Annotated in this window: 44 protein-coding genes and 1 pseudogene (1 of these 45 running past the window's edge); 20 read left to right on the plus strand and 25 right to left on the minus strand. The window is 72.5% G+C overall.

The window, feature by feature from the left end:
- Nucleotides 1-632, minus strand: a 632-nt coding sequence (locus AOM46_RS29685) for an IS701 family transposase (RefSeq protein WP_234314131.1), incomplete at its 3' end; no start/stop codon positions are given.
- A 188-nt stretch (nucleotides 633-820) separates the two neighbouring features.
- Here AOM46_RS29685 and AOM46_RS35705 point away from each other — a divergent pair.
- Nucleotides 821-1473 (plus strand): annotated as a pseudogene (locus tag AOM46_RS35705) (IS5 family transposase); the annotation flags it as partial.
- Here AOM46_RS35705 and AOM46_RS29695 read toward each other — a convergent pair.
- On the minus strand, nucleotides 1438-1842 hold the full coding sequence (locus AOM46_RS29695) for a hypothetical protein (protein WP_062217469.1): 405 nt from the start codon (nucleotides 1840-1842) through the stop codon (nucleotides 1438-1440). The pseudogene AOM46_RS35705 and the gene AOM46_RS29695 sit on opposite strands and share 36 nt — an antisense overlap.
- 532 nt (nucleotides 1843-2374) lie before the next feature.
- On the opposite strand from AOM46_RS29695, the gene AOM46_RS29700 reads away from it, so the two are divergent.
- Nucleotides 2375-2671, plus strand: a complete 297-nt coding sequence (locus tag AOM46_RS29700) for a hypothetical protein (RefSeq protein ID WP_234314121.1) — start codon at nucleotides 2375-2377, stop codon at nucleotides 2669-2671.
- 731 nt (nucleotides 2672-3402) lie between these two features.
- On the opposite strand, the gene AOM46_RS29705 is transcribed toward AOM46_RS29700, so the two are convergent.
- Together AOM46_RS29705 and AOM46_RS29710 are read right to left on the minus strand one after the other, a co-directional pair.
- Nucleotides 3403-3846, minus strand: a complete 444-nt coding sequence (locus tag AOM46_RS29705; RefSeq protein WP_158920772.1) for a hypothetical protein — start codon at nucleotides 3844-3846, stop codon at nucleotides 3403-3405.
- A 113-nt stretch (nucleotides 3847-3959) separates the two neighbouring features.
- Nucleotides 3960-5222: an FAD-binding oxidoreductase gene (locus AOM46_RS29710; RefSeq protein ID WP_199824089.1), complete on the minus strand. Its 1263-nt coding sequence runs from the start codon at nucleotides 5220-5222 to the stop codon at nucleotides 3960-3962.
- A gap of 215 nt (nucleotides 5223-5437) precedes the next feature.
- Between AOM46_RS29710 and AOM46_RS29715 the strand changes: the two genes are divergently transcribed.
- Entirely contained in the window at nucleotides 5438-6451 is a 1014-nt protein-coding gene (locus AOM46_RS29715) for a YafY family protein (protein ID WP_062217933.1), read from the plus strand.
- A 417-nt stretch (nucleotides 6452-6868) separates the two neighbouring features.
- Here AOM46_RS29715 and AOM46_RS29720 read toward each other — a convergent pair whose 3' ends face one another.
- The 3 genes from AOM46_RS29720 to AOM46_RS29730 all read right to left on the minus strand — a co-directional run bounded on the left by AOM46_RS29720 (nucleotide 6869) and on the right by AOM46_RS29730 (nucleotide 14038).
- Nucleotides 6869-7735, minus strand: a complete 867-nt coding sequence (locus AOM46_RS29720; RefSeq protein ID WP_078857333.1) for an aminoglycoside phosphotransferase family protein — start codon at nucleotides 7733-7735, stop codon at nucleotides 6869-6871.
- Nucleotides 7736-7821: 86 nt separating this feature from the next.
- On the minus strand, nucleotides 7822-10827 hold the full coding sequence (locus AOM46_RS29725) for a BTAD domain-containing putative transcriptional regulator (RefSeq protein WP_062217476.1): 3006 nt from the start codon (nucleotides 10825-10827) through the stop codon (nucleotides 7822-7824).
- Nucleotides 10828-10996: 169 nt separating this feature from the next.
- Complete coding sequence (locus AOM46_RS29730) at nucleotides 10997-14038, minus strand: BTAD domain-containing putative transcriptional regulator (RefSeq protein ID WP_062217479.1); 3042 nt, start codon at nucleotides 14036-14038, stop codon at nucleotides 10997-10999.
- Nucleotides 14039-14267: 229 nt separating this feature from the next.
- On the opposite strand from AOM46_RS29730, the gene AOM46_RS34325 reads away from it, so the two are divergent.
- From AOM46_RS34325 to AOM46_RS29790, 12 genes are all read left to right on the plus strand, one after another.
- Nucleotides 14268-14516 carry a hypothetical protein gene (locus tag AOM46_RS34325; RefSeq protein WP_062217486.1) on the plus strand — a complete coding sequence of 83 codons (249 nt, stop codon included), beginning with the start codon at nucleotides 14268-14270 and terminating at the stop codon, nucleotides 14514-14516.
- Nucleotides 14517-14936: 420 nt separating this feature from the next.
- Complete coding sequence (locus tag AOM46_RS29740; protein WP_234314136.1) at nucleotides 14937-16349, plus strand: PQQ-binding-like beta-propeller repeat protein; 1413 nt, start codon at nucleotides 14937-14939, stop codon at nucleotides 16347-16349.
- A 251-nt stretch (nucleotides 16350-16600) separates the two neighbouring features.
- Nucleotides 16601-17734 (plus strand): pyruvate dehydrogenase (acetyl-transferring) E1 component subunit alpha, encoded by a 1134-nt coding sequence (pdhA, locus tag AOM46_RS29745; RefSeq protein ID WP_062217492.1) that lies wholly within the window; start codon nucleotides 16601-16603, stop codon nucleotides 17732-17734.
- On the plus strand, nucleotides 17731-18750 hold the full coding sequence (locus AOM46_RS29750) for an alpha-ketoacid dehydrogenase subunit beta (RefSeq protein WP_062217495.1): 1020 nt from the start codon (nucleotides 17731-17733) through the stop codon (nucleotides 18748-18750). The genes pdhA and AOM46_RS29750 overlap by 4 nt, the downstream gene beginning before the upstream one ends.
- Nucleotides 18747-20069 (plus strand): dihydrolipoamide acetyltransferase family protein, encoded by a 1323-nt coding sequence (locus AOM46_RS29755; RefSeq protein ID WP_062217498.1) that lies wholly within the window; start codon nucleotides 18747-18749, stop codon nucleotides 20067-20069. Before AOM46_RS29750 ends, AOM46_RS29755 begins: the two co-directional genes overlap by 4 nt.
- A 68-nt stretch (nucleotides 20070-20137) precedes the next feature.
- Nucleotides 20138-21874 carry a phenylacetic acid degradation protein PaaN gene (paaN, locus tag AOM46_RS29760; RefSeq protein WP_062217501.1) on the plus strand — a complete coding sequence of 579 codons (1737 nt, stop codon included), beginning with the start codon at nucleotides 20138-20140 and terminating at the stop codon, nucleotides 21872-21874.
- 82 nt (nucleotides 21875-21956) lie between these two features.
- Complete coding sequence (gene paaA, locus AOM46_RS29765; protein WP_062217504.1) at nucleotides 21957-22901, plus strand: 1,2-phenylacetyl-CoA epoxidase subunit PaaA; 945 nt, start codon at nucleotides 21957-21959, stop codon at nucleotides 22899-22901.
- On the plus strand, nucleotides 22898-23191 hold the full coding sequence (paaB, locus tag AOM46_RS29770) for a 1,2-phenylacetyl-CoA epoxidase subunit PaaB (protein ID WP_062217507.1): 294 nt from the start codon (nucleotides 22898-22900) through the stop codon (nucleotides 23189-23191). Before paaA ends, paaB begins: the two co-directional genes overlap by 4 nt.
- 49 nt (nucleotides 23192-23240) lie before the next feature.
- Nucleotides 23241-24104 (plus strand): 1,2-phenylacetyl-CoA epoxidase subunit PaaC, encoded by an 864-nt coding sequence (paaC, locus tag AOM46_RS29775; protein ID WP_062217511.1) that lies wholly within the window; start codon nucleotides 23241-23243, stop codon nucleotides 24102-24104.
- On the plus strand, nucleotides 24098-24601 hold the full coding sequence (paaD, locus tag AOM46_RS29780) for a 1,2-phenylacetyl-CoA epoxidase subunit PaaD (RefSeq protein WP_062217515.1): 504 nt from the start codon (nucleotides 24098-24100) through the stop codon (nucleotides 24599-24601). Before paaC ends, paaD begins: the two co-directional genes overlap by 7 nt.
- Nucleotides 24601-25710, plus strand: a complete 1110-nt coding sequence (paaE, locus tag AOM46_RS29785; RefSeq protein ID WP_062217517.1) for a 1,2-phenylacetyl-CoA epoxidase subunit PaaE — start codon at nucleotides 24601-24603, stop codon at nucleotides 25708-25710. Before paaD ends, paaE begins: the two co-directional genes overlap by 1 nt.
- A gap of 90 nt (nucleotides 25711-25800) precedes the next feature.
- On the plus strand, nucleotides 25801-26067 hold the full coding sequence (locus AOM46_RS29790; protein ID WP_062217521.1) for an antitoxin: 267 nt from the start codon (nucleotides 25801-25803) through the stop codon (nucleotides 26065-26067).
- A 25-nt stretch (nucleotides 26068-26092) separates the two neighbouring features.
- Here the strand turns inward: AOM46_RS29790 and AOM46_RS29795 are convergent, their stop codons facing one another.
- The 6 genes from AOM46_RS29795 to AOM46_RS29820 form a co-directional block, all read right to left on the minus strand.
- Nucleotides 26093-26659, minus strand: a complete 567-nt coding sequence (locus AOM46_RS29795) for a GNAT family N-acetyltransferase (RefSeq protein ID WP_062217940.1) — start codon at nucleotides 26657-26659, stop codon at nucleotides 26093-26095.
- Nucleotides 26660-26756: 97 nt separating this feature from the next.
- On the minus strand, nucleotides 26757-27290 hold the full coding sequence (locus AOM46_RS29800) for an EF-hand domain-containing protein (RefSeq protein WP_062217943.1): 534 nt from the start codon (nucleotides 27288-27290) through the stop codon (nucleotides 26757-26759).
- A 184-nt stretch (nucleotides 27291-27474) separates the two neighbouring features.
- Entirely contained in the window at nucleotides 27475-28131 is a 657-nt protein-coding gene (locus tag AOM46_RS29805; RefSeq protein ID WP_062217947.1) for a maleylpyruvate isomerase N-terminal domain-containing protein, read from the minus strand.
- A 61-nt stretch (nucleotides 28132-28192) separates the two neighbouring features.
- Nucleotides 28193-29788, minus strand: a complete 1596-nt coding sequence (locus AOM46_RS29810) for a VWA domain-containing protein (RefSeq protein ID WP_062217524.1) — start codon at nucleotides 29786-29788, stop codon at nucleotides 28193-28195.
- Between the two features lie 20 nt (nucleotides 29789-29808).
- Complete coding sequence (locus AOM46_RS29815) at nucleotides 29809-30993, minus strand: AAA family ATPase (protein ID WP_107080215.1); 1185 nt, start codon at nucleotides 30991-30993, stop codon at nucleotides 29809-29811.
- A gap of 102 nt (nucleotides 30994-31095) precedes the next feature.
- Nucleotides 31096-33234 (minus strand): proprotein convertase P-domain-containing protein, encoded by a 2139-nt coding sequence (locus tag AOM46_RS29820; RefSeq protein ID WP_062217531.1) that lies wholly within the window; start codon nucleotides 33232-33234, stop codon nucleotides 31096-31098.
- A gap of 517 nt (nucleotides 33235-33751) precedes the next feature.
- On the opposite strand from AOM46_RS29820, the gene AOM46_RS29825 reads away from it, so the two are divergent.
- Entirely contained in the window at nucleotides 33752-35494 is a 1743-nt protein-coding gene (locus tag AOM46_RS29825; protein WP_062217535.1) for a glycoside hydrolase family 6 protein, read from the plus strand.
- Nucleotides 35495-35671: 177 nt separating this feature from the next.
- On the opposite strand, the gene AOM46_RS29830 is transcribed toward AOM46_RS29825, so the two are convergent.
- The 6 genes from AOM46_RS29830 to AOM46_RS29855 form a co-directional block, all read right to left on the minus strand.
- The gene (locus AOM46_RS29830; RefSeq protein WP_062217538.1) at nucleotides 35672-36217 is read right to left on the minus strand and encodes a DoxX family membrane protein; all 546 of its coding nucleotides are present in this window, start codon (nucleotides 36215-36217) and stop codon (nucleotides 35672-35674) included.
- A 123-nt stretch (nucleotides 36218-36340) separates the two neighbouring features.
- Nucleotides 36341-36979: an isochorismatase family protein gene (locus AOM46_RS29835; protein ID WP_062217541.1), complete on the minus strand. Its 639-nt coding sequence runs from the start codon at nucleotides 36977-36979 to the stop codon at nucleotides 36341-36343.
- 83 nt (nucleotides 36980-37062) lie between these two features.
- Nucleotides 37063-38688, minus strand: a complete 1626-nt coding sequence (locus tag AOM46_RS29840) for a (2,3-dihydroxybenzoyl)adenylate synthase (protein WP_062217544.1) — start codon at nucleotides 38686-38688, stop codon at nucleotides 37063-37065.
- On the minus strand, nucleotides 38685-39893 hold the full coding sequence (locus AOM46_RS29845) for an isochorismate synthase (protein ID WP_062217547.1): 1209 nt from the start codon (nucleotides 39891-39893) through the stop codon (nucleotides 38685-38687). The genes AOM46_RS29840 and AOM46_RS29845 overlap by 4 nt, the downstream gene beginning before the upstream one ends.
- A 47-nt stretch (nucleotides 39894-39940) precedes the next feature.
- Nucleotides 39941-40747, minus strand: coding sequence for a 2,3-dihydro-2,3-dihydroxybenzoate dehydrogenase (locus AOM46_RS29850; protein WP_062217551.1), 807 nt, complete (start codon nucleotides 40745-40747; stop codon nucleotides 39941-39943).
- Nucleotides 40748-40815: 68 nt separating this feature from the next.
- Nucleotides 40816-41640: a family 16 glycosylhydrolase gene (locus AOM46_RS29855; RefSeq protein WP_062217554.1), complete on the minus strand. Its 825-nt coding sequence runs from the start codon at nucleotides 41638-41640 to the stop codon at nucleotides 40816-40818.
- An 88-nt stretch (nucleotides 41641-41728) separates the two neighbouring features.
- On the opposite strand from AOM46_RS29855, the gene AOM46_RS29860 reads away from it, so the two are divergent.
- The gene (locus AOM46_RS29860) at nucleotides 41729-43981 is read left to right on the plus strand and encodes a hypothetical protein (protein WP_158920778.1); all 2253 of its coding nucleotides are present in this window, start codon (nucleotides 41729-41731) and stop codon (nucleotides 43979-43981) included.
- A 9-nt stretch (nucleotides 43982-43990) separates the two neighbouring features.
- Here the strand turns inward: AOM46_RS29860 and AOM46_RS29865 are convergent, their stop codons facing one another.
- Nucleotides 43991-45223 (minus strand): enterochelin esterase domain-containing protein, encoded by a 1233-nt coding sequence (locus tag AOM46_RS29865; protein ID WP_062217562.1) that lies wholly within the window; start codon nucleotides 45221-45223, stop codon nucleotides 43991-43993.
- A gap of 109 nt (nucleotides 45224-45332) precedes the next feature.
- A complete protein-coding gene (locus AOM46_RS29870) occupies nucleotides 45333-47399 on the minus strand; it encodes a YncE family protein (protein ID WP_158920781.1) in 2067 nt (688 codons plus the stop codon).
- Between the two features lie 244 nt (nucleotides 47400-47643).
- Here AOM46_RS29870 and AOM46_RS29875 point away from each other — a divergent pair, with 244 nt between their 5' ends.
- The 3 genes from AOM46_RS29875 to AOM46_RS29885 all read left to right on the plus strand — a co-directional run bounded on the left by AOM46_RS29875 (nucleotide 47644) and on the right by AOM46_RS29885 (nucleotide 52089).
- Nucleotides 47644-50202 carry an AMP-binding protein gene (locus AOM46_RS29875; protein WP_062217569.1) on the plus strand — a complete coding sequence of 853 codons (2559 nt, stop codon included), beginning with the start codon at nucleotides 47644-47646 and terminating at the stop codon, nucleotides 50200-50202.
- Nucleotides 50199-50831 carry a hypothetical protein gene (locus tag AOM46_RS29880; RefSeq protein ID WP_062217572.1) on the plus strand — a complete coding sequence of 211 codons (633 nt, stop codon included), beginning with the start codon at nucleotides 50199-50201 and terminating at the stop codon, nucleotides 50829-50831. The genes AOM46_RS29875 and AOM46_RS29880 overlap by 4 nt, the downstream gene beginning before the upstream one ends.
- Nucleotides 50832-50895: 64 nt before the next feature.
- On the plus strand, nucleotides 50896-52089 hold the full coding sequence (locus tag AOM46_RS29885) for a 4-hydroxybenzoate 3-monooxygenase (protein ID WP_062217576.1): 1194 nt from the start codon (nucleotides 50896-50898) through the stop codon (nucleotides 52087-52089).
- Here the strand turns inward: AOM46_RS29885 and AOM46_RS29890 are convergent.
- The 4 genes in view from AOM46_RS29890 to AOM46_RS29905 are tightly spaced (each overlapping or abutting the next) and all read right to left on the minus strand, a layout consistent with a single transcriptional unit that may run on beyond the window.
- Nucleotides 52050-53297, minus strand: coding sequence for a glycosyltransferase (locus AOM46_RS29890; protein WP_062217578.1), 1248 nt, complete (start codon nucleotides 53295-53297; stop codon nucleotides 52050-52052). The two genes, AOM46_RS29885 and AOM46_RS29890, sit on opposite strands and share 40 nt — an antisense overlap.
- Nucleotides 53294-54337 carry a glycosyltransferase gene (locus tag AOM46_RS29895; protein ID WP_062217581.1) on the minus strand — a complete coding sequence of 348 codons (1044 nt, stop codon included), beginning with the start codon at nucleotides 54335-54337 and terminating at the stop codon, nucleotides 53294-53296. The genes AOM46_RS29890 and AOM46_RS29895 overlap by 4 nt, the downstream gene beginning before the upstream one ends.
- Nucleotides 54334-55641 carry a lipopolysaccharide biosynthesis protein gene (locus AOM46_RS29900; RefSeq protein WP_158920784.1) on the minus strand — a complete coding sequence of 436 codons (1308 nt, stop codon included), beginning with the start codon at nucleotides 55639-55641 and terminating at the stop codon, nucleotides 54334-54336. Before AOM46_RS29900 ends, AOM46_RS29895 begins: the two co-directional genes overlap by 4 nt.
- Nucleotides 55638-57671: the 3' portion of a glycosyltransferase gene (locus AOM46_RS29905; RefSeq protein ID WP_062217588.1), read on the minus strand. 294 nt of this gene lie beyond the right edge of the window; the window shows 2034 of its 2328 coding nt (coding positions 295-2328); the start codon falls outside the window, past its right edge; the stop codon is at nucleotides 55638-55640. Before AOM46_RS29905 ends, AOM46_RS29900 begins: the two co-directional genes overlap by 4 nt.

Raw genomic sequence — 57671 nt, forward strand, 5'->3', positions numbered from 1 at the left:
TCCAGCATGCGGCGAAAGCGCCACTCCTGGCCGTAGGCGGAATCCGCGGTCACCCAGGCGATCGGCAGGGGTGAGGCCAGGGCGCGGGCCACTATCACCTTGGCGAGATCGCCCTTGGTGGCGAACTCCCGCTCGTGGGGGATCTTCGCCGCGGTGCAGCGGTCCGCATCCTGTGTCCAGGACTTCGGCAGATACAGCTCCCGGTCGACCAGTGCCCGCCCCTTGCTGGTTGCGTAGGCGGCGAACACGCCGATCTGGCAGTTCTCCGTGCGGCCGGCCGTGCCGGAGTACTGCCGCTGCACCCCAGCCGACGTGGTGCCCTTCTTGATGAAGCCCGTGTCATCGACGATCAGCACGCCAGCCCGATCCCCGAGCCTCTCAGCAACGTATTCCTGCAGGTCATCCCGTAACTCGTCAGGATCCCAGCACGCCCGGCCGAGTAAGTGCTGCAACCCAGCCGGCGTGCTGTGACCTGCGTACTCGGCCAGCTGCCAGCCGTTCTTCCGGCCCACCTGGCCGAGCAGGCCCCGCACGTAGGCGCGCATCCGCCGCCGCAGATCGACCCGGCTGAACCGGTGGCCGACCCGCACGAGCACTTCTTCCAGCTCCGACAACCAGACATCGGGCTGCACATCATCCTGCACGACCAGCACAACGGCCCGCCACACCCGAAGTCACGAACCCGCTGAAGATAACGGCCCGTTACACCGCTACACTCAGAAACAGGCTCCTGACCAGCAGCGATAGCGAACTGCAACTGGAGTACTAGATCCCCAGGCCAGCACGTCATCCATTTAGTGATCACTAACGGATTCGTCACATGACGTGCTGGCGCCGCCTGGTCGCGTGGGCCGAGGCCGGCGTCTGGCCCCGGCTCCACGAGGTCCTTCTGGCCGAACTGGCCGAACTGCGCGGGGCGAACCTGGTGGACTTCTCCCGGTCTGCGGTCGGCGGCTTCCACATCCGGGCGTTGAATAGGGGCCCCAAGACGGGATGACGCCTCGTTGATCGGGGCAGGGCGGGCGGCGCGCAGCACTTGATCACCGATGCCACCGGCATCCCACTCGCCGCCACGCTGACCGGTGGGAACCGCAACGATGTCACTCGGCTCATCCCGCTCTTGGAAGCAGTGCCGCCCGTGCGGGGCAAGCTCGGCCGTCCGCGGCGGCGTCCTGATGTCGTCCTTGCCGACCGCGGGTACGGCCACGACAAGTACCGCCGCCCGGTCTGGGCGCTGGGAGTGAAACCGCTGGTCGCGCGACGCGGCACCGAGCACGGCTCCGGACTGGGCGCTCGACGTCGGGTCGTGTTGGGCTGTTGAGCGCGCTTTCGCCCATCTGCGCTGGTTGCGCCGCCAGCGGATCCGCTGGGAGATCCGGCGACATCCACGAAGCCTTCCTCGTCCTGGGACGCCCGCTCATCTGCTGGCTGCGCCTGTCACAGCCGACCCGGTCCCTCGTTCTCTCGCAGTAGCCATTCCCGAACCGAAGGAGCTCGGTCAAGGAGCCGTCTGACCTGCATCCCCTCTTCGCGTGAGGTCACCTTCGGCAGCGGGGTGAAGTCGTCGGGAAGCATGTCCAGCAAGCTCACCACGCGGTCTCCCGTACGCAGAGTGATCAGCAGTTCCCACCGCACGTGGCAGGGAACGTCCGGGCGGTGGGACAGGGTGTGCCACAGGGCCGGCCACAGATAGTGGGTGCCGTCGGGGGCCGCGTTCGCCCGCACCCACGCAGGGTCCGGCCGCTGGCTCAGACCGAGGTCACCCGCCCGCTCCTCCAGCCGGAACAACGAGGCCGAATCGATGACCTTCACCTCGCGTGGCAGCGGCTGTTCGAAGTCCATCACCCCATGCTGCCCGACAGCACCTCACACCGTGCAGCTGACCCCAAAGAATCATTCCGTTAAAAGTTCCTAGCCCAGATCGCCCCCGAGAAAGAGCGGGTGCACGGGCCTGACCACCCCGGACACCCTATGGTCCCGCCACCAGCACGCCCGGCAACTCAGCGAGGCCCGGGCACCACGCCGAAGCCGCGCATCTCCCCGCCCAGATCACCACCGACCACACACACCCGGACACAACCATCCCGACACCCTCGACCCCACCACCAACACGCCCGAAACCCTGGCAAGGCGAGGAAACGCAGTGCGGGTTGCGGCGAAAACAGCGATCCAAAAGGCATCAGCGGTGATCCGCTTCGGAGACATGAACAACGGCTGGCTTCGTTCACTTCAAGCGGGCAGCGTTTGTTCAGCAGTCCGGGAGGCAGTTGGTGATCCACCGGCTCGCTGATGTTCACGAGAAATGAAGGCAGTCTGATGTTCGAGCGTCCGGGATGATCGGGGGGTTCGGATCCGCGAGGGAAGGAACAGCGCGATGGCGATCAGAGGGCTGAGCCCGGAGAGGACGGCCCGCCTTGAAACGCTCGTCGACGAGTGCCGGCCGCTGTTGGCAAGGAACGACGGGATGGTTGCCGCGCAGCGGCTGCTGCGTGAGCGGCGGGTCGAGGTTCTTGACGCGGCGGTGATCACGCGTGAACTGCTGGGGGCGGGTCCGACGTCGCTCGCGGAGGCGAAGACCATCGTTCTGACGAGCCCGGGCAGAGGGCGTGAGCTGAGGGTGCACGAGCAGTTCATGGATGGCTTGGAGCAGAACAGCGCCTCCGACCAGTGACAATCGGCTGGTCGGCGCCCCGCCACCCGCGAAGGGCGGCGGGTTGAAGAACAACCGTCAGACGACCTTGGCTGGTTGTTCGGCCCGGGCCCAGGTGAAGGCGGCACGTTCAGGACACCCGGCCGGCACGGTCTCCAGCCGGAGTTGTTCGACCCCGGTAAAGGTCTCCGGCCGGCCGAGAACCCGTCGGATCACCGCCCGGCATACCAGGCGTCATACCGTGACCGGGCGGGGTAAAGTGCGCCACTTCCCGATGGAGACATGGAGACGTCGACGACCCCCGCAGCCGCCCAGGTAGCCGAACGGGACGATCTCCTCCCAGAGCCTCCAGGCATCGGTGCGGCCCTCGCCCCCACGTTCACCGAGGAAGAGCCTGCTACCCGTCCAGGGCAGAGGTCCGGTCGTCCTACCACCGGCCGCGGAAGACGCCCACCGACATCACCATGTCGGCCAGGCTCTTGACGACGCGGCGGAACGAACGGAACCGGCGGGCCGATCAAGGCGGCTGCAGCCGGATTCCAGCACCGCGTGAACGGACGGCAGTCACGCCCAGGACGTTGATCGGGCCCATCTCGACACGTACAGGCCCCTGTTGACCGTGGACCCACCCCGCACACACCCGCCCGTATGGCCCGCGTCGTGCGGCCGGGTCGTCCGACAACCCCCCGCCAGACGGTCCAACAGCCCGGTCCGACAACCCCGGGGCACGTTCCAGGCGTGCCGGCCCGGCGTCAGGGGGCGGTGGCGCGCAGGTGGGTGCGTAGGGTGAAGGCCTGCCAGGTGGCGAAGAGCGCCACCGGGACGGTCTGCAGCCAGGTCCACACCAAACCGGTCGTGGTCAGGTTCAACCAACCCGCGGCCAGTGTGAGCAAGGTCAACACGATCCAGGCGACACCGGCGCCGATGACGCCGCGTACCGCCGCTGTCGTCAGCCGCGTACGGCGGGCCACCACGCCGATCCCGATCCCGGCGACCAGCATGCCGCCACCCACCACCGCGACCACGGTGACGGAGACGCCGAACAGATCACTCAACGGTACGGCGGCAGCCAGGTAACCGACACCGACAACAACCATCCCGGCCGCGTCCAGCACCAGTACACGCCGCAACGCGCGCAGCGTCGGGCCCGCCGACTCCGGCAGCCCAGGGGCCACTACGGTGGCAGGGTTGCTCATCCATAACTCCAGCAGACATAGCGGCAGTTCAGGACAGAAAGAGGGGCCTGTCCCGGTGTACCCCGAGGGAAACCACACCGGAACAGGACAACCCGGGGGGCGCGGCCCGGTCTCTACTCCCGGCCGACCGCGGGCGGGATGTTGTAGTTGAGGCGGAAAAGGTTGCTCGGGTCGTGGGCGGCCTTGAGCGCGGCCAGGCGTTCCAGATCGGCGGGTGTGTAGGCGGCGCGCAGTCGCATGCCGCCCGCGTTCCGCCCGTGGCCCATGAAGTTGAGACTGGTACCGATCGACCATGGCCGCAGGGCGTCGAAGAGTTTCCCGAACACCCTGCGGGTGTCGTCCTCGGTGACACCGAACAACAGAACGACCACGGACAACAGGTATGTGGCGTCCCGGTGGCCCACCGCGTTGGGGTGGCGTGGCGGTGTCGCGAGCGCGCCACCCAGATGGCGCACTTCCACCACGATCGGCAGGGGCGACTGCGGACCGGCGTGTTCCAGGACAGTGTCGATCGTGTCCTGGTCGAACTCGCGGAAGAGGGCGACCTCCCGCACAAAGGGGACCGCGACGGACGGCTCGTCGTGGATGGAGGCACTCTGCGTGTACGGCATGTCGTGCAGTGCCTCGATCAGTGGCGGGCCGGCCATGGCGCGCAGTGGCTCCAGGAGACGTGTCGCCTCCCGGGCGTTGCCCGTATAGGCGACACGCAGGTGATAGACGTGACGCCCACGCAGCACCCCGGGCACCTCGGGATCCTCGGGGAAGGGGATGAGCGCCACCGAGGAGTTCATCTCCTCGGGCAGGTCCCGGGTCCAGCGAATATAGGCCGACAACAGGTCGGGCGTGGCCCGGGCATCGAAGAAGAGACCGCCGCCATACAGCCGTTCCACCGGGACCAGGCCCATCTCCAGCCGGGTCACGATGCCGAAGTTGTCGCGGCCACCCAACAGCGCCCAGTACAGGTCGGGTTCGGTATCGGGAGTGACCCGCAGGAGGCTGCCGTCGGCAGTCACCACCTCAAGGGAACAAACCCGGTCGGCGGCATAGCCGTAGGTGCGCACCAGCAAGCCCACGCCGCCGCCCAGGACGTAGCCGACGACGCCCACGTGCGGTGCCGAGCCGCCCAGGGGCGCCAGGCCGTGCTGTGCCGCCGCGGGGATCACCTGCTCGAACCGCACGCCCGCCTCGACGGTGACGGTACGCCGCCGAGGGTCGACCACCACCCCGGACATCCGTCCCGTCGTGATCAGGACGCCGCCCTCGGCGGGAGCGGAGCAGCCGTGCCCGGCGGCCTGGACACCGACCGGAAGCCCGTTGTCCACCGCGAAACGGACCGCCGCCCGCACATCGGCGGTGCGGGCGGCGCCGACGACCACATCGGGGGCGGTGCCGCAGCGCCAGGTTGAACCCGGTGCGCTCGGCGTCGTAACCCTCGTCGTCGGGAAGCAGCACAGGCCCCTCGACCTCGGCGATGAGCTGCTGAATCAGGGCGTGCCTCACAAGCGGATCCTTACGTTCGGTTCATCCGGCCAGGCCCGATCATGAACCTCAAACCTGACACCCGCCGACAGGAATGGGGCAGACTCGACAGGTGAAGTTCGACCGACTGCTCTCCACACTGCTGCTGTTGCAGCAGCGAGACCTGGTCCCGGCCTCCGAACTCGCCCAGCGGCCGGAGGTTTCGGTGCGCACGGTCTACCGGGACGTGGAGGCGTTGTCCGCCGCCGGCATCCCCGTCTACGCGGAACGCGGCAGGTACGGCGGCATCCGACTACTCCCCGGGTTCCGCACGGACATGACCGGCCTGACCACCGACGAAGCGCGCGCCCTGTTCGTGCTCGTGGGCCAGAGCGCCCATTCCGATCTGGGCCTGGACCGGGCACTGGCCTCCGCGCTGCGGAAGATGATGAACGCGTTGCCCTCCGCGCACCGACCCGCCGCCGAACTGACCAGCCGCCGGATACTGATCGCCCCCGACCGCTGGCTGGCCGGACCACAGGAGGAAACGGACATGGAGTCCCTCCACACCGCCGTCCTCACCGATCGCCGTCTACAAGTCGACTACCGACACAGCGGCCACACCACATACACCCGCTACACGATCGACCCCTACGGTCTGGTATCCAAAGCCGGAACCTGGTACCTGATCGCCGACCAGAAAGGCAAACCCCGCCTATTGCGCGCCGACCGGATAAGGCAAACCACGGTCACCGCCGAACCGGTACAACGACGCACCGGCGTGGAACTGACCCAAGCATGGGAAGACCTACGCCAAAAGGTAGAAGACCGCACCTCGGGCATCCGAATAGTGATACGAGTACGACACTCCCGACTCGACATGGTGCAACGAATCACCGCCGCACACATCCTACGACGCCTGGAAGACGAACCACCAGACACGAAAGGAGAGATATGGACAAGACTGGAGATGGTCTACCCGGTACCACCGGCCGTACGTCAACTACTCCAATTCGGCACGGACGTGGAGGTCGTCAAGCCGCCGGAGGCGGTACGGGAGCTGAAGCGGACAGCAGAACGAGTAGCAAAAACCTACACCCGAAAACTCCCCGAACATCCACCAAAAACACAAACACAACAGCAGTGAAAGACCGTAAGGAACAGTAAGGGCAGCGCGGGGCGGTGAGGGTGGTACAAGCAGTGGGGCCCCTCAGCAAGACACGGTCACGGGGCAGCAGAGACAGAGCGGGAGCGGCCCTATCATCCCGCTCACAAACAGCATCCCCAAGAACACCACCGGCGATGACAACGCCATAGCACCCGCCGACCTACCGACCCGAGCCGACCTCACCGAAGCACCCCGGACACGCAGCCCGGCCACGACGCAATCGCACCTCCCCCTGACCACCACAAAGCCCACGACCGCGGACACACACAGCCAAACCAGCGACATAACGCCCCCACCAAAACAAGAATCCCCCACACGAAGCGACACCCAGAAGACACATAGACCCCTCCTGACACACCACCAACAACCAACAACCGGCAGGCAGGAGCCTGGCACCTAGGAGGCAGTCAAACGGGCATTCACGACATCGAGCGTCGGCCACGGAGGACCCTCACGCAAGACACGCAGAAACGCAACCCTAAAGAAATCCCTGTGGGGGAACTCGTCATCGAGTTCCCAGCGCCATGCCGCGACCACCGCGAGGACGAGGTGCCGACAGTCCTCCAGCAGATCTTGGTCGATATTCGGATAGTACGCACAAACCGCCTCAGGCACATGCGCGAGATCAAACTCCACCGGACCACGACAACACGTCTCAAAATCAATGAAAAGCGGACCCTCACCCGTGTTGAGAACATTACCCGGATGCGGCTCACCATGAAGCAACTGCTCGGCGGCGCCGCGTTCCTCGATCATGTGTCGCAAACCCGCCAAAGTCGCAGCAAGAAACACACGATCGGTCTCAGCGAGTTCCGGTGAACGGTCCGGGCGGGCGACAACCTCCTGCGCCTGAGTGACGCGGTCGGTGAACCGCGGGCTGGGCAGATCGACCTGACGCATACCGGCGTGCAGTTGGTGCAGAGCGGTGGCGTAATCAGCCGACCGAAGAACCCCCGACACGGGCTCGTGATACACCCACAACGTCACAACAAAACCGTCACACAGGTAGACGTCCGGCTCCACCCGAGGCTCCAGAGAACATACCGGGCTACCAACCTCCGCGAGCCGCTGAGCGACATCGACCTCGAACCGCGCGACTTCCTGCCCGACGGGAGCGACCCGGGCAAAGACGTCAGCGGGAGTCAGGCGTAGGGCCAGTTTGTTTGAATTGTGCAACACGATGGCGTCGTTGACCGGCAAACCGAGCGAGGCAGCCAGCGAGATCACAGCCGCCTTCGCACGCATGACATCGGAAATCTCCATACCCCGAACCTGACACACCGGCCACCCACCGTCACCCCCATTTCCACCAGCAACAACGCACCGACGCCGTTGGGGGTGACGGCGTTCTACTGCGTCGGGGTGGGGTCGTGGTCGAGGCGGGATTTTATGTGGCCGGCTTGGGGGAGGCCGAGGGTTTCGTAGGCGCGGAGGGCTTGTCGCCAGTGGTGTTGGGCCTTCTCGTGCTCGCCCTGCTGGTGGAGGAGTTCGGCGATGCCGGTGTGGGCGCGGGCTTGTTTTTCCTGGTGGCGGCCTTCGACGGCCGCCGTCAGTGCCTCGTCGTAGGAGCGCAGTGCCTCGTCGGGGCGTCCTGCGGCGGCCTGGGTGGCCGCGAGGTCGTTCAGCACCGTGACGAGGATGCCCCGGTTGTCGACCGAGCGGGCGATGGCGGCGGCCTCGTCGTGGTGGCGCAGGGCCCCGTCCAGATCGCCGCGTCGCTGGTGGAGGAGGCCGAGGATGCGCAGGCACTGGGATTCGATGAGGCGGGAGCCGGTGGCGCGGGCGAGGGTCAGCGCCGGGCGGATGTGGTCGGTCGCCCGCTCGTCCTGCCCGAGGCGGGTGAGGGTTTCGGCCAGGTGGCACAGGGAGTTGGCCTCGTTGATCCGGTCGCCGTGTTCGCGGCACAGGGCGAGGCCGGCTTCGAGGTGGACCAGGGAGATCTCGTACCGGCCGAGGAAGCGTTGGACCTGTCCGAGGTTGATCAGTGCCGCGCGGCGCAGGGCCCAGTCGTCGACGCCGAGTCGCAGGCCCTGTTCGTAGTAGCTGATGGCTTGGAAGTGGTGGCCACGGGAGGTGTGCACATTGCCGAGGTTGATCAACGCGGCGCTCTGTCCCGCCGGTTGGCCCAGACGCTGGTAGGTGTCCAGGGCGCGCTGGAGGTGGTCGACCGCGGTGTGGAGGGTTCTGCCGGCTCGGTCCATGGCCATGGCCAGATAGCGGCGCACATGGGCTTCGGCCGCGGCGTCCCGGGTGGTCTCGGCCGCGTGGAGGGCGCGGGTGTGGAGGGTGATGGCCTCGTCGTGGTATCCCCCGACGTCGAGGTAGCGCCGCACGGTTTCGGACATGGCGATGGTGTGGGTCGGGTCGCCGTCCCTGGTGGTTTCCACGAGGTTGCCGCGTTCGGCGTCCAGCCATCGGAGGGCGTGGTGGGGTGAGGTGAGTTGCGGGGCCTGACCCGCCCATGCGGACACTTTGGGGCGTTTGTCGGTTTCGAAGGGGGCGATGGTGTCCATCGCCGCCGACGCGGTGGCGAGGTAGTAGTGCCTGAGCCGGGTCAGTGCGGCCTGGCGGTCGGGGGCGTTGTCGGTGGTGGTGGCGAGTTCGGCGGCGTAGGCGCGGAGCAGGTCGTGGAGTTGGTAGCGCTGGTGGGTGGTGCTGTCGGTGAGGTGGGCGCGCAGGAGTTCGCGCAGGGCGTGGCGGGTGTGGCGCAGTGAGGTGCCGGCGAGGGCGGCGATGGCGTGGAGGTCGGTGTCGTGGGAGGGGTGGAGGCCCAGGAGGCGGAACGCGCGTGCGGCGTCGGGGGTGAGTTGTTCGTAGGACCAGGAGAAGACGGCGCGCACGGCGGTGTGGGGGTCGCCGTCGATGTCGAGGAGGTCGAGTGCTTCCTGTTGGTCGGTGAGTTCGGTGGCGAGGTCGGCGATGTTCCGGGTGGGTTGGGAGCGTGCGACCTCGGCGGTGATGCGCAGGGCGAGAGGGAGGCGCGCGCATCGTTCGATGAGGGTGTCCGTCGCTCGGGGCTCGTTTCGGGCGCGCTCGCCGAGCATGTCGTTCATGAGTGTCCGGGCGTCGGCCGTGGGCAGGCGGTCCAGGGAGAGGCGGTGGGCGCCTTCGCGTGCGACGAGGCCGGCGAGGGAGTCCCTGCTGGTGACGACGGTGAGACAGTGGGTGTTGCCGGGGAGCAGGGGGCGTATCTGTTCGGCGTCCCTGGCGTTGTCCAGCATCAGGAGCATCCGCCGTTGGGCCGTCAGGGTGCGGAAGCGGGCGGCGCGTTCCGCCACGTCCTGGGGTATGGCCCCGCCCTCCAGACCGAGGGCGCGGAGGAACGCCGCGAGGGCGTCCGCGGGGGGCACGGGGTGGTCGGGGCCGTAGCCGCGCAGGTCGAGGTAGAGCTGTCCGTCCGGGAAGTGTTTCCTGATCTGGTGGGCCCAGCGGACCACCAGTGCGGTTTTCCCGACGCCGGCGGTACCCGTGACGGCCAGGACGGCGGAGGTGCCGGGGGTGGCGGTGTGGTCGCTCAACAGTCGCCCCAGGGCGTGGAACTCGTCGTCGCGGCCGACGAATCCGCCGGTGGTGGCGGGGAGTTGGGCGGGGGTCGGCTCATGGGTCCGTCCACCGGCGGCGAACCGGAGGAGATCGTCGCCCGGTCGGACGGGTGCCCGGTGCGGGGCCGGCTCGTCGGGGCGGACGGGTTCGCCGGTCAGGATGCGTCGTTCCAGGTCACGGAGTTCGGCGCCGGGTTCCGCGCCGAGTTCGGTGGTGAGGTGTTCCCTGGCGGCGTGGTAGGCGGCGAGGGCGTCGCTCTGCCGGCCGGCCCGGTGGAGTGCGGTCATGAGCAGGGCGTGGAAGCGTTCGCGTAAGGGGTGTTCGCGTACCAGGGTGCTGAGTTCGGAGATGGCGGTGGCGTGCTGGCCGCAGGCGAGGTGGGCGGTGTGGAGCGCTTCGTGTGCGGCGAGGCGGCGCTCGATCAGGCGTTGCCTCCAGTCGTCGAGGAGGGGCACGTCGATATCGCTGAACGGGGTCCCGTGCCAGAGCGCGAGGGCTTCGCGCAGGGTGCTCACCGCACGCTCGGGATCGCGGGTGACGAGGCGGTGTCCGGTGTCGGTGAGTACTTCGAACCGGTTGGCGTCGATTTCCTCGTCGGCCACACGGAGTCGGTACCCGTCGGGTACCCGGGTCAGCCGGTCGGGGACGTCGAGCAACGCGCGCAGCCGGTGGACATGCAGATGCAGCCGTTGCCCGGCGCGTTCCTCCGAGTGCCCGCCCCAGAGGGCGTCCGTGAGGACGGTCGTGGGGACCGCCTCGTTCGGGCGCGCCAACAGCGTGCCCAGCAGGGCCCGCCGGAGCCGTCCCGACACGGTCCGTGGGACACCGTCCCAACAGACGGCGATCGTTCCCAACACCCGAAATCCCATGGTCCCCCCGGGAGGAACAGACACCGCGCCCGATGCTCGCCACCCGTTCCTCGGGTGGTGACGGTCTCGGTTCACCCTAAGCGGGGGGTGGGGGTCGGCCGGGAGACAGGCCCTAGCTGGGGGAAGGGTTCTGTTCGCCGCGGTCGATCCGGTCGGGGGTGGTGTGGGAGGTGAGGCGGGATCGGACGCGGGTGGCTCGGGGGAGGCCGAGGGCTTCGTAGCGGGTGAGGGCCTGGTGCCAGTGGTGGTGGGCGGTCGGGAGGTCGCCATGGTCGGCGTGGAGTTGGGCGAGACCTTCGTGGAGGCGGGCCTGCTTCTCGCGTTGGTCGGCTTCGGTGGCGATGGTCATGGCGTCGTGGTAGCTGTGGAGCGCGGCGTCGGGGAGTCCGGCTTCGGCCTGGGCGGCGGCCTGGGCGGTGAGCATGGTCACGGTGAGTCCGGAATCTCCGAGGGTGCGTGCGAGGGTGACGGCTTCCCGGTGCCGGTCGAGGGCTTCTTCGAGGTTGTCGCGTCGCAGGTGCAGGAGGCCGAGAGTGCTGAGGCAGTGTGCCTCGATGAGGCGGTAGCCGGTCGCGCGGGCGAGGTCGAGGCCCTGGCGCGCGTGCTCGAACGCCTGGTCGATGTCTCCGGTGGCGACGTAGCTGTAGGCCAGGCCGCTGAGGATGTTGGCCTGGCTGGGCTTCTCGTCGTGCTCGCGGCACAGGGCGAGGGCTTCGGTGAGGTGGCTGATCGCCGTCTCGTGGCGGTCGAGTTGGCGGAGTGTTCCGCCGAGGCTGATCAGGGCGGCGCGGCGAAGTGCCCAGTCGCCGTCGCTGAGTTCGAGGGTCGCCTCGTAGTGGCGGTGGGCCTGGACGTTGTCCCCTCGGGAGAGGTGGACGTTGCCGAGGTTGAGGAGGGCGGCGCCGAGCAGGGGGCGGTTGCCGAGGTGTTCGTAGAGGGTCACGGCCTGTTGGAGGTGGTCGATCGCCGCTTCGGGGCTCTGTCCCGAGCGGTCCAGGATCATGCCCAGGTGGCGTCGCGCGTCGGCCTCGGCGAGGGTGTCGCCGGTGGCCTGTGCCGCCTGGAGGGCGCGGGTGTGGACGGTGGTGGCCTCGTCGTAGTAGCCGCCGACGTCGAAGTAGCGCCAGAGGGTTTCCGAGAGGGTGGTGACGAATGCGGGGTCGCCGTGTCGGGTGGCTTCGACCAGGTTGGCGCGTTCGGTGTCGAGCCAGCGCAGGGCGTGGTCGTGTGAGGTGAGGGGTGGGGCTTCGCCGGGCCAGCCGGGGACGGTGGGGCGTCTGGCGGACTCGTAGGGGGCGACGGCGTCCATGGCGAGGGCGGCGGTGGCGAGGTAGTAGCCGCGCAGGCGGGTGAGGGCCGCCGCGCGGTCGGTGGTGCCGTCGGTGGTGGTGGCGAGTTCGGCGGCGTAGGCGCGGAGCAGGTCGTGGGGTTGGTAGCGGCTGGCGGATGTCTGGTCGGTGAGGTGGGCGCGCAGCAGGGTGGTGAGGGCGCGTCGGGTGGGGTGGAGGGCGAGGCCGGTGAGGGCGGCGACGGTGTGGGGGTCGATGTCGTGGCCCGGGTGGAGGCCGAGGAGGCGGAAGACGCGGGCGGCGTCGGGGGTGAGGCGTTGGTAGGACCAGGAGAAGACGGCGCGCACGGCGGTGTGGGGGTCGCCGTCGATGTCGAGGACGTCGAGCGCTTCTTGTTGGTCGGTCAGCTCGTCGACCAGGTCGGTGATGGTGCGGGTGGGTTGGGAGCGGGCGAGTTCGGCGGTGATCCGCAGGGCGAGGGGCAGTCGGACGCACCGTTGGATCAGGGCGTCGGTGGCTTGGGGCTCGGCGTGGGCGCGGGTGCCGAGCATGTCCGTCATCAGTGCGCGGGCTTCGGCCGGTGGTAGTCGGTCGAGGCCGAGGCGGTGGGCGCCTTCGCGTGCGACGAGGCCGGCGAGGGCGTCTCGGCTGGTGATGAGGGCGCGGCAGGTGGGGCTGCCGGGGAGCAGGGGGCGTACCTGTTCGGTGCTGTGGGCGTTGTCGAGGACGATCAGCATGCGTCGGCCGTCGACGAGGGTGCGGAACCGGGCGGCTCGTTCGGCGGTCTCCTGGGGGATGCCGGCGCCCTCGGCGCCCAGTGCGCGGAGGAATCCGGCCAGTGCGTCGCCGGGGGTCAGGGGCTGGTCGGGGCCGTAGCCGTGGAGGTCGACATAGAGCTGGCCGTCGGGGAAGTGGTCGCGGGCGCGGTGGGCCCAGCGGACCGCGAGGGCGGTCTTGCCGACGCCGGCGGTGCCGGTCACGGCGGATACGACGACGGGGCCCTGGGGTGTGCTGTCGTGCAGCAGCACCTGGTCGAGTTCGGCGAGTTCGGCGTCGCGTCCGACGAATCCGCTGACGTTGGTGGGGAGTTGGGCGGGTATCTCGGGGTGGTAGGTGGGTCGGCCGCCGAGTTCGATGGGGTCGCCGGTGAGGACGCGCTGTTCGAGGTCGCGGAGTTCCGGGCCGGGTTCGAGGCCCAGCTCGTCGACGAGTCGTTCGCGTGCTTCGCGGTAGGCGGCGAGGGCGTCGCTCTGCCGCCCGGAGCGGTGCAGGGCGATCATCAGCAGGCCGTGGAGTCGTTCACGCAGGGGGTGTTCGCGGACCAGGGCGGTGAGTTCGGCGATGACCGCGGTCTCCTGTCCACAGGTAATGCGGGCCTCGTACAGGGTCTCCTGGGCGGTGATCCGGCGTTCGGTGAGGCGCTGTGCCCAGTCCGCCAGTTGGGGAACGTCCAGGTCGGTGAAGGGGGTTCCGCGCCACAGGGCGAGGGCCTGGGTCAGGGTGGTGGCGGCCTGGTCGGGGTGGTCGTGGAGGAGTTCCTGTCCCCGGGTGGCGAGGTCTTCGAAGTGTTGGGCGTCGATTTCCTGGGGATGTACGCGGAGGCGGTAGCCGTCGGTGTCGAGGGCCAGTCGCTCGGGGGCGTCGAGTGCGGCGCGCAGGCGGTGGACATGGAGGTGGAGTCGCTGTCCGGCGCGTTCGCCGGGTTGGTCGCCCCAGAGGGTCTGGGTCAGGTGGTCGGCGGGGACGGGTTGGTTGGCCCGGGCGAGCAGGACGCCGAGCAGGGTGCGTCGCAGCCGGCCGGTGACCGGCTCCGGGGGGTCGCCGTCCCGTTGGACCTGTACTGGTCCGAGCACCAGGAATCGCATGCTGTTGTGTCTCCTCCCCCAGGGCGCCCGTGGTGGTCGCGGGTGGTGTCGGCGCCGTCGCGTCGCTTTGCTCGCCATGAAAGCGGGATGAAAGCGTCGCCCACATTCTTGCTGATGGTGACATCGCCGGCGCCGGTGGTCCGGCGCGGTGTGTCTCACGGGGGTGCCGGGCCGGTGATTCAACGGGGGTACCGGCCCGGCTGAGCGACGAGAGACGGAATCGGCAGTGATGACAGTGCAGTTGAAGTGGCATCTTCGGATGGCGGTGGCGTGCGGGGTCGCGGTGGTGCTGGGCGTGGCGGGCCGTTCGGACGGCGGTTCGCCGGAGTCGGACGACGGGACGGGGGACGGCGCGGCGGAGGGGCCGGGCGCGCCGCTCGTGGTCGGTGCCGGCCAGGGGGTGGGGGCGGGGAGTGTCGCGGCTCCCGGTGCGGCGGGCTCCGATCCGGTGCGGAGCATCGCCGAGGCGGTGCGTTAGGGGCGGTGTGTTGAGGGGGCGGCGCGCTCGTCCTTTCCGGCGCCGTCCCTCGCTGTGTCCTTGTCCTTCTCGGCCCCTTTGGGGGTCGTCTCACCTCTGGAAGCGATCATGTCAGGCGGTTTCTATCCGCAGCCCGGGCAGCCCGGGGACTCTTATCCGCCCGTACCTCCACAGGGGCCCCCGCAAGGGCCTCCGCAGGGTCTTCCGCAGGGGCCTCCGCCGCCCGGCGGCGCGCCGTACCAGCAGCCGATGCCGGGGCCGTACGGGGGGCAGGCGCCCCCTCCGGGCCAGCCGCCGTATCCGGGGCAGGCGCCGTATCCGGGCCAGGGCGGGCCGGGTCCGTACCCCGGTCCGGGTGGGCCGGCGGGTCCGGCGGGTCCGGGTGGGCGTCGGCGGAAGGGCCGGTCGGGGTTGCTGGGCGTGCTCGCCGTGGTGCTGGTGCTCGCGTTGGCCGGCGGCGCCTGGTTGTACTTCGACTCGGAGGACGGGAACTCCGGTCAGCGGCCGCTCGCGGTCGATCCCGCCACGCCCGGTGGCCGGTTGTGGGCGGTGAACGAGGAGGGTGTGGAGGACGGCGACAAGCCGAAGGGCTTCTGGGTGGTGGGCGACACCGTGGTCAAGGCGAGCGACAGCGTCTTCACCTCGTATGCCCTGGCGGACGGGTCCGTGGGGTGGACCCTCGATCTGGCGCCCGACCATGTGTGCGTCCCGACGACCGCCACGGCCGAGGGCCTGATCGTCATCGGCCATGGGGAGTCCAACTGTGGTCAGAACATCACGTTGGTCGATCTGACGACGGGCGAGACGGGCTGGAGTCGGCCGTTGGAGCCGTCGGAGACCTCGATGGGCCTGGAGATCGCGATGGCCGGCTCGTCGTACGCGGTGCAGACGGGCGGCGGTTGGAGCGTGCACCGCGTCGAGGACGGGGAGGTGATCTCCGCGGGTGGCGCCATGTACGACTCGCTCAACCAGGGCCTGGCCCGCACGGACTTCGCCCAGGGGCAGGAGATCGCCACCGGGGACGAGCTGTGCGCGGTGGACGCGGTCGCCGGTGGCGAGGCGCTGCTGCGCAGGCGTACCTGCGCCACGGTGACCGACGCGGCCAACGCAACGCTCACCCCGCCGTCCTTCCAGTTGCAGCGGATCGATCCGGACACCGGGGACACGGTGTGGAGTCTGGACCTTCCGGAGGGCCGGTGGCTGTCGAAGATCAACAGCACCTCGCCGGTGGTGGTGACGCTGCGGGACCAGGAGTTCGGTGGCGAGCTGGAGTTGGCGTTCGTCGACGACCAGGGCCAGCTGACCGGGCAGGTGCCGATCGAGGTGACCGGGTTGGAGGAGGACGACACTTCCGCCTACATCCAGGAGGTGTGCCGGGGCGACAACGTTCCCTACAGCGCGGTGGACAACTGCGGCGGCATGGTGTTCCACGGTGATCTGCTGTACGCGTCGCCGACGACGATGTTCGGGGACCCGATCGTGACGGCGTTGAACGCGACCACGGGTCAGGTGGTGTGGTCCTTCCAGGCCGAGGACTTCTCCCGGGTGATGGTCCTGGGCGCGGACGAGGGCGGGGTTCTCGTCCACCAGGCGGGGTTCGGCAGGGACCTGGGGCGGGTGGTGCGGATCTCGCCGGACGGGCAGACGGTGGAGCCGCTCTTCAAGACCGACGACATCTATCTGTCGGGACGCGGATATGTGGCGGTCGTCGACGGGCAGCTGGTGCTGAGTCCGCCGGACTACTCGCTTGAGTACGACGTCGCGGTGTACGGGGTGGAGGGCGCGCTGCCGGAGGGGTGGGCGCCGGAGGAGGAGGGCGAGGGCTCCGCGTAGCGGCGGCGCAACGACGACGGGCCGCCGCCCCGCTCCCGACCGGTCGGTCGGGATCGGGGCGGCGGCGTGTGCGGGGCGGGTGGCGGCCAATCGTCCGGGGGCGGCCCGTGACGCGGGGTCCCCGGTGGACGGGTGACAGTTTTTCCCCGGGATTTCGGCCGTATGTCGTTGGTTGTCGCCGCCTCTTTTACAGGTATCCGGGCCCGGCGACCATAAGGGTGTCAAACGTCCACGGGAACGAGGTGTCCTTGATGACGGCGGAGACCCTTCGACAACAGACCGTCGACCGACTTCTTCCCTCGCTGGACCCGGTGCGTTTCGTGGCGGCCGACGGCTCGGCCGTCGAGGCCCCCGAGGGGTATGTCGCGCCGCCGGACGACCTGTTGCGCGAGGCGTTCGCGCGGATGGTCGTCGGCCGGCGGTTCGACGCGCAGGCGTCGGCGTTGACGCGGCAGGGGCGGCTGGCGGTGTATCCGTCGAGTCGTGGGCAGGAGGCGTGCCAGATCGGGGCGGTGTTGGCGCTGCGGGAGCGGGACTGGCTCTTTCCCACCTATCGGGACTCGGTGGCGTTGGTCTCCCGGGGTCTGGATCCGGTGGAGGTGTTGTCGCTGCTGCGCGGCGACTGGCACTGCGGCTACGATCCGGCGGCCGTGCGGACGGCCCCGCAGTGCACTCCGCTGGCGACGCAGACGATCCACGCGGTGGGCATGGCGGACGCGCTGCGGCGGCGCGGCGCCGGCGATGTGGTGTTGGCGCTGGTGGGCGACGGCGGCACCAGCGAGGGGGACTTCCATGAGGCGTTGAACTACGCGGCGGTGCTGCGGGCGCCGGTGGTGTTCCTGGTGCAGAACAACGGGTACGCGATCTCGGTGCCGTTGGCGCGGCAGACCGCGGCGCCCTCGCTGGCGTACAAGGGCGTCGGGTACGGGATGCCGTCGGAGCAGGTGGACGGCAACGACCTGGTGGCGGTGTTGGCGGTGCTGTCCCGGGCGGTGGAGCGGGCGCGGGAGGGGCGGGGCCCTTCGCTGGTGGAGGCGCACACCTACCGGTTGGAGGCGCACACCAACGCGGACGACCCGTCGCGCTATCGGGACGAGGCGGAGGTCGCCGCGTGGTCGGCGGCGGATCCGCTGCCCCGGTTGGAGACGTATCTGCGGGGGCGTGGGGTGTTGTCGGACGCGGAGGTGGCCGCGTGCGCGGCGCGGGCGGAGGAGGTCGCGGAGCGGCTGCGCGCCGAATTGGCGGTGGAGGTGCTGGGGGATCCGTTGGAGCTGTTCGACCATGTCTTCGCCACCCCGACGCCGCAACTGCGGGAGCAGCGGGCGCAGTTGGCGGCCGAGCTGGCGCACGGCGCCGAGGGGGCCGAGGAGGCGGGCGGGCGATGACGACGCTGACGATGGCGAAGGCGCTCAACGCGGCGCTGCGGGACGCGCTGCGGGAGGACGAGGGGGTGCTGGTCTTCGGGGAGGACGTCGGCCCGCTGGGGGGCGTGTTCCGGGTGACGGACGGTCTGACGGCGGAGTTCGGCGCGGAGCGGTGCTTCGACACGCCGTTGGCGGAGGCGGGCATCGTCGGTCTCGCGGTGGGGCTGGCCATGGGCGGGTTCCGGCCGGTGGTGGAGATGCAGTTCGACGCGTTCGCGTATCCGGCGTTCGAGCAGATCGCGTCGCATGTGGCGAAGTCGCGGAACCGGACGCGGGGGCGGCTGCCCCTGCCGTTGGTGATCCGTATCCCGTTCGCCGGCGGGATCGGCGCGGTGGAGCACCACTGCGATTCGAGCGAGGCGTACTACGCGCACACGCCGGGGTTGAAGGTGGTGACGCCGGCGTCGGCGGCGGACGCCTACTGGCTGTTGCGGGACGCGATCGACGATCCGGATCCGGTGGTGTTCATGGAGCCGAAGCGGCTGTACTGGTCCGAGGAGGAGGTGGACGTCGGGGCGCGGGCGGTTCCGGCGTTGGGCCGTGCGGTGGTGCGGCGGCGCGGGCGGGACGCGACGGTGGTGAGCTACGGCCCCTCGGTGCCGGTGGCGTTGGAGGCGGCCGGGGAGGCGGCGCGGGAGGGCATCGAGCTGGAGGTGATCGACCTGCGGACGCTGGTGCCGTTGGACGACGCGACGGTGGTGGAGTCGGTGCGGCGGACGGGGCGGTGTGTGGTGGTGCAGGAGGCACAGGGGTTCGCCGGGGTGGGGGCGGAGATCGCGGCGCGGGTGCAGGAGCGGTGCTTCCACTCGCTGGCGGCGCCGGTGCTGCGGGTGGCGGGGTTCGACATCCCCTATCCGCCGCCGTTCTTCGAGCGGGCCCATCTGCCGGGCGTGGACCGGGTGTTGGACGCGGTGTTCCGGCTGCAGTTCGATGACGAGCCGGATCTGACGCACGCGGCCGAGGGAGCGGGACGGTGAGCGGGGGCGGGCCGGTGGAGCGGGTGTTCCGGCTGCCGGATCTGGGTGAGGGCCTGACGGGCGCCGAGGTGGTGGCCTGGCGGGTGACGGCGGGGGCCGAGGTGGCGGTGGACGATGTGGTGGTGGAGGTGGAGACGGCGAAGGCCGCCGTCGAGGTGCCGGTGCCGTTCGCGGGGACGGTGGTGGCGCTGCACGCGGAGGTGGGCGCCTCGGTGGCGGTGGGGGCGCCGTTGATCTCGGTGGGGGTCGCGGAGCCGGCCGGCGGCGGGAGGCCGGCGACGCCGGACGCGGCGGGTGAGCGGTACCGGGAGGAGGAACGGGCGGGGTCGGGCGCGGTTCTGGTGGGGTACGGCACCGGGGGTGGTCGGGCGCGTCGGCGGGGGCGTTCCGGGCGGTCGGCGCCGCGCGGCGGGGTGGCGGGTGGCGGTGCCACTCCCCCGCCGGCGGCTGAGGGGTGGGCGCCGCGGGTGATCTCGCCGTTGGTGCGGCGGCTGGCGCGGGAGCACGGGGTGGATGTGGCGTCGTTGACGCCGAGTGCGCCGCGCGGGGTGGTGCGGCGGCGCGATGTGGAGGCGGCGCTGGCGCGGCGGGCCGAGCCGCCGGCGGCCGGGGCCGGGGCCGGGGCAGTGGAGGAGCGGGTTCCGTTGCGGGGGCTGCGGCGGACGGTCGCCGAGCGGGTGGCGCGCAGCCGTCGGGAGATCCCGGACGCGACGGCGTGGGTGGATGTGGACGCCTCGGGTCTGCTGGCGGCGCGGGACGCGGTGCGCGTGGCGTATCCGGAGGCGCGCGTCGGGCTGTTGGCGCTGGTGGCGCGGATCTGTGTGGCCGGGTTGGCGCGCTTCCCCGAGCTGAACGCGACGGTGGACGTCGAGCGGGACGAGATCGTGCGGTTCGGCTCGGTGGGCCTGGGGTTCGCGGCGCAGACCGAACGGGGCCTGGTGGTGCCGGTGGTGCGGGAGGCGCAGCGGCTGAGCACCGTGGAGTTGGCGGCGGAGCTGGGCCGGTTGACCGATCGGGCGCGGGCCGGTGCGCTGTCCCCCGCGGAATTGGCGGGCGGCACGTTCACCGTCAACAACTACGGGGTGTTCGGGGTGGACGGGTCCACGCCGATCATCAACCATCCGGAGGCGGGGCTGCTCGGGGTGGGGCGGGTGGTGGACCGGCCGTGGGTGGTGGCCGGGGCGCTTGAGGTGCGGCCGGTGGCCCAGGTGTCGTTCACGTTCGACCATCGGGTGACGGACGGCGGGGTGGCCGGTGGCTTTCTGCGGTTCGTGGCCGACCGGATGGAGCGGCCCGAGCTGCTGCTGGCCGAGCTGTGAGGCCCGGCGGGAACACCCCGACACGACCGGGGCCGGGGACCAGGGACGAGACCAGGGAGGTCGTATCCATGACCGAGTACGCAGCCGAGGCGGACGCGGGTGCCGTTGATTTCTTCGCCCGCCATCGTGAGCTGTTGGAGCGGGCGGTGGACGCCACGCGCAGTCGGGAGTTCTGGTCGCCGTTTCCGGAGAGCCCGAGCGAGCGGGTGTACGGGGCGGGATCGGCGGCGGCGGGCGAGGCGGCGTTCCGGGCGCTGTTGAACGAGCCGTTCGCGCTGCCGGGTTGGGGCCGGGACGAGATCGGCGAGGCGACGGAGGTGTCGCCGTACGGGTTCCCGTTGGGGGTGCGGTATCCGGCCGTCGCGCCGGGGGCGGCCGTCGCGTTGGCGCGGGAGGCAGGCGCGGGGTGGCGGGCGGCGAGCCCGGAGGTGCGGGCGGGCGTCGCGGTGGAGATCCTGACGCGGTTGAACGCGGCCAGTTTCGAGCTGGCGCACGCGGTGCGGCACACCACGGGGCAGCCGTTCGTGATGGCGTTCCAGGCGGGTGGGCCGCATGCGCAGGAGCGGGGCCTTGAGGCGGTGGCGTACGCGTGGGCGGAGCAGGCGCGGCATCCGGGGTCGGCGGCGTGGGCGAAGCCCCGGCGCGGCGGTGGGCCGTTGGCGTTGGCGAAGACGTTCACCCCGGTGGGGCGGGGCGTCGCGGTGCTGATCGGCTGCAACACGTTCCCGACGTGGAACGGCTATCCGGGGTTGTTCGCGAGTCTGGTGACGGGCAACCCGGTGGTGGTGAAGCCGCATCCGCGTGCCGTGTTGCCGTTGGCGATCACGGTGCGGGTGGCGCGGGAGGTACTGGCGGAGGCGGGTTTCGCGCCGGATGTGGTGGTGCTGGCGGCGGAGCCCGAAGGGGCGGGCACGGCACGGGAGTTGGCGACGCATCCGGAGGTGCGGATCGTGGACTTCACGGGTTCGTCGAAGTTCGGCGACTGGCTGGAGGCCAACGCGCGGCAGGCGCAGGTGTACACGGAGAAGGCGGGCCTGAACACCGTGGTGCTGGACTCGACGGACGACTACGCGGGGCTGCTGCGGAATCTGGCGTTCTCGTTGTCGCTGTACAGCGGCCAGATGTGTACGACGCCGCAGAACCTGCTGGTGGGGCGTGGGGGGATCGTGACGGACCAGGGGGTGCGGTCGGCGGCGGAGTTCGCGGCCGATCTGGGGGTGGCGCTGGAGAAGTTGCTGGCGGACGAGGCGCGGGCGACGGGCACCCTGGGCGCGATCGTGGGCGACGGGGTGCGGGCGCGGTTGGCGGAGGCGGCGCGGCTGCCGGGGGTGTGCCATCCGTCGCGGACGCTGCCGCATCCGGACTTCCCCGAGGCGGTGGCCCGTACCCCGTTGATCGCGTTGTTGGACGCGGCGGCGGATCGGGAGGTGTACACCCGGGAGTGGTTCGGCCCGGTGTCGTTCGTGGTGGTCACGGAGTCGACGGCGGAGAGCGTGCGGCTGCTGCGGGAGACGGTGGGCGCGTTCGGCGCGTTGACGGCGTTGGTGCACTCGACGGACGAGGCGGTGCTCGACGCGGCGCGGGAGGCGGCGTTGGCGGCGGGGGTGCATCTGTCGGAGAACCTGACGGACGGGGTGTTCGTCAACCAGTCGTCGGCGTTCAGCGATTTCCACGGGTCGGCGGCGAATCCGGCGGCGTCGGCAACGTTGACGGATCCGGCGTTCGTGGCGGGGCGGTTCGCGGTGCTGCAGTCCCGGCGGCCGGCGGTGTCGGCGTCGGATTCGGCGCCCGGGGACGCGTCATGAGGGGCGGGGGTCCCGGCGCCTTGTGGGTGGGCCGCCGGTGGCCAACACTGGTGGGGAGCGATCCGTCGGTGGGGAGGTCGTGATGGCCGAGGCGGAGCCGGAGCCCGAGCTGCTGGAGCACTTCGACGCGACCATCGCGGCGGACCGGCGGGTGGAGCCGAGGGACTGGATGCCGGAGGGGTATCGCGCGACCCTGGTACGGCAGATCGCCCAGCACGCGCATTCGGAGATCATCGGCATGCAGCCGGAGGGCGACTGGATCACCCGGGCGCCCTCGCTGCGGCGGAAGGCGATCCTCTTCGCCAAGGTGCAGGACGAGGCCGGGCACGGCCTGTATCTGTACAGCGCGGCGGAGACGCTGGGCGCCGACCGTCAGGAGTTGACGGCGATGCTGATCGAGGGCCGGCAGAAGTACTCGTCGATCTTCAACTACCCGTCGTTGACGTTCGCCGACGTCGGGGTGATCGGCTGGCTGGTGGACGGGGCGGCGATCTGCAACCAGGTGCCGCTGTGCCGGAGTTCGTACGGCCCGTACGCGCGGGCGATGGTGCGGATCTGCAAGGAGGAGTCGTTCCATCAACGGCAGGGCTACGAGCTGCTGTTGACGATGATGGGCGGCACCGAGGGGCAGCGGGAGATGGTGCGGGACGCGGTGGACCGGTGGTGGTGGCCGTCGTTGATGATGTTCGGCCCGCCGGACGAGGCGTCGCCGAACTCCGCGCGGTCGATGGCGTGGCGGATCAAGCGGCACTCCAACGACGAGCTGCGGCAGCGCTTCGTCGACATGACGGTGCCCCAGGCCGAGCGGCTGGGCGTGTCGTTGCCCGATCCGGCGCTGCGCTGGAACGAGGAGCGGGGGCACTACGACTTCGGCACCCCGGACTTCGCCGAGTTGACGCGGGTGATCAGGGGCGACGGGCCGTGCAACGCGGAGCGGGTGGCGCGGCGGGCCGAGGCGCACCGGGAGGGCGCCTGGGTGCGGGAGGCCGCCCTGGCGCACGCCGCGAAGCGGGAGGCGGCGGCATGAGCGGGGTCAGCGAGGAGTGGCCGCTGTACGAGGTGTTCGTGCGCGGGAAGCGGGGGCTCAACCATGTCCATGTCGGCTCGCTGCGTGCCGCCGACGCGCGGATGGCGCTGACGCACGCCCGTGACCTCTACACCCGGCGGAACGAGGGGGTGAGCATCTGGGTGGTGCCGAGCGCGGACATCACGGCGTCGACCCCGGACGAGCGGGATCCGTTCTTCGCGCCCAGCGGCGACAAGGTGTACCGGCATCCCACGTTCTACGAGATTCCCGATGACATCCCCCATATCTAGCCCCCCATCCAGCCGCTGCACGCTTGTTCGGGATGCGACGGAGGACACCATGCGGGACGACCAGGTGTATGCCGCGTTGAGCGCCGACGACCCGGCGGGGGACGCCCGTTGGGCGTTCGGCACCGGCTTCGCCGATCCGCTGCACGGGGTGGACGGGACGCTGCCGCCGGGCGTGGACGGGCCGGCGCTGGCCGCCTGCTGTCTGGCGTTGGGCGATGACGCGCTGCTCGGGGCGCAGCGGCTGGCGGAGTGGTGTGCCCGGGCGCCGGAGTTGGAGATCGAGCTGGCCCTGGCCAATATCGGGCTCGATCTGCTGGGCCAGACGCGGCTGCTGTACGCGCGGGCCGGGCAGGTGGACGGCAGCGGACGCGACGAGGACGCCTACGCCTACCGGCGGCCGGCGCGGGAGTTCCGCGCCCTGCGGCTGGCGCAACTGCCGCGGGGCGACTTCGCGTTCACCGTGCTGCGGCTGCTGGTGCTGTCGACGGCGCGGCTGGCGCTCTTCCGGGCGCTCGCGGCGGCCCCCGATCCGGTGCTGCGGGCGGTCGCCGAGCGGGGCGTCAAGGAGCTGACCTACCACCGTCGGTTCGCCGCCGAGTGGGTGGTCCGGCTGGGGGACGGCACGGCGGAGTCCCACCGCCGGCTGGTCACGGCGTGCGAGGAGATCGCGCCCTGGCTGGCGGAGGTGTTGGACGACGGGGTCGGCGTGGCGTTCGGGGCGTCGGCCGGCGCGGTGCGGGAGGAGAGCGCCCGGGTGCTGACGCGGGTGGCGGAGGAGGCCGGCGTGGCCTGGCGGATGCCGGGTCCCGCCGTCGCCGGCGGGGGCCGGGCGGGCGCGCACACGGAGCATCTGGGGCCGCTGCTGGCGGAGTTGCGGTCGGTCGCCGAGGCCCATCCGGACGCGACATGGTGAGCGCGGCGGACGCCAGGCGGGTGGCGGGTGCGGTGCGGGACCCGGAGCTGCCGATGCTGACCCTGGCGGATCTGGGCGTGCTGCGTTCGGTGGAGTGCGACGGGGACGGGCGGGTCACCGTGGGGCTCACGCCGACCTATCCGGGATGTCCGGCGATCGCGGAGATGCGGGCCACGGTGGCCGGCGCGCTGCGCGCCGCCGGCTTCGCGCGGGTCGAGGTGCGGACGGTGCTCTCCCCGCCGTGGTCGTCGGACTGGATCACGCCGGCCGGCCGGCGCGCGCTGGCCGCGCACCGGATCGCGCCGCCGGGGGCGGCGCCGCGCGCCCGGCCGGGTCCGGTGGACCTGGAGCTGTCGTGGACACGGCGCGGGGTGCCGTGTCCCCGGTGCGCCTCGGCGTCGACGGAGGAGCTGTCGGGGTTCGGCGCCGGCGCCTGTCTGGAGCTGTGGCGCTGCCGCGCCTGTCGGGAACCGTTCGAGCACATCAGGGAGATCTGATGGTCGCACCGCCCCTTCCCGCCCGGCCCGCGCGGCGTCGTGGGCGGCGGGCCGTCTTCCGTCCGCTGCCGATCGCGCGGATCGAGCCGCTGTGCGCGGACGCCGCCGCGGTGACGTTCGCCGTGCCGCCGGAGCTGGCCGAGGAGTTCGCGTTCGCCCCCGGTCAGACGTTGACGCTGCGCCGTCGGGAGGCGGGCGGCGAGGAACGCCGTTCGTACTCGTTGTGCGTGCCGCCGGGCGCCGCGCCTCGGATCGGGGTGCGGCTGGTGCCCGGGGGGTTGTTCTCCACCTGGCTGGTGCGCCGGGCGCGGGTCGGGGACGTCGTGGAGGTGATGGGCCCGACGGGCGGCTTCACCCCGGATCCGGGGCGGCCGGCGCACCATGTGATGGTCGCCGCCGGCTCGGGCATCACCCCCATGATGTCGATCGCCCCCTCGGTGCTGGCGGCCGATCCCCGGTCCCGGGTGACGCTGCTCTACGGCAACCGGGCCAGCGACAGCGTGATGTTCGCCGAGGAGCTGGCGGACCTCAAGGACCGCTTCCCGGCGCGGGTCACGCTGGTGCATGTGCTGTCCAGGGAGCCGAGGGAGGTGGATGTGCTCTCCGGGCGGCTGGACGCGGCGCGCCTGGCGCGGCTGCTGCGGGCGCTGCTGGATCCGCGCACGCCGCACGAGTGGTGGCTGTGCGGGCCGTGGGGCATGGTGCGGGAGGCGCGGCGGGTGGTCGGGGAGTTCGGCGCCGAACCCGCCCGGGTGCACCAGGAGTTGTTCCACGCGGAGGGCGAGGAGCCGGCCCCGGCCCGGCGCCCGGCGGAGCGGGTCGCCGACGGTCCGACGAGCCGGGTGACCGTGCTGCTGGACGGGCGCGCCACCACCTTCGAGCAGCCGGGTGACGGGCGGGTCCTGGAGCACGCTCAGCGGGTCAGGCCCGATCTTCCGTTCGCGTGTCGCGGCGGGGTGTGCGGCACCTGTCGGGCGCGGGTCACGGAGGGGTCGGCGCGGATGCGCAGGAACTTCGCGCTGGAGCCGGCGGAGGTCGAGGCCGGCTATGTGCTGACCTGTCAGGCGCTGCCCGAGTCCGACCGGCTCACCGTCGACTTCGACAGCTGACCGCGTCGGGCCGCGCGGGCACGGCCGTCGCCGTCGCCGTGGAATCATGGAGCTGACCTGGCGGTTCCAGCGAAGGAGACGGCGTTCCGCATGTTCGACGCACTGAAGAACCTGAAGAAGAAGGCCGAGGGCCTTGCCGAGTCGCACAGCGACAAGATCGCGCAGGGCGTGGAGAAGGTCGGCGACTTCGTCGACACCAGGACGGCCGGCAAGCACAGCGACAAGATCGAGGGCGCCGTCGGCAAGGCCCAGGACTATGTCGAGAAGCTGGGCGACAAGGACGGCGGGAACAGCAAGAACGACGGGAACGGTGGGGACGGCAGGGACAAGGGCGGCCCCGGCGTCGCCGGGGACTGACCTCGCCGGCGGCCGGCCGGCGGGGTCAGCCGCCGGCCTCGGGGGCGGGGTGGTCGCGCCATTCGGTGGCGAGAACGGACCAGACCTGCTTGTCGTAGCGGACGCCCTCGTAGGGCCAGCTCTCGCGCAGGGTGCCCTCCAGGGTCATGCCGAGACGTCTGGCGACGGCGATGCTGCGTTCGTTGTCGGCGCGGCACTGCCACTCGGCGCGGTGCAGGCCACGGGTATGGAACGCCCAGTCGACGAGCGCCCCGCAGGCCTGGGTGACCAGACCGTGGCCGGCGCCGGCCGGCTCCGTCCAGCAGCCGAGCTCGCAGTTGCCGTGGACCGCGTCGAAGGCGGCGAACAACACGCCGCCGACGAGGGTGTCGTCGACCCAGATGCCGTAGAGCCGGGCCCGATCGACGGCGCGGCCCTCGGCGTAGCGGCGGAGGGTGGCGCGGGCCCCCTCGACGTCATAGGTGACAAAGGTGCGCCCGACCCAGGGCCGGATGCTGTCCCCGGCCCGGTCGAGATGGGCGGCGAACTCCTCGGCGTGGCTGGTCTCCAGCGCACGCAGCACCGCGTTGTCCCGCAACCGGAACGAGAACAAGGGGACCCCCATTCACCCGACCTGCTCGACGATCATGTGCCGTCGCAGCATGCCATGGGCGGGCCGTGGGCACGACCGTGGGGTGGTGGGTTGCGGATCAGGCGGCGGGCGGGTCCGCCAGCCGGTCGCCGGGGATGCCCACCTTGTCCGGGGTGAAGAAGTCCCGGATGCCGGCCTCCCAGGCGGCCACCTCGATCCGGTCGTCGGCCGAGGGGCCGAAGGCGTCGAAGACGGCGTCGACGCGGTCCTCGGCGAAGCCGATCGCGGTCATCAGCGTCAGGAAGACGTCCCGCGCGACCGTGCCCCGGCCCTCCGGATCGCCGAGGCGGGCCAGCGCGCGGGCGAACGTGGCGACGGTGTCGGCGAACCGCTCCGGGGACAGCACCACGCCGCGGTACTCGTCGAAGTCGATCCGCCCGTCGCCGTCGGTGTCGAGGGCGGCGGCCAGCGCCGTCCACCAGTTGCGGAACTCGGCCCGCATGGCCTCCCGTTCGGCCGGCGTCGAGCGGGACGCGGCGGCGTCCACCCGGCTCCCCATCAACGCGAAGTCCGCCTGCTCCAGCACCCCGTTCCCGTCGGCGTCGAGCACGGAGAAGAGGACCCTGACCCGGTTCAGCACCTCGTCGCGCATGGACATCCCACCCCTGTCTCTCGTGATCTCTCGGCGGCTCGTCGGCCGCGTGCCGAAGCGGCGCCCCAACTATGCGTCCGGGCAGGGCAGTTCGGGAGTCGGCGAGGGGCGGTTGCACCCGAAAGAGGGAATGTGGGGTGAACGGCGGGGAGCCGACGCGCCGGGGGCGTGTGCCCCGGCGCGGTCAGCCGAGGACGAGGGGGAGCCGCGCCGCCAGCGCGCCGAGCGCTTCCCGCTCGGCGCCGCCGGGGGCCCGCCGTCCGGTGCCGACCAGCAGCGCGTCGCGGTCGGAGAACGTGTCGGGGAACGGAGCGCCGGCGATCCGCTCCAGCAACGCCCGGGACCGGGCGAGCGCTTCGGCGGAGGGGCCGGGGGCGCCCGGGAGGTGGGCGACCAGGTCGAGGTGGTGCAGCGTCCACTCCAGGACATAGGCGGCGAGATAGTCGCCGGCGCTGAGCACCATGTCCTGCGTGGCGACCGGGAGTCGCGGGTCGACGAGTTCGGCGGCCCGGCCGGCGGCGGAACCGACGTCGTCCAGGTGGAACTTGAGCAGCCACGGCTCCTGGTAGGCGGCGGCCAGCCGGACGGTCAGCGCGTCCAGCGGATCGTCGCCGGTGGGCGGCGTCGCGGTGACGGTCCAGTAGCCGGCGGCGTCCCGGTTCGGTGCGGTCCCGGCCGGGGTCGCCAGGGTGATCAGGACGTCCTGGGCGTCGATGACCAGATGGCAGACCAGATCCCTGACCAGCCAGCCGGAGCAGCCGGAGGGGCGGGCGAGATCCGCGTCGGCGAGGCCGGCCACGGCGGCGCGCAGCCCGGCCCAGGTGGGGGCGAAGAGATCCACGGGGGCACGGTAGTGCCGCGCCGCGCCGGCGGACAACCGGCCCGGCCGGCGGGCGGGGGTTTCAGAGCACGCGGAAGAGGTCGGCGGCGGCGTGGACGTCGGTGAGGTCGTCGACGGTGCGGAGGTTGTCGCACAGGGCGTCCAGGACCGAGCCGGCCTCGGCGGCGCGCGGGGCGCCGACGGCGACGCCGAAGACCCGGAAGTCCAGCCGCTGTTTGGCCCGGCTCCAGTCGCGCATCCACTCCTCGCCGACCTCGCACTCGTCGTCGGTGATCAGCACGATGTCGCCCCGGGCGCGGGCGGCGTCGTCGAACTCCTCGGCCAGCAGCTCCCCGGCCACCGTCAGCGGCGCCTGGTAGCTGGTGCCGCCGCCGAGGAACGTCTCGGCGAAGTCGAGCACCCCGGCGATGTCGGCGGGCGCCCCGGCGGGGAAGCGGAAGACCCGGATCCGGTCGGCGGCGGAGAACAGGATGCCGACGAAGTCCCGCCCGGTGTGGCGGGCCTGGTCCAGCAGCGCCAGGGCGCATGCCTTGGCCCATGCCTCCCTGGTGACGCCGCCGGGTCCGGCCTCGTACATGGAGTGCGAGGTGTCCACGCAGGCGACGACGGCGCCCCGGCCCGTGCTCCGCTCCCCCACGTTGTCGTAGACCATCAGCTCCCCCGCGGCGTAGCGGGCGGCGAACACCGCGCGCAGCGCGGGCGCCCCGAGGTTGACCAGCTCGGCGGGGACGACGCGGGAGAGGTCGTCGCCGAGGGTGACGCCGACCAGCTCCCCGGTGGTGTTCTCCACCCTGCGGGCGCGCTCCCCCTCGGCCATCTGCCGGAAGCGGCCGATCAGTTCGGCCCAGCGGGCGAGCCGGCCGGTGCGCAGTCGTTCGGCGAGCCGGGCGCGCCGGTCGAACGGCAGGCGTGCCAGCTCGCCGGGGCCGACGCCCCAGGCCCGGGTCAGCGCGGCCTCGGCGCGCGCGGCCTCGGCGGCCTCGGCGGCCGCGACCCGCGCGGTGGCGCGGACGCCGGGGGCCGCCGCGTCGAGGGACTGCTCCAGGCCGCTCGCGGCGCGGCGGGCGGCGTCGGCGGCGGCCTCGGCCGCTTCGACGGCCTTGATCGTCTTGGCGGCCTTGACCGCCTGCCGCGATTCGGCCGTCTGGAGCGCCCGGGGCACGGCGTTCGCCGCGCGTTCGGCGTCCAGCAGGGCCCGCGCCGCCTCCTCGGCCCGCTGCCGGGCGTCGCCGGACCGGTCCAGCAGGCGGCGCAGCGCGGCGGCCAGGACGAGAACGGCCAGCGCGGCGACATAGGGGTCGCCGACCGACTGCCGACGCAGCTCGGCGAACTCGGACGAGTCCAACAGGGCGGCGGTGATCTGGTGGTTGACCAGCCGGGACGGGTCCAGCGCCGCGCGGTCGCGCAGCCTCGGGCGGGCCTGGTAGGCGGCCAGGAACACATCGGCGAGCAGATCCCCGCTGTGGGCGTGACGCGCGGCCAGCTCCCGGGCGAGATCGCGCAGCCCGGCGGACCGCGCACAGGTGTCGCGCCAGGTCATCAGGTCGAACGGGTCGGCGACCACGGCCGCCGTCTCCCGCGCGGGCGCGGCCGGTCCGCCCAGCCACGGCCCGGCGCGGCGCAGCAACTCCCCCGGGTCGTCCGGTGTTTCGTCCACGGTGTCGCTCCTCGGGTGGGTCAGAGCTGGGCCTGCACCATGCTCGCGTCCATGCCCAGCGCCTCGGTGAGCACCCGGGCCCGGACGGCGCGCTGGCGGCCGATGACCCGGTCGATGGCGGCGGTGGACCGGCCGGCGCCGGCCGCCTCCGCGCGCAGCTCCGCCAGCCGCTTCCCCGCCCTGGCGAGGGTGCCATGGGCGCGTCTGATGACCCACTCGCTCAGCGCCTCGCGGGACTGCCCGGCCATGGCGTCGAGTTGGGCCTCCAGCTCCTCGACGGCGTCGGCCAGGTCGAGGGTCTCCTTGGCGTCGGGGTTGACCAGCTGCAGCACCTCGCGTTCGACGGTGGGGCGCTGGGTCGGCGAGTCCCACAGCACATGCGTCAGCACGGACAGATCCGTCTCGGCGACCGCCGGGCGGCCGTCGAGGAAGGCGGACGCCTGGAGCAGGCCGACGGCCTGTCGCCAGCGGCGGTCGGAGGCGATGAGCTCCTTGCGGCGGAGCGCCGCCCGCAGCGTGCACACCGCGTCCACGACGGAGTCGGGGACGGCGACGGCGGGAACGGACTCGGTCACGGCGTGCCGGAGGGCGGCCAGCTCGACAGTGGTCCTGGGCGGCGCCTCGGGGCGGCTGACGGCGGATCGGACCAGCGCGGCGAAGTTGCCGGGATCGGCCAGATAGCCGACCTCGATCCGCACCAGCAGCCGGTCGTAGATCGCGGCCGAATCCTCCCCGGCGGGCAGCTCGTTGCTGGCCGTGATGGCACCGATCAGGGGGCAGCGGATCGGCTCGCCGCCGCTCTCCGGGTGGTAGATCCGCTCGTTGAGATACCCCAGCGTCTCGTTGAGGGCGGCCGTGGAGCATTTGAAGATCTCGTCGATGAACGCGATATGCGCGGTGGTGGCGCGGCCCTCGTAGATCTGGCGGTACTCGCCCCTGGCCAGGGCCGCGACGTCGATGGGGCCGAACATCCTGGTCGGCGCGGTGAACTTGCTCAGCAGGATCTCCCAGTACGACGCGCCCACGATCCGGCCGGTCAGCTCCCTGGCCAGCTCGGACTTCGCCGTTCCCGGGGGGCCGAGCAGCAGCGAGTGCCGGCCGGCGAGCAGCGTCACCAGCAGGGTCCGCACCACGTCCGCCCGTTCGTAGAAGCGGTCCGACAACTCGTCGCCGACGGCCCGCAGCCGCTCGGCCGTGTCCGGCATCTCGCGTGTCCCCACGTCCGTCTCCCTGTCCACGCCGCCCCACGGTAGACGTGGGGCCGGGGCGGCGTGCGCGGGGGGCGGTGCGGGATCAGAGGGCCGGGATCAGAAGGCGAGGGACCAGGAGTTGCAGGTGCCCTCGTCGAGGCGGACGGAATCGGTGACCACCAGGGTCCAGGTGCCGTCGGCCCGGGCGTCCGAGGCGTCCACCACATAGGTGTGAAGCCCTTCGACCGCCTCCAGCTCGAAGCTCCTGCCGTTCGGGGACACCAGCTCCAGGGCCAGCTCGCGGATGTAGGTGTGTTCGAGGTCCACGGTCAGCCGCAGCCGCTGGGGGGCGTTGCCGCCGATCCCCGCCACCTCGATCGTCGACTCCGCCTCGTCCTGGTCGGGGACGGTGAAGGACGTCGTGTTGGCGAACGTCCGGTCCTCGAAACCGCTGCCGCCGAAGTGCAGCGACCAGGAGTACAGGGTGCCCTGGTCGCCTCCCGCGGTGTCCTCGACCCGCAGCGTCCAGGTGCCGTCGGCCTCGGCCGCCGAGGCGTCCACCGTGTACTCGTGCGGCTCGTCGAACGCCTCCAGCTCGAAGCCCGTGCCGTCCGGGGACACCAGCTCCAGCCGCACCTCGCTGATGTAGGAGTGGCTGAGGTCGATGCCGACCCGCAGGGTGGAGGGGGCCTGGTCGCCCACGCCGGTGACGTCGATGGCCGACTCCAGCGTGGAGTGGTCCCGGATCGCCATGGACCTCGCGTTCCTGAACGCTCCCTCGCCCAAGGCGACGCTCCCGCTTCCCGTCCCGGAACCGAAGTGCAGCGACCAGGAGTTGAGCGTGCCGTCGTCGGCCGCCGCGGTGTCCTCGATCCGCAGCGTCCAGGTGCCGTCGGCCTCGGCCGCCGAGGCGTCCACCGTGTACTCGTGGAGCTCGTCGAACGCCTCCAGCTCGAAGCCCGTGCCGTCCGGGGAGACCAGCTCCACCTCCAGATCGTTGACATGGCTGTGGCTGATGTCCACGGCGACCCGCAGCTCCTGGGGGGCGTTGCCGCCGACCCCGGACACGTGGATCGTGGACTCCACCGACGCCTCGTCCGGGATGTCGAGGGATGTCGCGTTGGCGAACGCCCCGCCGTCGTCCGGGCCCGGGTCGTCGTCGTCCTGGTTGACCGCGACCAGCACGACCACCAGCACTCCGAGGGCGAGGGCCACGACCCAGCCCAGCCATTTCAGGCCCGAGCCGCGGGACGGCGGCGGGGGCGGAGGGGGCGGCAGGGTCCCCCAGGCCGGCGGCAGCGGCCAGGCCGTCGCCGTGGGCAGCGCCTGAGGGGTTGCCGTGGGCAGCGCCTGGGGGGTCGCCGGGGGCGGCACCGGCGCCAGCTCCGTGACGACCGCCGTCGGCGCGGCGGACACCGGCGGCGGGGTGGTCCCCGGCGGGGAGTCCAGCAGGTCGAACGCCTCGGGGATGGTCGGGCGCTCCCCGGGCGCCTTGGCCAGCAGCCGGGTGATCAGGGGCGTCAGGGCCCCGGCGCGCTCCGGCACCGGGGGCTCCTCGTAGGCCACCGCGTGCAGGGAGGCGGCCGTGGAGCCCCGGTCGAAGGGCGAGTCGCCCTCGACCGCCTCGTGCAGCGTCACCCCGAGGGAGAAGAGATCGCTCGGCGCCTGCCCCTTCTCCCCGTGGACGCGTTCGGGCGCCATATAGGGGGCGGAGCCGACAACGCTGCCCGTCACGGTGAGCGAGGCATCCGTCTCGTGGGTGGCTATGCCGAAGTCGGCGAGCAGGATCGCGCCGTTGTCGGCGAGCATCACATTGGCCGGCTTGATGTCGCGGTGCACGATCCCCGCGCCGTGCGCGGCGGCCAACGCCTTCAGCATGGCCCTGGCCACCTCGGTGGCCTCGGCCGGCGGCAGCGGCCCCGACTCCCGGAGCCGTTCGCTCAGGGAACGCCCCACGACGAGCTGCATGGCGATCCACGGAATGTCGTCCTCGACGACGACATCGTGCACGCTCACGATGTGCGGATGGTCCCGCAACCGGGCCGCGTTGAGAACCTCGCGCTCCGAACGCCGCAGCCGGTCCTCCTGCTCGGCGGCGGACGCCGACGGCGGCAGGAACAGCCCCTTGAGCGCCACATCCGCGCGCAGCCGCCGGTCGTGCGCCTTCCACACCCTCCCGAACCCGCCGCCACCGATCAGCTCCGTCAGCTCGTACCGCTCGCCGATCAGCTTTCCCGGTCCCACGGTGTGGTCCATGCCCAGCGCTCCCGCGTGGTCGAACAATACGGCTGGTGGACAGCGTAGATCACGATGTCGGGCCGGACGGCCGGTCGGGAGAGAACAAGGCCCGGTCGGGCAGGGCGAGTTGAGGGCGGGACAGATGATGCGCCGCAGGCCCCGCCGAAGCGCTCCTCCTCCCGGGGCCGCCCTGGAGGGAAAGCGGCCCCGGAAGGGGGCTCACCACGCCTGAACTGACATCACCAGTGACCATTGGGTGGGAGCGCTCCCAAGAATGCGTGGGGAATGCGTACCTGTCAAGACCTTTGGGGGCACCTTGCGACCAGACCGCAACTTCCCTGGCTGTCAACCACTATCCGGGTGCATCGTCCTTACATTTTTCGCACAGAACTCTGGTGCGGCAGGCGAGTTGGCGCTAACTTCCCCTCAGTCAGTGGGAGCGCTTCCAAGAAAACTGGCCGTCAGTCGCGCAACGTCCCGAACGGGTTGGGCCGTCGTGCGCCACCGGACTCGGTCATCTCCGAAAGGACTCTCCATGAGCCGCACCACATCACCACCCCGACGCAGACGCCGAGCGCTGCTGACCGCGGGGGTCCTCGCCGTCACCACGCTGGGCGCCGGCGGTCTGGCGCAGGGCAGCGCCTCCGCCGCGGACTTCGCCTGCGCGGTCGACTACTCGGCGAACGACTGGGGTTCGGGCTTCACCGCCGACCTCACCCTCACCAACACGGGCTCGGTCGCGACCAACGGCTGGGAGCTCACCTACACCTACAGCGGCAACCAGTCCCTGTCGCAGGGCTGGAACGCGACCTGGTCCCAGTCCGGGGCGACCGTCACCGTGACGGACACCGGCTGGAACGGCGCCATCGCTCCCGGGGCCTCCGTGAGCTTCGGCGGCAACTTCACCTATTCCGGGACCAACGCCGCGCCGACGAGCTTCGCGGTCAACGGGGTCACCTGCGGCGAGGACGGCGGCACCGACCCGGGTCCCGATCCCGACCCGGATCCGGACCCGCCGGGCGACCGCGTGAACAACCCCTACGAGGGCGCCGGCGTCTATGTGAACCCGGACTGGTCGGCCAACGCGGCCGCCGAGCCCGGCGGTTCGGCGATCGCCGACGAGCCGACGGCGGTCTGGCTGGACCGCCGCGCCGCGATCGAGGGCGGCTCGGCGGGCAACAGCACGGGCCTGCGCGAGCATCTGGACAACGCCCTGGTCCAGGCCGAGGACCACGAGAACTTCGTCTTCCAGGTCGTGGTCTACAACCTGCCGGGCCGGGACTGCGCCGCGCTGGCGTCCAACGGCGAGCTGGCCGCCGACGATATCGACACCTACAAGAACGAGTTCATCGACCCGATCGCGGAGATCCTCGGCGACCCGGCCTACGCCGACCTGCGGATCGTCACGGTCATCGAGATCGACTCGCTGCCCAACCTCATCACCAACGTGAGCCCGCGCGAGACCGCGACGCCCAACTGTGACGAGATGCTGGCCAACGGCAACTACCAGGCGGGCATCGCCTATGCCCTCCAGGAGTTGGGCGCCATTCCGAACGTCTACAACTACGTGGACGCCGGCCACTACGGCTGGATCGGCTGGGAGGACAACTTCGGCGCCTCGGCCCAGCTCTTCCACGAGGTCGCCGTGGACAGCGGCTCGGTGCACAACGTGCACGGCTTCATCGTCAACACGGCCAACTACGGTCCCGCGGTCGAGCCGCACTTCAGCATCGGCGACTCCGTCAACGGCACCTCGGTGCGGCAGAGCGCCTGGATCGACTGGAACAACTACAACGACAACCAGTCCTTCGCCCAGGGCTTCCGCCAGGAGCTGGTCTCGCGCGGCTTCGACTCCGGCATCGGGATGCTGATCGACACCTCCCGCAGCGGTTGGGGCGGCCCCGACCGTCCGACCGGTCCCGGACCGCTGACGGATGTGGACTCCTATGTCGAGGCCAGCCGGGTCGACCAGCGGTTCCAGACCGGCAACTGGTGCAACCAGGCCGGTGCCGGGCTCGGTGAGCGGCCCGAGGTCGCGCCCGCGCCGGGGATCGACGCCTATGTGTGGGTGAAGCCCCCGGGTGAGTCGGACGGCTCCAGCGAGGAGATCCCGAACGACGAGGGCAAGGGCTTCGACCGGATGTGCGACCCCACCTACGAGGGCAACCCGCGCAACAACCACAACATGTCGGGTGCCCTGCCCGACGCGCCGGTCTCCGGGCACTGGTTCTCCGCGCAGTTCCAGGAGCTGCTGGCCAACGCCTACCCGCCCCTGTGACCGGACGTCGGGTGACAGCCCGCCGAACGGCTGACTCCTGATTTCCGACTCCCGGACGGATCACCGCACCGGGCCCCGGCGCCACCACCGCCGGGGTCCGGTGCGGCCCCCTTCCCGCCCGCCGCGTCCCGTCCAGGGAGGCGGCGGGCGGGAACGTCCCGGCGGGCCGACGGTCGGTCAGCCGAGCAGCGGCGCGTTGCGCACGATCGGCAGGCCGCGCCACCAGGAGGCGAGTCCGTAGTAGCGGCCGGCGTCCAGCGCGACGAGCAGGGCGAGGGCGGCGGCGTAGAACAGGTGCTCGTCGACGACCGGGTTGTACTCCAGGGGGAACGAGGAGAACCAGAGCGAGAGGAAGAGCACCGCTCCCCCGGCCCCGGCGAGACGGACGCAGACGCCGAGTATCAGGGCGAGCCCGGCCCCGAAGGTGCCGGCCAGATAGAGCACATCGGCGACGGGGTTGCCGGAGAGCGGGCCGAGGACGTCGGCGGCGAGGCTGTCGGGGTCCAGGCCGTGGGTGAGATAGCCCTCGGTGGCCGAGACGCCGTCGATCACCGCGGATCCGTCCTCGGTGGGGAAACCGAGCCCGAGAATCTTGTCCAGGCCCGCCCAGAAGAGGACCCAACCGACCAGCACGCGGGCCAGAGCGATCAGCGCGCGCACCGGTGGCCCGGGCGAGGCCAGTTGGGGAGCGGCGGCGGGCTGTTGTGTTGTGGCGGTGGACATACAACCTCCTAAATAGTTAGGTTAGCCTAACCTAATCCACGCCGGCCGGTGTTTACGTCCGGGTTACGGTTGGCCCAAGTTCCGCCCACCAAGTCGCCTTGTCAGCAGGGGAGTTGAAGAACGTCACGGAGCGGGAGCGCCGACGACCCGGTCGGTGGTGGTGACGACGGCGCAGCGGCCGGCGGCCCATTCGATCGCCATGCGGTGCTCCGCCGGTCCGAAGTCGGCCACGGCGTCCGCGACGACAAACGCCTGGATGTCGTGCGTCCAGGCGTCGCAGGCCGTCATCAGCACCCCGATGTGCGCGTAGACACCGGTCAGCACGAGCTGGTCGCGGCCCTGCTGACGGAGCCTCGTCAGCAGGTCGGTGCGCGCGAAGGCGCTGTACTTCCACTTGGTCAGCAGGGTGTCCCCGGGACGTGGCGCGACGGCGTCGGCGATGGCCGACGCGTGCGCGTCGGCGGGGATCCCCGGCCCCCAGAAGTCCTGTTGGAGGCCGCGTTCCCGGGGGGTCTGGCCGCCCGGTTGGGCGGTGTAGACGACCGGGACACCGAGTCCCGACGCCCAGTGGCGCAGTCGGTCCACCTGCTCCAGGAGGGTCGGGATCGGTTCGGCGGCGGTGTCGAAGGCGGACAGGAAGTGGTTCTGGAGGTCGTGCACGAGGAGCGCGGCGCGCCCCGGATCGATCCCCCACGGGACCCGGTTGGCGGGCAGGTCGGCGGGGGTCGGCATGGGGTAGGAGGGGATGGCGGGCAGCGCCACGACGGGCTCCGTTCGGATGTGCTCCGGGCGGGTTTGCGCTCGGGGCGGTTGTGCTCGGGGCGAGGGGGGAGGCGGACGGGTGGTCAGGGGCGGTCGGCGCCGTGGGCGCGCAGGTCCTTCTTGGAGATCTTGCCGACGCCGGTGGTGGGGAAGGCGTCCACCAGGCGCACCCGGTCGGGCACCTTGTAGGCGGCGAGGCCGCGTTCCCTGACGAAGCGTTTCAGCTCCGCCTCGCCGACGGGTTCCGCGTCGTGGCGCGGGATCACATAGGCGCAGCTGCGTTCGCCGAGGTAGGGGTCGGGTTCGGCGACGACGTTGGCGTCGTGGACCGAGGGGTGGGCGAGCAGGTGGTTCTCCACCTCCTCGGCGGCGATCTTCTCGCCGCCCCGGTTGATCTGGTCCTTGGCGCGTCCCTCCACGACCAGGTGCCCGCTGCCGGTGCGCCGCACCAGGTCGCCGGTGCGGTAGAAGCCGTCCTCGGTGAACGAACGGGCGTTGTGTTCGGGGGCGTTCCAGTAGCCGCGGATGGTGTAGGGACCGCGGGTCAGCAGGTGGCCGGTGGATCCGGGGGGCAGGTCGTGGTCCTGGTCGTCGACGATCCTGATCTCGTCGTCGGGGGAGATCGGTCGGCCCTGGGTGGTGACGACGGTCTCCTCGTCGTCGTCCAGGCGGGTGTAGTTGACCAGCCCCTCGGCCATGCCGAAGACCTGTTGGAGGGCGCAGCCGAGCGTCGGTCGCACCCGGCGGGCCGCCTCCTCGCTGAACCTGGCGCCGCCGACCAGCAGCACCCGGAGGCTGGAGAGGTCGTGTTCGGTCCGGGGCGCGGCGTCCAGCCAGAGCAGGGCCAGGGGTGGTAACAGTCCGGTGATGGTGACCGCCTCGTCCTGGATGAGGCGGAAGGCGACGTCCGGGGTGGGCTGCGGGCACATCACCACCCGGCCGCCGGCGTACAGGGCGCCGAGCGAACCCGGCGAGGAGAGCGGGAAGTTGTGGGCGGCGGGCAGCGCGCAGAGGTAGACGGCGTCCTCGGTCACGGCGCAGATCTCGTTGGAGCCGCGCAGGGAGTAGAGGTAGTCGTCGTGGGTGCGGGGGATCAGTTTGGGCACGCCGGTGCTGCCGCCGGAGAGTTGGAGGAACGCGGTGTCGGAGGGGCGGGGTTCGGTGAGCGGCACGGGTTCGGTGGGGAGGTCGGCGAGGCTTTCGAAGGGTCCGGGGTTCTCGCCGGCCACCAGCACATGGCGCAGTGCGGGGGCCTGGGCGCGCACCCGGTGGGCGAGCGCCAGATGGTCGAAGCCGGCGTGCTCGGCGGGGATCACATAGGCGACCGCGTCGGTGAAGGCGCAGAAGTAGGAGATCTCGGTCTCCCGGTGTGCCGGCAGGGCGAACACGGGGAGGGCGCCGATCCGGAAGAGGGCGAAGACGGTTTCGAGGAATTCGGCGACGTTGGGGAGTTGGAGCACGACCCGGTCGCCGGGGCCGATGCCTCGGGCGGCGAGGCCGAAGGCCAGGCGGTCGGCTTGCCGGTCGAGTTGGGCGTAGGTGCGGGTGCGTCGGGTGCCGCCGGGTCCGGCGTGGTCGACGACGGCGATCCGGTCGGGGTGGGCCAGGGCGCGTCGGCGGAGCATCGCGCCGAAGGTCTCGCCGCGCCACCAGCCGGCGGCGCGGTAGCGTTCGGCGAACTCGGCGGGCCAGGTCGGTGTGGTGGTCACCGTTCCACCCCCAGGGTGTTCAGGAAGGTGCGGAACTTGGCCGTGGTCTCGGCGGTCTCCGCCTCGGGGTCGGAGGCGGAGACGATGCCGGCGCCCGCGTAGAGGCGCAGGGCGCGGCGTCCGACCTCGGCGCAGCGCAGGGCGATGGCCCATTCCCCGTCGCCTTCGGCGTTGCCCCAGCCGACCATGCCGGTGAAGAAGCCCCGGTCGAAGGGTTCGAGTTCGCCGATCATGCGGCGCGCGACCGGGGTCGGGGTGCCGCAGACCGCGGGGGTGGGGTGGAGGGCGGCGGCGATCTCCAGGGCGGAGGTCGCGGGGTGGGCGAGGGTCGCGGTGATGGTGGTGGAGAGGTGCCACATGGTGGCGGTGCGGGTGAGCGAGGGGTGCCCGGGGACGTCGATGGTGGCGCAGTAGGGCGCCAGCGCGCGGTGCACGGCGTCGACGACGACGGCGTGTTCGTGCAGGTCCTTGGCGGATCTCAGCAGTGCGGCGGCTCGTCGGACGTCCTCGGCGAGGTCGTCGGCGCGTGGTGCCGAGCCGGCGAGCGGGTTGGAGACGAGGTGTCGGCCCCGGCGGGAGAGGAGCAGTTCGGGGCTGGCTCCGAGCAGGGTCAGGTCGGGGGTGGTGGGCAGCGCGTAGGTGTAGCCGGCGGGGTCGCGGTGGGCGAGGCCGCGCACCATGGCGGGGATGTCGAGGTCGGTGGGGGCGGTCAGTTCCAGGGTGCGGGCGAGCACCACCTTGCTCAGCTCGCCCTGCCACATGCGGTCGGTGGCCGTGGCGACGCTCTTGGCGTAGACCTCGGGCTCGGGTTCGGGCCGCACGGTGAGTCCCGGGAGCGGGGGTGGGGCGGCGGGTGGCAGGGCGGTGAGCGGGTCGGTGGCCAGCGCGGGGGCGGTGCGGACGGTCTCCGGGATGACGAGTGCGGCCGGCGCCGACTGGTCGAACGGGACGGCTCCGACGACGAGCGCGGGGGTCGATGTCCCTTCCCCGGCCCGGTGGAGGGCGTGGGCGACGCGTTCGGCGAGCGGTGCCCGGCCGTGGGGTATCTCCGTGCGGACGCCGCGGGCGAGGAGGGTGCGGGTGGGGGTGGCGAGGAACCGGTCCCCGTCCCCGAGGGCGTCCAGGAGCGCGGTCGCGGCTCCGACGGGGGATCGCGTGGTCGCGACGGTGGGTCTTGGCTCGGCGTCCTGATGGGCCGTCGACACGGGAGGGCTCCTTGGGATGGGGAGGGGTGGATCGGGGTGGGTGGGTGTCACCTGAGGGTGGCGCCGCCGTCGACGTAGATGTCCTGCATGGTGATGTGGCGGGCCCGGTCGGAGGCGAGGAAGGCCACCGTCTCGGCCACGTCCACGGGTTGGGCGATGCGGCCCAGGGGGATGCCGGTGCGGTGGGCGGCGAGGTCTCCGTCGATGACGCGCCGTGGGCCGTCGGGTCCCTGCCACAGCACGCGTTGCATGGGGGTGTCGGTGGATCCCGGGCAGACCACGTTGCAGCGGACGCCGTGCGCGGCGACCTCAAGGCCCAGGCATTTGGTGAACATGACGGCGGCGGCCTTGGAGGCCGCGTAGGCGCTCATGCCGACGCGGGGTACGCCGGCGGCGTTGGAGGCGACGGTGACGACGGCGCCCGCGCCGCGGCGGGTCATGCCGGGGACGACGGCGCGGGCCAGGTGGAGGAGGCCGGTGGTGTTGACGGCGAGCGTCTCGGCCCAGTCCTGGTCGGTGATGTCGAGGGCCGGTCCGGTGCGCAGCACGCCCGCGACGTTGACCAGCACGTCGACGGGGCCGAGTTCGCGTTCGACGCGTGCGACGGTCGCGGTCACGGCGCGTGTGTCGGTGACGTCCAGCGGATAGGGCCGGACGGTGGGTGCCCGGGTGGCGCTCGCCGGGTCGGTGGTGAGGGCCGCGACGGTGTCCGTGAGGCGGTCGGTGGCGCGGTCGGTCGCGGCGACGGCGGCGCCGAGGTCGGCGAGCGTCTTGGCCACGGCGGCGCCGATCCCCTGCGCCGCGCCGGTGACCAGCGCCACGCGTCCCTCGAACTCGCCACGCGGTACCCGCATTTCGGACACACCCCCTCCTTGCTTAGGTAAGGCTAACCTAAGACACTCGGGGGGTGTCCGTCACCCCGTCAGGGTGCGGGCGCCCAGACGGCGACCCAGTCGATCTCCACGTCGGCCCGTTCCGGCACGCCCGCCTGCGGGCAGCGCGGGAAGCCCCATTCGGCGCTGCGCTCGCAGCCGCCCGCCTGGGACTGCAGCGCCAGCCACATGGGCTCGTCCGGGACCTCGTCCCCCTCCACCGTGCTCCAGACCTCGCCGTCCACCAGAAAGGCGATCTCGCCCGGGGTCCACTCCACGGCCACGGTGCGCCAGTCGGTGAAGTCCACGTCCGCCAGGGAGCGTTCGATCTGCCCCCGCTCGCCGCGCTCGTCCACGTAGTGCACAAAGGCGGAGCCGCCCCTGCGGGGGCCGCCGAAGTCCTCGATGAAGTCGATCTCCGGCGGCCAGGCCTCGCGTTCGGGCCAGAGGAGGAAGTGATAGGTGATCTCGTCGCTCGGATCGGCGCGGAACCGCACCTCCCAGCGGCCGTAGGTCCGCGTCACGGGCCAGTGGGAGACGCCGCCGGTGACCCAGCGGCCCTCCTCCTGATAGCCGGCCAGCACCAGGTTGCCGTCCCGCGTCTCCACATGCGAGGGGTCCCACCAGCTGTAGGGGTCGCCGCCCGGCTGTCCGCTGTACGGGCTCCAGCCGTCGCCCAGTTGGTCGCGGTCGAAGTCGTCGGTGAAGACGAGATCCCATCCGTCGAGGTCGGCGTCCGGCCCCGGGGCGACGGTCGCGTCGCCCCCCGACCTCCCGCCGCCCGACTCTCCGGCGCCGTCGGAGAGCGCGACGACGCCCGCGCCCACCACCGTCAGGGCGAGCAGCCAACCCACCAGCCTCGCACGGGACTTCACGGTCGAACACTCCTCCCCGATCGCCTCTTGTCAGGTCGGCGTCCACAACCGGCCCGACGCTTACTGAGGTTAGGCTAACCTTACATGCGTGCCCAGTGTGTTGGTTCCCTCCGCTCCTTCCACCGCTCCGGATCGCCGCCCGGCGGGCCCCCGCGCCCCGTGGGGGCGCCGGCTCGCCGAACCGCCGTTCCGCGAACCGACGGTGGCCGCCGCCCTGACCGTGACGGCGCTGCTCGCGCTGCTCGCCCCCGGGCCGCCACCGGCTCTCCGGGCCGTCGTCCTCACGGCCTTCTGGCTCGCCGTGCCGGGGTTGCTGCTCTGCCCACCGGGCGCGCTGCCCCGGGTGGTGAGGCTGGCCGCGGTGCCGGCCGTGGGCGTGGTGGCCCTGTCGGCGGTGTCGACCCTCACCCTGTGGCTCGGGGTGTGGGCGCCCGAGCCGTGGTCGGTCGTGGTGATCGTCGGCTGTCTGCTCGCGGCGGTGGCGCGGGGCCTGGCGTCGGCCCGGGCCGACGTCCCGGCCGGCGAGGAGGCGCCCGGCGTGCGGTGGCGGACGCGCGCCCCCGGGCCACGGGCCGCCGTGGGGTGGGGGCTGCTCGCGCTGGCCCTGTCCTGCGGCCTCGGCGCGCTCCCCGCCCTGCGGGACGCGGAGCCGACCACCTACGGACTGCTGGCCGCCGCCCCCTGGTTCTATCCCGGCGCCATCGCCGCGACCGTGCTCGTGTTCGCCCTCGCCGTGCGGGAGTTGACGGGGGGCGGCGGACGTTCCGCGACCCTGCGGGCGGTCGCCGCGCTGGGGGTGCTGATCGCGCTGCTGCGCGCGGTTCCCGCCCTGGCGAGCGAGGTCCCCTTCTATCCGTGGACCTACAAGCATGTCGGCGTCTCGGAGGCCATCGCCTCCCTGGGCACCCTGGTCCCGGAGGCGGATCTCTACCACTCCTGGCCCACGTTCTTCGCGCTGACGGCCTGGCTGGCGGAGACGACGGGGCTGGGCATGGTCGGCCTGGCGCACGCCATCACACCCCTCGCGCATGTGCTGTTGGCGCTGGCGGTGGCCGCGCTGGCCCGGTCGTTGGGGCTGCGTGGCCCGGCCGTGCTGGTCGCGGCCTTCCTGGCGGAGGCGGTGAGCTGGGTGGGCCAGGACTACTTCGCGCCGCAGACGGTCGCGCTGTTCCTGGGGATCGTGACCCTGGCGCTCGCCCTCCAGCCGTCCACCCGTCGGGCGGCGCCCTGGCTGGCGGTGGCGTGTTTCGCCGCCCTGGTGCCGATGCATCAGCTCACCCCCTACTGGGTGTTGGGGGTGCTGGCGCTGCTGGCGTTCCTGGGGCGGGTGCCGGGGCGGGTGTTCTGGCTGGGCCTGGCCGTCGCCGTGCCGTATCTCGTCGCCCACTGGGACATCGTCGAGTCCTACGGGGTGCTCTCCTCCGACAGCCCCCTGAACAACACCCGCACCAATGCGGCCGCGCCCGGCAGCGACGAGCGGGCCACCGGCCAACTGGTGTTCCGCGCCACGGCGTTGGCCGTGTGGCTGCCGGCCGTCGTGGTGCTGGCGGTGCGGGCGTTCCGGCGGCGGGGCACCGTGCTGGTGCCGGGTGTGCTGGCCCTCTCCCCCTTCGGGTTGCTGCTGGCGCAGAACTACGGCGGCGAGGCGGTGCTGCGGGTCTTCCTGTTCGCGACCGCGGGGATGGCGGTGGTGCTCGCCCCCGCCGTCACCGGGCTGCTCGGCGCCGGAGCGCGCCGGGCCGGGAGGTCCCGGCCCGGCTGGCGCGCGCTCGCGGCGCCGGCCGTCGCGGCGGCGGCGCTGCTGGGGTGGACGGGGCTGGCGGCGCAGTCCTACTTCACCGCGTGGTTCCCCAACCGGATCAGCGCCGCCCAGGTGGAGGTCACCCGGGTACTGCTCGACGAGGTGCCGGGCCAGGCGTACTTCGCCGCCGCCGGCGGTGGCTGGCCCACCCGCGCGGCCGGCGGCTATGTGCCCCGGGTGGTGACGGCCTGGGACGCCGACCTGCCGCTGCTGACCGGCGTCGACCAGGACGAACTCGCCGAGGCGCGCGAGACGGAGGACGAAGGGGCGCGCGGCGAGGCGATGGTGACGGTGGTGAACGAGGCCGTCGAGCCCCGTCCTGCCCCGACGTTCGCCCTGTTCGCCGCGAACACCTACACCACCGCCGCGTACGAGGACCCCACGTTCGCCCGTGACCTGCGCGCGCTGCACGAGGCGCTGCGCGACGACCCGGACTGGGAGCCGGTGTGGAGCGAGGACGACGTGGAGGTGTTCCGCTATGTGCCGGCGGGGTCGGTCGGGACGCCGGCCGCGCTCTGGCGCCCCGACAGCGGCCCCTGAGCCGGGCGCCTATGCCGGGTGGAGGTGGCGCAGTCCGTCGGCGATGCCGCCGCGCCAGCAGGCGTAGTCGTGCCCGCCGGTGTACTCGACATACGCCACGTCGGCGCCGAGCGCGGCGAGCCGGTCCACCATCGGGCGGTGGGGCGGGTGCAGGATCCACTCCTCGGTGCCGACCTCGACCCAGGCGCGGACGCCGTCGAGCCGGCGCACCGCCGCGTCGGTGGTGGGGTCGCCCTGCCACAGCGAGGCGGACTGGCTGATCGCGGCGCCCACCCGGTCGGGGTGGCGGACGACCGTGTTCAGCGCGGTGAGCCCGCCGAGCGACTGGCCGGCGACGGTCACGGCTGACGGGGTGTCGGGGACGGGGTGCTCCCGGCGGGCCCAGTCCAGCAGTTCGCCGGCGACAGACGCCGCCGCCCCGCCGTCGGCGAGGTCACGCCAGCGGCTGGCCCGGTCGCCCGAGTCGACCAGCAGGGCCCGCAGCGGGCGGATCGCGCGGTCGTGGCGCAGGTTGTCGAGCGTCGTCGGCAGGTCCTGGGTGGTGGTCCACACGTCGCCGTCGAGGACCACCAGCAGATCGCCCGGCTCGGCCGGATCGAGGCCGGCCGGCTCGTACACCCAGACGCGGCGCCCGTCCGGCCCCGGACGTTCGGTGAGCCGACCGCGCGCCACCCCGGGTCGGGGCGCGAGCCAGCGTTGGGCGGGGGCCTGGTCCAACGCGACCACGGACTGGACGCGTCCGGCCCGGTTTTGGCAGCTGGCCGGGTTGTGCGGGTCGGTGCGGCCCCGGTCGAGTGCCTGCCGCAGCGCCGCCTGGTCGCCGACACGCCAGGGCGGCGGACCGGTGTCGGCGTGCGGCAGAAGCGCGTAGGACGCGCGCCAGGTGACGGGCATTCGGTAGGACAGATGCCACAGGTCGGTGCCGGGCAGCCGTGCCATGAGGCTGTCGTCCAGGCGTCGTTCGTCGGTGAGGCGGTTGACGAACAGCAGCACCCGCTCCGCGGTGGCGTCCCACCAGAGGAAGGTGACCACCGCCTCGCCGGGGCTGCCGTCGACCGGCTCCACCAGCGGGGTGGTGCGCGCGGTCGTCCGGCGGAAGCGTTCGAGCACCGCCCGGCGGTCCCCGGGGTCGGCGGCGGCGAGGTCGTGCCGGAGCCGTTCGACGGCAGGGCCCGCCGTCCGTGGGGCGGGGGTCGGCCTCGGCACCTTGGGCGGGGTCCTGGGCTGGCGCGCGTTCGGCATCGGTGGGTTCCTGTGCGGACGAAGGGAGACGGCAGGGCGGGAGAACCCGCCCTGCCGTCGGAACAGGTGAAACGGTTGAAACGGTTGGAACTGGTGAAACCGTCGGCACTCAGCTCAGGGTGAGCGTGAGGACCGCGGTGTAGTGACCGGACGGGGTGGTCGTCGGGGCCCGGAGTTCGAGACCGGCGCCGACCTGGGCCGTGCCACGTCCCTGCCCCGCCGCCGACCGCGCCAGGACCGCGCCCTGGTCGAGATCGCCGGTGAGCGCCTCACCCGGGGTGACCCGCTGCCCGTCGCCGGTGGTCAGCACCTCCGGCGTCCAGCCCAGGTACGAGCCGGAGAAGCTGGCGGAGTCGCTCTCGAAGGCCGAGACCTTGCCGGCGAGGCTCCACCCCGGGTCGGTGGTCCGCACGTCGGTGACCGTGACCACCGGCAGCTGACCCCGTGCCACGAGGGCGTCGATCGACGGCGCCAGCTCGGCGCGACCGAGGTCGACCCCGGACTGGTCGTCGAGCGCGAGGACCAGGCCCTCGCTCCTGGGCACCTGGACGGTGACGTCCACCTCACCCGTGGTGGCTCCCGGCTCCGTGGGATCGGTCGGGTCCGTGGGGTCCGTCGGGTCGGTGGGATCGGTGGGGTCACCGACCGTCACCTTGAACGGGATCCACACGGTGGTCGGCGGCTCGGAGTCGAGGAAGTGGAGGATATGCCAGCCGTCCGTGGTGGGTTGCCCCACCACGTCCGTCTCCGGCACGGCCACCGGCTCGTCCGTGAACGTGCCGTCCTCGTCGACGACGATCCGCGGTCCGCCCTCCGGGTGGAGCTGCCCGTCGCCCTGATCGCCACGGAGCAGTCCGTAGGCGTTCTGGTCCATCTTCACCGCGAGCCGCTGGCCCGGGGTGAACCCCGATCCCGAGACCAGCACCGTGGAGCCGGCGGCGACCTCCGTGTCGAAGGTGACGCTCGCCCCCTCGGGCTTGGGCGCGGGCACCGTGGGCTCCCCGGGCTCGCCGGGCTCCCCCGGTTCACCCGGTTCGCCGGGTTCCCCCGGCTCGCCGGGTTCCCCCGGGTCGCCGCCCCCGTCCCCCGCTTCCACGGAGATCAGGTGCAGCTCGTCGATATCGCCCTCGCCACCGAACGAGGCGGCGCGGCCGGTGACATACGCGTTCCCCTTGGCCACGGTCACATGGTTGGGGAAGATCCCGACGGGCACCTCGGTGAGGTACTCGCCGGTGGTCGCGTCGATCACGTTCACCGCGTCGCCGTGGAACTCGGTGGAGAACACCAGATCGTGTTCGGCGTCGAAGGCGCTGTTGAGCAGCCCCTGCGGCCCCGGCACGTCGCGCAGCACCGTCCCGTTCCGCAGATCGACCACGGTGATGTCGTTCGACGCCTGGTTGGCGACGTACGCGCGCTCACGCTCGGGGTCGACCGCGATACCGGAGGCACCTGCGCCCGCCCGGTCGGTGGGGATCGACGTCCACGACCTGTCGATGTTGTCGAGGACGAAGATCTCACCGGAGGCGAGATCGGTGGTGTAGAGCAACGAGGTGTCCTCGTCCGCCACCAGCTCCAGGGCCATCGGCTGGGTCGCCTGCCGCAGGGGTATCCGTTCGACGGGTTCGAAGGTCTCGGTGTCGAACTTGACGATGCCACCGCCGGCCTGGGCCTCGCTGACATACGCGAAGCCGCGCTCCGCGTCGACGGCGACATCCCGGGAGTGGAGGGCGGCGCCCCGCTGCGAGGCGAGATGCTCCCCCGTCTCCTGGTCGTACACCGCCACGCCGTCCTCACGGGTGGTGGTCACCCAGACGGTGTTGTGGACATCGTCGACGGCCACGCCGTAGACGGCCTCCACCCGCGCGTCCGCCCCGGAGCCCAGCTCCGGCGGGGTGATGCGCTGCAACACCTCCAGGGTGTCCGGATCGACCTTCAGCAACTCCGACTGCTGGATGGGGGGTCGGCCCACGGCCGAGGTCACCCAGAGCACGTCGTTCCGCTCGGAATAGGCGGACTGGTAGAGCCCTTCGGCGATCGGCGCGCTGACTGTCTCGAAGTGGTAGTTCTCCGCGCTCCCCTCCGCGGCGACGGCGCTGGTGCCGCCACCGAGCGCGAGTGCCAGGGTCAGCCCTCCCGCCATCACCGCTGTCGCTCTTCGGGCCGTCCGCTGTCTCATCCGCCACTCCTCCGATAGGGAGGGTGTCCACATAGGTTGGCCTCTTTTCTGAGGTTCCCCGGAACTACCCGGGGGTTTTACGGTTTTTCCTGCTGTTTGTTACGGATTCCTACGGTCTTTCACCTAACCCTGGCCCTACGGGGGCAGGCCGAACATCACGTCGCCGGCCTACGACCGCACTCGCTAAGGTGATGCTAACTTAGCCAAGCCTTACCTAAGTTCTCACCTCTCGAACGGGAGACCCGTGTCACACCAGGCCGTTGACAACGTCGCCCTGGCGGAGCTCGCGCCGGGCGTCGCCGACCGTTCCGTCGTCGGGCGGCTGCGCGCCGTGGCGCTGGCCCGCCCCACCGCCATCGCCCTGCGGGACGACGACGGCGCGCTGACCTACGCCGAACTGCGGGAACGTGCCCTGCTGTTGGCGCGGGCGGTGCGCGAGCCGAAGCCAGGGGGGACGGCGCCGGTCGCCGTGCTGGCGCCGCAGAACCGGCACGCGGTGGTGGGTTTTCTGGCGACCCTGTGGGCCGGGCGCGCGGCCGTGCTGCTCGATCCGCTGCTGCCCGACGAACGGCTGCGCCGGATCCTCGCCGCGACCGGCGCCGACCTGCTGATCACCGAAGGGACCCTCCACGACCGGGCCGTCGGCCTCGTCGACCCGACGCGCTGCCAGGTCCTGGGGACCGCCGAGGCGCCGACCGGAACGGGGGGCGACGATGCCGGTCCCGTGCCGGGTGGGGACGCCCCCGCGTCGATCGTCTTCACCTCGGGCTCGACCGGTCGCCCCAAGGGCGTGGTGCACAGCCACGACACCGTGGTCAACGGCGCGGCGATCTCGGGGCGCGCGTTCGCCGTCGGCCCGGAGGACCAGGTCGCCGTGGTGCTGCCGATCGCGTTCGCCGCCGGGCAGGAGACCCTGTTCATGGCGCTGCTCAACGGCGCGACGGCCCAGCTGCGCGATCCGCGCGCACAGGGCCTGCGCGGCTTCGGCGACTGGCTGCGGGAGCGTGGTGTCACCACGCTGCACACCACGCCCTCGCTGCTGCGCTCGGTCGTCGGGACGCTGGACGGGACGTATCCGACGGTGCGGCTCCTCACCACCTGCGGCGAGGCCGTCCACGGACGTGATGTCGCCGGCGCGCGGGAGTACCTGCCCCGCGCCACGTTCGGTTCGTGGCTGGGGGCCTCCGAGATCGGCCATCTCGCGTTCCACTTCATCGCCCCCGAAGAGCCGGTCCCGGACCGGCTGTTGCCGGTCGGGCAGGTGGTGCCGAGCAAGGTGGTGGTCCTGGTCGACGAGGACGGCACCCCCGTCGCCCCGGGCGAACCCGGCGCCGTGGAGGTCCGTTCGGCGTTTCTGGCCACCGGCTACTGGGACGAGGAGGCCGCGACGGCGGAACGCTTCCGTCCCCTGGAGGGGCGGACCGTCGCGTTCCGCACCGGGGACGTGGGGCGGTTCGCGCCCGACGGGTCGCTGCTGCTCGCGGGGCGTGCCGACCATGCCGTCAAGATCCGTGGCTATCTGGTCGAACCGGCCGAGATCGAGGCCGCGTTGCGCGCCGTCCCGGAGATCACCGACGCCGCGGTCGCCGCCTGGGGGGAGGGGTCGGGGACCCGGCTGGTCGCCTACGCGGTGCCCGACGGGCGGCGCCGCACCCCCTCGGTGGCGGCGCTCCGCCACCGGCTGCGGCGCTCGCTGCCGGACTGGATGATGCCGGGCCAGATCCTGCTGCTCGCCGAACTGCCGCGCACCGAACGGGGGAAGCTCGACCGGGGCGCGCTGCCCGAACCGCCCCCGCTGCCGGAGCCGACGCCGCCCGCCGACCAGTGGGAGGCGGAGCTGGCCGAGGTGTGGTCGACCGTCCTCGACGTTCCGGTGGGCCGCGAGTCGTCCTTCCCGCTGCTCGGTGGGGACTCGCTGGCGGTGGAGGAGATGCTGACGGTCGTCGGGGAGCGGCTGGGCGTGTCCCTGCTGCCCATCGACCTCGCCGAGCGGCCCACCCTCCGCGAGTTCGCCGCCCTGGTCGCCGAGCGCTCCGGCGCCCCGGCAGGCCCCGCCCGGCGGATGCGGGCCGGGGCGCCGGTGGCGCGGCTGCGCCGGGGCAGCGGCCCGGCGGTGCTGTGCTTCTCCGGGGCCGGCGGATCGCCGGCGCTGTTCGCCGGGTTCGCCGCCGCGCTCGGCGACGACGTCCCGGTGCACGCGTTCGCCGTGAACGGCTTCGAGAACCGTGGGGTGCCCGACTGGACGGTCGGCGCGACCGCCCGCCGCTATCTGCGGCTGATGCGGGCCATCGGCCCGGCGGCGACGGAGCCCGCCGCGCTGGTGGGGCACTCGCTGGGCGGCCTGTTCGCCCTGGAGGTGGCGCACCGGCTGCGGGCGGCGGGCGCGCCCGATCCGCCGCTGGTCATCCTCGACACCATCCTGCCGCCGAGTGTCGCCGTCCGGTCGGGCGACGCGGCCCCGACGGTGCGCGTGCCCGGCTTCCGGAACCAGACCGCGGGTGAACGCTGGGCGACCCGGGGCCGGTTGCTGGGTGCCGGCCTGCTGCCCTACCGGCCACGGGTCCAGCGTGAGGTCTTCTTCCAGCACGGCGCCCGGCTGACCCGCTTCCACCGGCCCCGCCCCTGGGACGGTCCCGCCGTGGTCTTCCGCTCGTTGGAGAACCTGGACTCCCCGGCCTGGTGGGACGCCGTGCTCACCGGGCCGCACGAGATCGTGGAGGTCCCGAGCGATCATGTGGGGATGCTCAAGCCCCCGTATCTCGCCGATGTCGTGGCCCGGGTCCGCGCGGTGACGGGGCGATGACCGCCCCGACGGCGCGGGCCGACCACGCCGCGCCGGCGACCGACGCCATCCCCGGTCTGGGGCGGGTCGCCCAACTCGTGCTGCGCGGCGACGGGTTGACCACCACCTCACTCGAAGTGCTGACCGGAAGCCCCATCACCGTGCGGGTCCTGGCACACTGGGTGTGGGACATGGCCGACGGGCTTGAGGCACTGGCCCCGGCGGATCCGGCCTATACCGGGATCGTGCCGCACGATGTCGGCGAGTGCGCCCGCGTCGCCCACCACCATCTCGATCCCGGCGACCACGAGCGCCTTCTGGTGCGGGAGATCCTGCTGGTCGACGAGGCGGGCACGGTGCACGGGGCGTCGGCGGTGGTCGCCGTCCTGGACCGGCTGCCGCCGGGCGTCGCCCGCCGGCTGGCCACCACCGACGAGCCGATCGGCCGCACCCTGCGCGCGCACTCGGTCTCCGTGACCCGGGTGCTGCTGCGCTGGGGGCTGCGGCCGGCCGGCGAGCGGGCCCGGCACCTGCCGACGGCCGGCTCGCCGTCGCGGCGCGTTCCGGCCCGGGACTATGTGATGCGGCTGGTGCCCGGGGGCGCTCCGCTCGCGGTCTTCACCGAGTGGTTCGACCCCGGCCTCTTCTGACCCCCCGTCCGCCGGGGCCCGACCAGCGGGCACCCCCCGTCCACCGCACCCGAGGAGATCCGCCGTGCGCACACCCGTCCGTCACGCCCGTACCGAGGTCGCCATCGTCGGCGCGGGACCCGCAGGGCTGCTCGCGGCGCATCTGCTGCGGCTCCAGGGCATCGAATCGGTCGTGGTGGAGGCCCGCAGCCGGTCCTACATCCTGGGCCGGGTGCGGGCCGGCATCCTGGAGCAGCCGGTGGTGGACCTGCTGCACGAGGTGGGGCTCGGCGAGCGTCTGGCGCGCGAGTCGATGACCCACGACGGCGTCCAACTGGCGTTCGAGGGCGAGCTGCACCGGATCGACCTGGCCGCGCTCACCGGCCGCCGGGTGACCGTCTACGGGCAACAGGAGATCGCCAAGGACCTGTTGGCGGCGCACGAGGCCGGCGGGCAGCGGATCGTCTTCGAGGTGTCCGAGGTGCGGCTCGACGAACTGACCGACGGCCCGGTGGTGAGCTACGAACACGCGGGGGTGCGGCACGAGTTGCGCTGCGAGGTGGTCGTCGGCGCCGACGGCTCGCACGGGGTGAGCCGGTCCGCCGTGCCCGACGCCAGGCCGGCCACCCGCTCCCACGACATCGCCTGGTACGGGATACTCGCCGAGTGCGCGCCGGCCAGCGACGAACTCGTCTACGCCCGCCACCCGGAGGGGTTCGCGCTGCACTCGATGCGCACCCCCCGGATCACCCGGCAGTACCTGCAGGTCCCGGCCGGCACCTCGGTGTCCGATCTGTCCGACGCCGAGGTGTGGAGCCGGCTCCGCCGGCGCTTGGAGAGCCCCCGGGTGCGCCTCGCCGAGGGGCCGATCATCGAACGCGCGGTGGCGCCGCTGCGCGGTCTGGTCATGGACCGGATGCGGCACGGCCGGCTGCTGCTGGCCGGGGACGCGGCCCATATCGTCCCGCCGACCGGCGCCAAGGGCCTGAACCTCGCGGTGGGCGATGTGGTGGTCCTCTCCCGGGCGGTGGCGGCCCTGCTCCGACGCGGGGACGCCACGGCGTTCGAGCGGTACACCGAGGACGCCCTGGGCCGGGTGTGGCGGGCCGCCCACTTCTCCTGGTGGATGACGACGATGCTGCACCGGATCGAGGGCGACGCCTTCGAGGCGGGCCTCCAACTCGCCCGGCTGCGCGAGGTGACCGGCTCGGTGGCGGCGGCCACGACGTTCGCGGAGAACTACACCGGTCTGCCCTTCGCCTGCGGCTGGGAGGGCTGACCGGGCGGCCGGCCGCCCAGCCGCAGGCACCACTGGTCGAACACCGCCTCCTGGTCGAAGCGGGCGACCCGCTCGCGCGCGGCCCGCCCCATCGCCGCCCGGCGGCCCTGGTCGTCCATCAGCGCGCCGAGCGCGGCGGCCAGCGCCGGCGCCTCGCCGACCGGGCAGACCAGGCCCGTGACGCCGTGTTCGACGACCTCCCGCACCCCGGGCCCCGCGTCCGTGGTGACCGAGGGCACCGCGCAGGCGGCGGCCTCGGCCAGCACCAGGCCCATGCCCTCGTGCCGGGAGGACAGGGCGGACAGCGCGGCCCGGCGCAGTCGTCCCGGGTAGTCGTCGGTGGGGCCGGCCAGCAGCACGCTGTCGCCGACGCCCAGCTCCGCCACCAGCCGGTCGAGCGCCGCGTGTCGGGGGCCCTCGCCGTAGATCTCCAGCCGCCAGCCGGGCCGTTCGGGCACCGCCAGGGCCCAGGCCCGCAGCAGTACGTCCAGATCCTTCTCCGGGTCGTAGCGGGCGCCCACCACGACGCGGCGGTCCCTCGTCCGCCCGGCCGGGCCGCTGGCGGCGACCAGGCCGCGCACATCCACCGGGTTGCGCTGCACCGCCGGTCGGCGCCCCAGGGCGCGGGCGAACGCGTCCGCGTCGCCGTCGTTGAGGACCAGCAGCTCCTCGACGCCCCGCAGCAGCCGGCGGGTCCGAGCCAGGTCGCCGCCGGCCAGGGCGGCGTCGAACGAGCCGTGGTACTGCACCAGCAGCCGCGGCCGGTCCGCCCGCGCGACCCGCCGCAGGCCGGCGAGCCCGTACTCGGCGGCCCGCAGCTGGGTGAAGACCACGGTGGCCCCGGGGAAGCGCGCCAACAGCCGCCCCAACCGGCGGGCCACCGCGTCCCGATGGCGCAGCGCGCGCCAGGCGGCCGGCCCCCGGGCGGCGAGCTTGGCCCGCTGCCAGACCGTCACCGGCTCGTAGGGCAGCAGCCGACGGCCGCCGGGGTCGACGGTCAGCACCGGCACGTCGCCGGCGGGGGCGCCGGGGTGGAAGGCGCCCCGGCCCTCGATCTCCACGCACACCACGTCCAGGCCGCGCGCCGCGAGGCCACGCGCCAGGGCCGCGACAAACCGCTGCACCCCGCCCAGCACGCCGAGGGTGTCGGCGACCAGCACCACCCCGGGCGCGCCGGGCACCCCGGGCGCGAGGTCCCGGCCCGTCATCGGCGTTCCAGCACGGCGGCGTAGCCGCGTGGCGTCAGCGCCAGCACGGCGCCGGCGACGGCGGCGCGGCGGGCGCCGGCCCGCCACAGCGCCGCCAACTCCCGGGCCCGTACCGACCGGCGGGCGAGCCGCACGGCGGCCCCCACGTCCTGCCGGAGGCCGTCTGGCACGCCGTCGGCGCTGCCGCGCGCCGCCGCGAGGGAGCGCAGCGCCATATTGGCGACGGGCAGCAGCACCCCGTCGTAGCGGTAGCGGGTGTAGGTGCTCCGCCAGCGCCCCGCGCGGTCGTCGCCCAGCAGTCCGGCGCGCGTCAACTCGGCGCGCACCAGGGCCTCCTGGGCGAACAGGTCGAGGGTGTGCGGGCCGAAGCGGCGGGAGAGGGACGCCTCGTTGGTGGTGTAGTGGTACAGCGGCTCGTCCACCAGCGCCACGGTCCTGGTGCGCAGGGCCAGCCGCAGCAGCACCGGAAGGTCCTCGTAGGCCATGCCCTCGGGGAAGCGGACGCCGTCCAGCAGATCGCGGCGCACCAGTTTGTTGCAGGCGTATCCCCTGGCCTCGTTGACCAGGATGCGGCGGGCGTACTCCTCGCCCGGGCAGGCCGGTTCGGGGGAGGACGGTTCGACGACGCCGGTGCGCCGTCCTTCGCGGGTGACCAGCGCGGTGCGGGCGACGGCCAGTGCCGCGTCGTGCTCGACGATCGCCGCGCGCAGCAGTTCGACGAACCGGGGGTCGGCGGTGTCGTCGGAGTCGCAGAACCACACCAGATCGGTGTCCAGGGCGTCCAGTCCGGTGTTGCGGGCGGCGGAGAGGCCACGGTTGCGCGGATGGGTGATCAGGGTCACGGGCAGTCCGTGTGCGCGGGCGGCGTCCAGCGCGACCGCGACGGACCGGTCGCCGCCCCGGTCGTCCACCAGGACGACCCGGTCGGGGCGGACGGTCTGCGCGGCGAGGGCGGCTACGGTGTCGGCGACAAAGCGTTCCACCCGGTACAGCGGCACGACCACCCCGACGCTGGGGGCGGGTCGGTTGGCGGCGCTCATCGTTCGCCTCCTGTCGGGGTGGCGGCCCTGGCCTCGTCGACGGTGGCGCCCACCGTCGCCGGCAGGTCCTCCGCCGGCCCGGTGAGTTCGCGGTACAGCCGCAGACAGGGCGCGGCCAGGAGCAGCGCGCAGGCGCCTTCGACGACGAGGTAGACGACGCCGACGCCGGTCAGCCCCCAGCGGGGCACGGCCCACAGCGCGCCGGCGGTGATGCCGACAGCCGAGGCGCACTGGACGGCGACGGCCAGGCGTTGGCGGCGGACGATCCGGCTGAGCGTGCCGTAGAGGAAGACCACGCCCTGCAGGGCGAACGCCACCGCCATCAGCAGCAGCAGCGTGGTGGCGGCGGACGCGTAGGCGGGTGAGACCAGGTGGAGCAGGAACGGGCCGGCGCCGGCCAGGCCGAGGCCGCCGACGGCGCCGACGGCGGCGACCAGCCGCACCAGCCGGCGGGTGAGGGGCGGGACCTGGCGCGGTTCCTGGGAGGCCGCCGCCACATAGGACGACATCACCGCCGCGTACAGGGTGCCCACGGCGGTGCACAGCGACCACGCCAGGTTGAAATAGGCGTTCTGGCTGGCCCCCAGTCGGGCCAGCACCAGCAGGGGCAGCACCATCGGCACGGCGAGGGCCACGATCATCAGCGTGAACGAGGCGCCCTGGAAGGCCAGTAGCTCGCGCGGCGGCGGCAGGGTCGGGGCGCCGGCGCGTTCCCGCACGGTGCGGGAACGCAGCGCGGCGACCACGGTGGTGAGCGCGGCCGCGGCGGCGACCACGGCCCAGGATCCGCTGAGCGCCAGCGCGCCCGAGCCGGCCAGCAGCACCACGGGGGCGAGTTTGACCACGGCGGTGACGATGTTCTTGGTGGCGGCCCAGGTCGCGCGGCCCAGGCCGGTGCACACCGGGTCGACCAGCGCGTAGAGCGCGAAGGCGGCGACGATCCCGGGGAACACCCAGCGCTGCGCCGGGTCGTCCACCAGCCGGTCGGCCTGGCCGACCGCGACGAACACGGTGCCCAGCAGCACCCCGACGCCGCCGACCAGGGCCAGGCCGGCGACGATGTGCTGCCGGGTCCGGCCGCCGGATCCGGCGAGGAACCGCTCGTAGCTGCCGCCCAGGGAGAGGCAGGCCAGGGTGCCGAGGAGGGTGGCGGTGGTGACGGTGGCGGAGGCGCGGCCCACCGTCTCCGTCGCGAAGTACCGTTCGGCGAGGCCCCAGTAGACCAGCCCCAACACCCCGGTGAGTGCCGAACTCACCATCAGGGCGAGGGCGTTGACTCCCATGCCGGGCGCGCTTCGGGTCACGAGGCGGGTTTCCCTTCGTGTGGGACGTGTCGCCGGTCCTCTCCCCTGACGGCGGACCGTTCGACCCACCGCCGGCTGCGTCCGAGGGCCCGGCGGGAGCGCAGATAAGTCCATGGGCCCGCGACGATGCCGCGCAGCTCGGTGCGGCCGAGCGCGGCGGGGAACGCGGGTGATTTGCCGGCGTTCTTGGTGGATCCGGGGGCCAGCAGCATCCGGGCGGAGGCGGGCGCGCGGGCCAGCAGCCGGGGCAGATGGCGCGGCCCGGTCAGGGCCAGCTTGGTGACATGGGCGGTGAGCCCGGCGCCGTATCCGTACATCTGGCGGGAGAGTTCGGCGTAGTCGCGCCGGTGGTGGTGGCGGACGAGGACGCGCGGGTTGTAGACGACCGTGCCGCCGTCGAGGTAGACGGCGCGGAAGACGTCCAGGTCCTCGCCGCCGAGGGTGGGGGTGCCGGGGCCGAGCGCGGGGTCGAAGCCGCCGAGGGCGCGCAGCGTCTCGGTGCGGAACGCCATCGAGTTGCCGGAGCCGAACTCGCCGGCGGTGTAGGGGAAGGCGGCGCCCCGGTGGCCGGTGACGGCCGGCTCGGGCGAGCCGGCGGAGCGGGCCAGCCGGTCGAGGGCCGAGCGCAGCGGGGCGTCGGCGCCGCCGGGGGCCCAGACGGCGAGCCGGTAGCCCTTCTCGAAGCCGCCCGCTTCCTCGAACCACACCTGGGCCGGGGTGAGCAGTTCGGCGGGGACGACCAGCCCGGTGACGCACCGGATCGTCGGGTCGCAGGCGAAGGTGTCGACGGTGTGCCGTGTCCAGTCCGGGTCGGGCAGCGCGTCGTCGTCGGTGAACGCGACCAGCGGGGAGCGCACATGGCGCAGCCCGGTGGAGCGCGCCCGGGAGGCGCCGCGCCGTGGCTCGGGCACCACCCGCAGCCGGGGGTCGACCACCTCGGCCAGCAGCCGGGCGACGCCGCCGCCCTCGGGGTCGTTGTCGACGACGATCAGCTCGCCGAGCGGCCCCTCCTGGTCGAGCAGCGCGGCCACGGCGCGGGGCAGCAGCGGGGTGCGGCCGAGGGTGGCGAGGACGACGGAGATCCCGTCCGCCGCCCGCGCGGCCGGCGCTGGTTCATCCGGTTCGTCCGGTTCGTCGGGTCCCTCGGGTTGGTCGGTCAGGTCGGGGCGGGCCCGGTGGACGGCGGCCAGCCACTGGTCGCGGTCCGGACGGGGCGGCAGCGCGTCGAGGCGGAGCTGGGCGAGGGGCCAGCCGCGCCGGCGCAGCAGCAGATGGGCGCGGCCCTGTTCGGGGACCGGGAGCGGCGCCAGGGGGGCGTCGGGGTCCGGGTCGAGATCGAGGTCGGCCGGGCGCAGCGGGGTGAAGTCGTCGGGCGGCGGCGGTTCCTGAGGGGCGCGGCGCAGGCGCGCCGTGCCGGTGGCATAGCCGGCGGCCGTGGTGCCGAGGCCGAGCAGTCCGACGCCGGCCCGCAGCGGGCCCCAGGGGTCGCCGCGCAGCACCGCGAGGAGATGGCGGGCGGTGCCGCCGGTCACCATCCGCAGCGCGTGCGCCCGTTCGCTGCGCAGCGCGCCGGCCGCGCCGACGGCCCTGGTCAGGGCCGCCTTGGAAAGCCCCTCGTGCCAGCATCTGCGCACCAGATAGCGGACGGTGGCCCGTTCGGCGGGGACCTTGTGGTCCACGACGGCGGTGGTGTCGCGCACCACGCGGATGTCGGGCAGGGCGTCGCGGAGGCGGATCGCCAGCTCCGTCTCCTCGCATCCGGCGGGCAGTTGGGCGGTGCGCCCCAGGCCCTCGGAGAACGGGCCGGCGGATTCCAGCGCGTGCCGGGTGGCGGCCATGCTCGCTCCGATGGGGTTGCGGATCGGGTCGCCGTCGCCCGGCAGGCCCCGGTAGTCGCAGCCGACGACCCAGCCCAGCTCCTCGGGGAACCAGCGCGGCGGAGCGCACTGCCAGTCGGCGACGACCGCGCCGCCGACCATGCCGACCGGCCCCTCGGCCGACTCCCCGGCGGCCGGCGCCAGTCGGCGGCG

It is taken from the genome of Streptomyces sp. NBRC 109706, assembly GCF_000974485.1.
In the GTDB taxonomy this organism is placed as follows: Bacteria; Actinomycetota; Actinomycetes; order Streptomycetales; family Streptomycetaceae; genus Streptomyces.

Bases quoted from the DNA above. Each gene is read 5' to 3' on its own strand.
- AOM46_RS29695 (WP_062217469.1), bottom strand. From the start codon at position 1,842: ATGGACTTCGAACAGCCGCTGCCACGCGAGGTGAAGGTCATCGATTCG.
- AOM46_RS29700 (WP_234314121.1), top strand. From the start codon at position 2,375: ATGGCGATCAGAGGGCTGAGCCCGGAGAGGACGGCCCGCCTTGAAACG.
- AOM46_RS29705 (WP_158920772.1), bottom strand. From the start codon at position 3,846: ATGAGCAACCCTGCCACCGTAGTGGCCCCTGGGCTGCCGGAGTCGGCG.
- AOM46_RS29720 (WP_078857333.1), bottom strand. From the start codon at position 7,735: ATGGAGATTTCCGATGTCATGCGTGCGAAGGCGGCTGTGATCTCGCTG.
- AOM46_RS29730 (WP_062217479.1), bottom strand. From the start codon at position 14,038: ATGCGATTCCTGGTGCTCGGACCAGTACAGGTCCAACGGGACGGCGAC.
- AOM46_RS34325 (WP_062217486.1), top strand. From the start codon at position 14,268: ATGACAGTGCAGTTGAAGTGGCATCTTCGGATGGCGGTGGCGTGCGGG.
- pdhA (WP_062217492.1), top strand. From the start codon at position 16,601: ATGACGGCGGAGACCCTTCGACAACAGACCGTCGACCGACTTCTTCCC.
- AOM46_RS29750 (WP_062217495.1), top strand. From the start codon at position 17,731: ATGACGACGCTGACGATGGCGAAGGCGCTCAACGCGGCGCTGCGGGAC.
- paaN (WP_062217501.1), top strand. From the start codon at position 20,138: ATGACCGAGTACGCAGCCGAGGCGGACGCGGGTGCCGTTGATTTCTTC.
- paaA (WP_062217504.1), top strand. From the start codon at position 21,957: ATGGCCGAGGCGGAGCCGGAGCCCGAGCTGCTGGAGCACTTCGACGCG.
- paaB (WP_062217507.1), top strand. From the start codon at position 22,898: ATGAGCGGGGTCAGCGAGGAGTGGCCGCTGTACGAGGTGTTCGTGCGC.
- paaC (WP_062217511.1), top strand. From the start codon at position 23,241: ATGCGGGACGACCAGGTGTATGCCGCGTTGAGCGCCGACGACCCGGCG.
- paaD (WP_062217515.1), top strand. From the start codon at position 24,098: ATGGTGAGCGCGGCGGACGCCAGGCGGGTGGCGGGTGCGGTGCGGGAC.
- paaE (WP_062217517.1), top strand. From the start codon at position 24,601: ATGGTCGCACCGCCCCTTCCCGCCCGGCCCGCGCGGCGTCGTGGGCGG.
- AOM46_RS29790 (WP_062217521.1), top strand. From the start codon at position 25,801: ATGTTCGACGCACTGAAGAACCTGAAGAAGAAGGCCGAGGGCCTTGCC.
- AOM46_RS29800 (WP_062217943.1), bottom strand. From the start codon at position 27,290: ATGCGCGACGAGGTGCTGAACCGGGTCAGGGTCCTCTTCTCCGTGCTC.
- AOM46_RS29815 (WP_107080215.1), bottom strand. From the start codon at position 30,993: ATGCCGGACACGGCCGAGCGGCTGCGGGCCGTCGGCGACGAGTTGTCG.
- AOM46_RS29820 (WP_062217531.1), bottom strand. From the start codon at position 33,234: ATGGACCACACCGTGGGACCGGGAAAGCTGATCGGCGAGCGGTACGAG.
- AOM46_RS29825 (WP_062217535.1), top strand. From the start codon at position 33,752: ATGAGCCGCACCACATCACCACCCCGACGCAGACGCCGAGCGCTGCTG.
- AOM46_RS29830 (WP_062217538.1), bottom strand. From the start codon at position 36,217: ATGTCCACCGCCACAACACAACAGCCCGCCGCCGCTCCCCAACTGGCC.
- AOM46_RS29850 (WP_062217551.1), bottom strand. From the start codon at position 40,747: ATGCGGGTACCGCGTGGCGAGTTCGAGGGACGCGTGGCGCTGGTCACC.
- AOM46_RS29865 (WP_062217562.1), bottom strand. From the start codon at position 45,223: ATGCCGAACGCGCGCCAGCCCAGGACCCCGCCCAAGGTGCCGAGGCCG.
- AOM46_RS29870 (WP_158920781.1), bottom strand. From the start codon at position 47,399: ATGAGACAGCGGACGGCCCGAAGAGCGACAGCGGTGATGGCGGGAGGG.
- AOM46_RS29880 (WP_062217572.1), top strand. From the start codon at position 50,199: ATGACCGCCCCGACGGCGCGGGCCGACCACGCCGCGCCGGCGACCGAC.
- AOM46_RS29890 (WP_062217578.1), bottom strand. From the start codon at position 53,297: ATGACGGGCCGGGACCTCGCGCCCGGGGTGCCCGGCGCGCCCGGGGTG.
- AOM46_RS29895 (WP_062217581.1), bottom strand. From the start codon at position 54,337: ATGAGCGCCGCCAACCGACCCGCCCCCAGCGTCGGGGTGGTCGTGCCG.